At 34.5% G+C, this 57,671-nt stretch carries 57 protein-coding genes (2 of these 57 running past the window's edge); 15 read left to right on the top strand and 42 right to left on the bottom strand.

From position 1 onward, the window contains the following. The 4 genes from DYR29_RS10920 to DYR29_RS10935 all read right to left on the bottom strand — a co-directional run. Positions 1-1,752, bottom strand: the 5' portion of a protein-coding gene (locus DYR29_RS10920) for a KUP/HAK/KT family potassium transporter (RefSeq protein WP_213280489.1). 243 nt of this gene lie to the left of the window's left edge; only the first 1,752 of its 1,995 coding nucleotides appear in the window; it begins with the start codon at positions 1,750-1,752; its stop codon lies beyond the left edge, outside the window. 114 nt (positions 1,753-1,866) lie between these two features. Then, the gene (locus DYR29_RS10925; RefSeq protein WP_047378880.1) at positions 1,867-2,847 is read right to left on the bottom strand and encodes a pyruvate dehydrogenase complex E1 component subunit beta; all 981 of its coding nucleotides are present in this window, start codon (positions 2,845-2,847) and stop codon (positions 1,867-1,869) included. 230 nt (positions 2,848-3,077) lie between these two features. Beyond that, entirely contained in the window at positions 3,078-3,497 is a 420-nt protein-coding gene (locus DYR29_RS10930) for a DUF2147 domain-containing protein (protein WP_213280490.1), read from the bottom strand. 146 nt (positions 3,498-3,643) lie between these two features. After that, positions 3,644-5,572 (bottom strand): LTA synthase family protein, encoded by a 1,929-nt coding sequence (locus DYR29_RS10935; RefSeq protein WP_213280491.1) that lies wholly within the window; start codon positions 5,570-5,572, stop codon positions 3,644-3,646. 89 nt (positions 5,573-5,661) lie between these two features. Between DYR29_RS10935 and DYR29_RS10940 the strand changes: the two genes are divergently transcribed. The 5 genes from DYR29_RS10940 to DYR29_RS10960 all read left to right on the top strand — a co-directional run bounded on the left by DYR29_RS10940 (position 5,662) and on the right by DYR29_RS10960 (position 8,799). Next, complete coding sequence (locus DYR29_RS10940) at positions 5,662-6,375, top strand: CDP-alcohol phosphatidyltransferase family protein (RefSeq protein WP_213280492.1); 714 nt, start codon at positions 5,662-5,664, stop codon at positions 6,373-6,375. Positions 6,376-6,449: 74 nt separating this feature from the next. Next, positions 6,450-7,214 (top strand): 3'-5' exonuclease, encoded by a 765-nt coding sequence (locus DYR29_RS10945; RefSeq protein WP_213280493.1) that lies wholly within the window; start codon positions 6,450-6,452, stop codon positions 7,212-7,214. Between the two features lie 2 nt (positions 7,215-7,216). Further along, positions 7,217-7,639 (top strand): putative signal transducing protein, encoded by a 423-nt coding sequence (locus DYR29_RS10950; RefSeq protein WP_249413669.1) that lies wholly within the window; start codon positions 7,217-7,219, stop codon positions 7,637-7,639. A 57-nt stretch (positions 7,640-7,696) separates the two neighbouring features. Continuing rightward, entirely contained in the window at positions 7,697-8,302 is a 606-nt protein-coding gene (locus DYR29_RS10955) for a fumarylacetoacetate hydrolase family protein (protein WP_213280494.1), read from the top strand. Positions 8,303-8,361: 59 nt separating this feature from the next. Beyond that, a complete protein-coding gene (locus DYR29_RS10960; RefSeq protein WP_142717734.1) occupies positions 8,362-8,799 on the top strand; it encodes a universal stress protein in 438 nt (145 codons plus the stop codon). Positions 8,800-8,883: 84 nt separating this feature from the next. On the opposite strand, the gene DYR29_RS10965 is transcribed toward DYR29_RS10960, so the two are convergent. Then, positions 8,884-9,117, bottom strand: coding sequence for a DUF6341 family protein (locus DYR29_RS10965; RefSeq protein ID WP_047378891.1), 234 nt, complete (start codon positions 9,115-9,117; stop codon positions 8,884-8,886). A gap of 42 nt (positions 9,118-9,159) precedes the next feature. Here DYR29_RS10965 and DYR29_RS10970 point away from each other — a divergent pair, with 42 nt between their 5' ends. Together DYR29_RS10970 and DYR29_RS10975 are read left to right on the top strand one after the other, a co-directional pair. After that, positions 9,160-10,065, top strand: a complete 906-nt coding sequence (locus tag DYR29_RS10970; protein WP_213280495.1) for a DUF6427 family protein — start codon at positions 9,160-9,162, stop codon at positions 10,063-10,065. A 6-nt stretch (positions 10,066-10,071) separates the two neighbouring features. After that, positions 10,072-10,656 (top strand): DUF3109 family protein, encoded by a 585-nt coding sequence (locus tag DYR29_RS10975; protein WP_047378893.1) that lies wholly within the window; start codon positions 10,072-10,074, stop codon positions 10,654-10,656. A gap of 75 nt (positions 10,657-10,731) precedes the next feature. Here the strand turns inward: DYR29_RS10975 and DYR29_RS10980 are convergent, their stop codons facing one another. From DYR29_RS10980 to DYR29_RS11030, 11 genes are all read right to left on the bottom strand, one after another. Next, positions 10,732-13,596, bottom strand: a complete 2,865-nt coding sequence (locus tag DYR29_RS10980; RefSeq protein ID WP_213280496.1) for a M16 family metallopeptidase — start codon at positions 13,594-13,596, stop codon at positions 10,732-10,734. A 152-nt stretch (positions 13,597-13,748) separates the two neighbouring features. After that, a complete protein-coding gene (locus DYR29_RS10985; protein WP_213280497.1) occupies positions 13,749-14,435 on the bottom strand; it encodes a hypothetical protein in 687 nt (228 codons plus the stop codon). Positions 14,436-14,595: 160 nt separating this feature from the next. Beyond that, a complete protein-coding gene (locus DYR29_RS10990; protein ID WP_213280498.1) occupies positions 14,596-15,930 on the bottom strand; it encodes a trigger factor in 1,335 nt (444 codons plus the stop codon). A 138-nt stretch (positions 15,931-16,068) separates the two neighbouring features. Further along, complete coding sequence (locus DYR29_RS10995; RefSeq protein ID WP_213280499.1) at positions 16,069-16,656, bottom strand: hypothetical protein; 588 nt, start codon at positions 16,654-16,656, stop codon at positions 16,069-16,071. A gap of 18 nt (positions 16,657-16,674) precedes the next feature. After that, positions 16,675-19,068: a TonB-dependent receptor gene (locus DYR29_RS11000; protein ID WP_213280500.1), complete on the bottom strand. Its 2,394-nt coding sequence runs from the start codon at positions 19,066-19,068 to the stop codon at positions 16,675-16,677. A gap of 258 nt (positions 19,069-19,326) precedes the next feature. Then, complete coding sequence (locus tag DYR29_RS11005; protein ID WP_167498839.1) at positions 19,327-19,683, bottom strand: hypothetical protein; 357 nt, start codon at positions 19,681-19,683, stop codon at positions 19,327-19,329. 146 nt (positions 19,684-19,829) lie between these two features. After that, a complete protein-coding gene (locus DYR29_RS11010) occupies positions 19,830-21,755 on the bottom strand; it encodes an ABC-F family ATP-binding cassette domain-containing protein (protein ID WP_213280501.1) in 1,926 nt (641 codons plus the stop codon). A 135-nt stretch (positions 21,756-21,890) separates the two neighbouring features. Further along, on the bottom strand, positions 21,891-22,139 hold the full coding sequence (locus DYR29_RS11015) for a hypothetical protein (RefSeq protein WP_213280502.1): 249 nt from the start codon (positions 22,137-22,139) through the stop codon (positions 21,891-21,893). A 225-nt stretch (positions 22,140-22,364) separates the two neighbouring features. Further along, positions 22,365-23,717 (bottom strand): T6SS phospholipase effector Tle1-like catalytic domain-containing protein, encoded by a 1,353-nt coding sequence (locus DYR29_RS11020; RefSeq protein ID WP_213280503.1) that lies wholly within the window; start codon positions 23,715-23,717, stop codon positions 22,365-22,367. 151 nt (positions 23,718-23,868) lie between these two features. Continuing rightward, positions 23,869-24,546 carry a response regulator transcription factor gene (locus tag DYR29_RS11025; RefSeq protein WP_047420705.1) on the bottom strand — a complete coding sequence of 226 codons (678 nt, stop codon included), beginning with the start codon at positions 24,544-24,546 and terminating at the stop codon, positions 23,869-23,871. After that, positions 24,515-25,096: a sensor histidine kinase gene (locus DYR29_RS11030; RefSeq protein ID WP_249413670.1), complete on the bottom strand. Its 582-nt coding sequence runs from the start codon at positions 25,094-25,096 to the stop codon at positions 24,515-24,517. Before DYR29_RS11030 ends, DYR29_RS11025 begins: the two co-directional genes overlap by 32 nt. Before the next feature lie 63 nt (positions 25,097-25,159). On the opposite strand from DYR29_RS11030, the gene DYR29_RS22930 reads away from it, so the two are divergent. Beyond that, positions 25,160-25,294, top strand: coding sequence for a hypothetical protein (locus DYR29_RS22930; protein ID WP_274608431.1), 135 nt, complete (start codon positions 25,160-25,162; stop codon positions 25,292-25,294). Between the two features lie 2 nt (positions 25,295-25,296). Here DYR29_RS22930 and DYR29_RS11035 read toward each other — a convergent pair whose 3' ends face one another. The 3 genes from DYR29_RS11035 to DYR29_RS11045 form a co-directional block, all read right to left on the bottom strand. Continuing rightward, positions 25,297-25,926 carry a hypothetical protein gene (locus tag DYR29_RS11035; RefSeq protein WP_213280504.1) on the bottom strand — a complete coding sequence of 210 codons (630 nt, stop codon included), beginning with the start codon at positions 25,924-25,926 and terminating at the stop codon, positions 25,297-25,299. Between the two features lie 17 nt (positions 25,927-25,943). Beyond that, positions 25,944-26,723, bottom strand: coding sequence for a hypothetical protein (locus tag DYR29_RS11040; protein WP_249413671.1), 780 nt, complete (start codon positions 26,721-26,723; stop codon positions 25,944-25,946). A 63-nt stretch (positions 26,724-26,786) separates the two neighbouring features. Continuing rightward, positions 26,787-27,407 carry a DUF5715 family protein gene (locus DYR29_RS11045; RefSeq protein WP_213280506.1) on the bottom strand — a complete coding sequence of 207 codons (621 nt, stop codon included), beginning with the start codon at positions 27,405-27,407 and terminating at the stop codon, positions 26,787-26,789. 218 nt (positions 27,408-27,625) lie between these two features. Here DYR29_RS11045 and aqpZ point away from each other — a divergent pair, with 218 nt between their 5' ends. Further along, positions 27,626-28,342: an aquaporin Z gene (aqpZ, locus tag DYR29_RS11050; RefSeq protein ID WP_034696881.1), complete on the top strand. Its 717-nt coding sequence runs from the start codon at positions 27,626-27,628 to the stop codon at positions 28,340-28,342. A 263-nt stretch (positions 28,343-28,605) separates the two neighbouring features. Here the strand turns inward: aqpZ and DYR29_RS11055 are convergent, their stop codons facing one another. The 20 genes from DYR29_RS11055 to DYR29_RS11150 form a co-directional block, all read right to left on the bottom strand. Continuing rightward, positions 28,606-29,151, bottom strand: a complete 546-nt coding sequence (locus DYR29_RS11055; protein WP_213280507.1) for a hypothetical protein — start codon at positions 29,149-29,151, stop codon at positions 28,606-28,608. Positions 29,152-29,377: 226 nt separating this feature from the next. Continuing rightward, positions 29,378-30,370 carry an acyl transferase gene (locus tag DYR29_RS11060; RefSeq protein ID WP_213280508.1) on the bottom strand — a complete coding sequence of 331 codons (993 nt, stop codon included), beginning with the start codon at positions 30,368-30,370 and terminating at the stop codon, positions 29,378-29,380. Between the two features lie 194 nt (positions 30,371-30,564). Beyond that, positions 30,565-31,335 carry a UDP-2,3-diacylglucosamine diphosphatase gene (locus DYR29_RS11065; RefSeq protein ID WP_213280509.1) on the bottom strand — a complete coding sequence of 257 codons (771 nt, stop codon included), beginning with the start codon at positions 31,333-31,335 and terminating at the stop codon, positions 30,565-30,567. A 20-nt stretch (positions 31,336-31,355) separates the two neighbouring features. Then, positions 31,356-31,802 carry a 6-pyruvoyl trahydropterin synthase family protein gene (locus DYR29_RS11070; RefSeq protein WP_142717749.1) on the bottom strand — a complete coding sequence of 149 codons (447 nt, stop codon included), beginning with the start codon at positions 31,800-31,802 and terminating at the stop codon, positions 31,356-31,358. 73 nt (positions 31,803-31,875) lie between these two features. Then, positions 31,876-33,288 carry a serine hydrolase gene (locus DYR29_RS11075; protein ID WP_213280510.1) on the bottom strand — a complete coding sequence of 471 codons (1,413 nt, stop codon included), beginning with the start codon at positions 33,286-33,288 and terminating at the stop codon, positions 31,876-31,878. 100 nt (positions 33,289-33,388) lie between these two features. Further along, a complete protein-coding gene (locus tag DYR29_RS11080) occupies positions 33,389-33,775 on the bottom strand; it encodes a hypothetical protein (RefSeq protein WP_213280511.1) in 387 nt (128 codons plus the stop codon). 35 nt (positions 33,776-33,810) lie between these two features. Then, positions 33,811-34,977 carry a hypothetical protein gene (locus DYR29_RS11085; protein ID WP_213280512.1) on the bottom strand — a complete coding sequence of 389 codons (1,167 nt, stop codon included), beginning with the start codon at positions 34,975-34,977 and terminating at the stop codon, positions 33,811-33,813. Between the two features lie 57 nt (positions 34,978-35,034). Then, the gene (locus DYR29_RS11090) at positions 35,035-35,421 is read right to left on the bottom strand and encodes an acyl-CoA thioesterase (protein WP_213280513.1); all 387 of its coding nucleotides are present in this window, start codon (positions 35,419-35,421) and stop codon (positions 35,035-35,037) included. Positions 35,422-35,504: 83 nt separating this feature from the next. Further along, on the bottom strand, positions 35,505-37,307 hold the full coding sequence (locus tag DYR29_RS11095; protein WP_213280514.1) for a hypothetical protein: 1,803 nt from the start codon (positions 37,305-37,307) through the stop codon (positions 35,505-35,507). Further along, positions 37,282-39,678, bottom strand: a complete 2,397-nt coding sequence (locus DYR29_RS11100; RefSeq protein WP_213280515.1) for an outer membrane beta-barrel family protein — start codon at positions 39,676-39,678, stop codon at positions 37,282-37,284. Before DYR29_RS11100 ends, DYR29_RS11095 begins: the two co-directional genes overlap by 26 nt. 3 nt (positions 39,679-39,681) lie before the next feature. Next, a complete protein-coding gene (locus DYR29_RS11105) occupies positions 39,682-39,945 on the bottom strand; it encodes a hypothetical protein (protein WP_121488851.1) in 264 nt (87 codons plus the stop codon). A 48-nt stretch (positions 39,946-39,993) separates the two neighbouring features. Continuing rightward, a complete protein-coding gene (locus tag DYR29_RS11110; protein ID WP_213280516.1) occupies positions 39,994-40,638 on the bottom strand; it encodes a hypothetical protein in 645 nt (214 codons plus the stop codon). Between the two features lie 23 nt (positions 40,639-40,661). Continuing rightward, a complete protein-coding gene (locus DYR29_RS11115) occupies positions 40,662-42,572 on the bottom strand; it encodes a S8 family serine peptidase (protein WP_213280517.1) in 1,911 nt (636 codons plus the stop codon). A gap of 12 nt (positions 42,573-42,584) precedes the next feature. Further along, positions 42,585-44,030: a radical SAM/SPASM domain-containing protein gene (locus DYR29_RS11120; protein ID WP_121488854.1), complete on the bottom strand. Its 1,446-nt coding sequence runs from the start codon at positions 44,028-44,030 to the stop codon at positions 42,585-42,587. Positions 44,031-44,088: 58 nt separating this feature from the next. Continuing rightward, on the bottom strand, positions 44,089-44,244 hold the full coding sequence (locus tag DYR29_RS11125) for a hypothetical protein (protein ID WP_183084588.1): 156 nt from the start codon (positions 44,242-44,244) through the stop codon (positions 44,089-44,091). Between the two features lie 17 nt (positions 44,245-44,261). Further along, positions 44,262-44,405: a hypothetical protein gene (locus DYR29_RS11130; protein WP_183084589.1), complete on the bottom strand. Its 144-nt coding sequence runs from the start codon at positions 44,403-44,405 to the stop codon at positions 44,262-44,264. A gap of 38 nt (positions 44,406-44,443) precedes the next feature. Beyond that, positions 44,444-44,587, bottom strand: coding sequence for a hypothetical protein (locus tag DYR29_RS11135; protein WP_213280518.1), 144 nt, complete (start codon positions 44,585-44,587; stop codon positions 44,444-44,446). A 35-nt stretch (positions 44,588-44,622) separates the two neighbouring features. Further along, positions 44,623-44,766 carry a hypothetical protein gene (locus DYR29_RS11140; protein ID WP_183084591.1) on the bottom strand — a complete coding sequence of 48 codons (144 nt, stop codon included), beginning with the start codon at positions 44,764-44,766 and terminating at the stop codon, positions 44,623-44,625. 39 nt (positions 44,767-44,805) lie between these two features. After that, positions 44,806-44,952 (bottom strand): hypothetical protein, encoded by a 147-nt coding sequence (locus DYR29_RS11145; protein WP_183084592.1) that lies wholly within the window; start codon positions 44,950-44,952, stop codon positions 44,806-44,808. Positions 44,953-45,062: 110 nt separating this feature from the next. Beyond that, positions 45,063-46,886 (bottom strand): S41 family peptidase, encoded by a 1,824-nt coding sequence (locus DYR29_RS11150; RefSeq protein WP_213280519.1) that lies wholly within the window; start codon positions 46,884-46,886, stop codon positions 45,063-45,065. Positions 46,887-47,028: 142 nt separating this feature from the next. On the opposite strand from DYR29_RS11150, the gene DYR29_RS11155 reads away from it, so the two are divergent. The 5 genes from DYR29_RS11155 to DYR29_RS11175 are packed head-to-tail and all read left to right on the top strand — an operon-like array spanning position 47,029 to position 53,021. After that, a complete protein-coding gene (locus DYR29_RS11155; protein ID WP_213280520.1) occupies positions 47,029-48,687 on the top strand; it encodes an ABC transporter ATP-binding protein in 1,659 nt (552 codons plus the stop codon). Between the two features lie 12 nt (positions 48,688-48,699). Then, positions 48,700-50,307 carry a hypothetical protein gene (locus tag DYR29_RS11160; protein ID WP_213280521.1) on the top strand — a complete coding sequence of 536 codons (1,608 nt, stop codon included), beginning with the start codon at positions 48,700-48,702 and terminating at the stop codon, positions 50,305-50,307. 23 nt (positions 50,308-50,330) lie between these two features. Next, positions 50,331-51,236, top strand: a complete 906-nt coding sequence (locus tag DYR29_RS11165; protein ID WP_213280522.1) for a DUF6734 family protein — start codon at positions 50,331-50,333, stop codon at positions 51,234-51,236. A 2-nt stretch (positions 51,237-51,238) separates the two neighbouring features. After that, positions 51,239-51,775, top strand: a complete 537-nt coding sequence (locus tag DYR29_RS11170; RefSeq protein ID WP_121488859.1) for a hypothetical protein — start codon at positions 51,239-51,241, stop codon at positions 51,773-51,775. Continuing rightward, positions 51,768-53,021, top strand: coding sequence for a hypothetical protein (locus tag DYR29_RS11175; protein ID WP_213280523.1), 1,254 nt, complete (start codon positions 51,768-51,770; stop codon positions 53,019-53,021). The genes DYR29_RS11170 and DYR29_RS11175 overlap by 8 nt, the downstream gene beginning before the upstream one ends. A 96-nt stretch (positions 53,022-53,117) precedes the next feature. On the opposite strand, the gene DYR29_RS11180 is transcribed toward DYR29_RS11175, so the two are convergent. The 3 genes from DYR29_RS11180 to aceB all read right to left on the bottom strand — a co-directional run bounded on the left by DYR29_RS11180 (position 53,118) and on the right by aceB (position 56,826). Next, positions 53,118-53,690: an OmpH family outer membrane protein gene (locus DYR29_RS11180; protein WP_213280524.1), complete on the bottom strand. Its 573-nt coding sequence runs from the start codon at positions 53,688-53,690 to the stop codon at positions 53,118-53,120. A 167-nt stretch (positions 53,691-53,857) separates the two neighbouring features. Next, a complete protein-coding gene (gene aceA / locus DYR29_RS11185) occupies positions 53,858-55,138 on the bottom strand; it encodes an isocitrate lyase (protein ID WP_213280525.1) in 1,281 nt (426 codons plus the stop codon). A gap of 113 nt (positions 55,139-55,251) precedes the next feature. After that, positions 55,252-56,826, bottom strand: a complete 1,575-nt coding sequence (aceB, locus tag DYR29_RS11190; RefSeq protein WP_213280526.1) for a malate synthase A — start codon at positions 56,824-56,826, stop codon at positions 55,252-55,254. A gap of 126 nt (positions 56,827-56,952) precedes the next feature. Here aceB and DYR29_RS11195 point away from each other — a divergent pair, with 126 nt between their 5' ends. Continuing rightward, positions 56,953-57,671 carry the 5' end (the start) of a helix-turn-helix domain-containing protein gene (locus tag DYR29_RS11195; RefSeq protein ID WP_213280527.1) on the top strand. Its footprint extends 760 nt past the window's final position, so only the first 719 of its 1,479 coding nucleotides appear in the window; the start codon lies at positions 56,953-56,955; its stop codon lies beyond the right edge, outside the window.

Here is a 57,671-nt window from a genome sequence, read left to right on the forward strand (position 1 = left end):
ATGAGATCTTAAAGAAGGGTGGCTGCTTCTTGAAGGAATGGTTCCGTCAGCCATTAAATCTTTAAGAACCATATTGAAATAGTCATTGATTCTTCGGTCTACTTTAAATCCTAAAAGGAAGTTGATTTTATAAACTGTTCCCGGAAGAATTTCATCAACCGTATATTTGAAAGTATATGGATCTTCCTGGTTTACAATACTCAGGATAAAATAATGATCTGCTCTTTTCGGCTGTTTTTTGATGATGGAATAGATAATTTTTGATTCTACTTCATCATTTCTTTTTGCTCTGCTCAGGTAAGCCAAGTTGGTAGCATATTTCGGAATGGTTTCATCCAGTTTCATGTCTTTAAGGATAGACACATATTTTTCTATTTTCACAAACTGGATAAATCTTGTTTTAATCAATCGTCCGTTATACCATGCATACATAGAAAGCCCGATAGAACCAGCTAAAACCACTGTAATCCATCCTCCTTCCATGAATTTGATGATGTTGGCACTGAAGAAACCTAGTTCAATAGCCATATAAACAAACGCAAAGAATAAAATCAATATTTTGCTCACTCTTTGTTTCAATAGCCAGAACACGAGCAGAATTGTTGTCATCAGCATCGTCACTGTAATGGAAAGTCCATAAGCGGCTTCCATTTTTCCGGATTCCCTGAAATGCAGAACGACAATGATACACAGAATAAGAAGTCCCCAGTTGATTCTTGGGATATACATCTGTCCTTTAACTCCGGAAGGGTAATCAATTTTTTGATTGGGCCACAGGTTAAGAGACATTGCTTCTGAGAAGATGGTGAAAGAACCTGTAATCAATGCCTGGCTGGCAATAATTGCAGCAGCTGTTGCCAAAATTACTCCCGGAATGATCATCCATTCTTCCATAATTCCAAAGAACGGGTTTACTACGGAGAATCCAGGTTTGTTGTAATTAGTCAAAAGCCATGCTCCCTGTCCAAGATAGTTTAGAATAAGCATGATTTTTACAAATCCCCAGCTTACTCTGATATTTTTTGCACCGCAGTGTCCTAAGTCTGAATAAAGTGCTTCTGCTCCCGTTGTACAAAGGAAAACAGCTCCTAAAATAACGATAGCACTTGGTGAGTTGACAATAAGCTTGTAAGCATAGTAAGGATTGAAAGATCTTAGGATCTCAAAATTCTCACTTAAATGCATAACTCCCAAACCTCCTAATACCAGGAACCATACAACCATTACAGGGCCAAAAAACTTCCCGATAAAGCTGGTCCCGAATTGCTGTACCACAAAAATTACAATCAGAATTCCAATCGTGATAGGAACAACAGGGGTGTGAGGGTTATAAATTTCAAGACCTTCAATCGCCGACATTACGGTAAGTGATGGCGTAATGACCCCGTCTGCAATAAGAGCGGCGGCTCCTACAATGGCAATGAGATACAGCCATCCTTTCTTAAGGTTTCTTACTAATGAAAACAAAGCCAGAATACCTCCTTCACCTTTATTATCTGCTCTTAGAGCAATGATCACGTATTTTATCGTGGTCTGCAGGGTAAGCGTCCAAATAATACAGGAAAGAGCTCCCTCTATGTATTCATTGAAAGGCATATTGCTACTCCCTGACCTTGCATTCACAATTGCTTTCATTACGTAAAGCGGAGAGGTCCCAATATCTCCAAAAACAATTCCTAGAGACACTAAAACTCCTATAAAGGAAAGTTTCTTTATATCGAAGTGGTAACCATCTTCTGTAACTTCTGCCATATCAGCTTAATTTATTTTAAAGGCGCAAATTTATACTAATTTTATGACGTCAAGAATTTTTCTTCATGAATATAATAAATGAAAAAACTTCCTTTCGGAAGTTTTTCTCTATAACTATTTTACGTACATCGCTTTTTTAATTTCCTCTTTTACTTTTTCAAGTTTAGGGAACCATTCTGCAAATAATGCTGCAGAGTAAGGTGCAGGTGCATCAGGAGTTGTAATTCTCTTGATAGGAGCATCTAAATAGTCGAATGCTTTTTGCTGTACCATATAAGTAATTTCAGAAGATATAGACGCAAATGGCCAAGCCTCTTCCAAAATAACCAATCTGTTTGTTTTCTTCACTGATGCCAGAATAGTATCAAAATCAAGAGGACGAACTGTTCTAAGGTCAATAACTTCTACAGAGATTCCTTCTTTAGCCATATCTTCAGCAGCCTGTAAAGCCAGCTTCATGATTTTACCAAAAGAAACCAAAGTAACGTCTGTACCTTCTCTCTTGATATCTGCTTTTCCTAATGGTAAGTAGTATTCTTCTTCAGGAATTTCCATTTTATCTCCATACATCTGCTCAGATTCCATGAAAATAACCGGATCATTATCCTGAATTGCTGTTTTCAACAACCCTTTCGCATCGTAAGGATTTGAAGGAACCACTACTTTAAGGCCAGGAATGTTGGCAAACCAGTTCTCAAAAGCCTGAGAATGGGTAGCTCCCAATTGTCCTGCAGAAGCTGTAGGTCCACGGAAAACAATCGGACAGTTCCATTGACCACCACTCATCTGGCGGATTTTTGCAGCATTATTGATAATCTGATCAATTCCTACCAATGAGAAATTGAAGGTCATATACTCTACAATTGGTCTGTTACCATTCATCGCAGCACCAACAGCAATTCCCGTAAAACCAAGTTCTGCAATTGGGGTATCGATTACTCTTTTAGGACCAAACTCATCCAGCATTCCTTTTGAAGCTTTATAAGCACCATTGTATTCTGCAACTTCCTCCCCCATTAAAAAGATGGATTCGTCTTTACGCATTTCCTCGCTCATTGCCTGTGCAATTACCTCACGAAAAGTATATTCTGCCATATTTATTCGAAAAATTTAGACTACAAAAATAGTGATTTTTTATTATACACATCATAAAAAGACTCTTCATTTAAGCGAGAAGTCTTTTTATTAATTTTATTTAAAACTGATTTTTCTCCTGTAGACTCAGTTCTTTGTAATTTTTTAGAAGGTACTGAAGAAATTCCTATCTATACAAAAAATGACACCTCATTTCTGAAATGTCATTTAAAATTCTATTTAAACTTAAATTAATTCATTTTTTCCCAAACCTGGGTTCTTCCTAATAGAGATAATCCTAAGTAACCTCTTACGTTCAGCTTATCTCCGCTTCTTGTAATGGTACACTTGTAAGTTTTCCCCGTTTTAGGGTCTGTAATTGTTCCTCCGGTAAACTCATCACCGTCTTTTTTCAATCCTCTGATGATCTCCAATCCTACAATTGGCTTCCCCTTTCTGTCATCTTTACAAAGTGTACAGTTGGGATCAGCTGGTTTTATTAATAACTGAGAAACTTTCCCATAATATTTCCCGTCTGACTTTTTGAATACTTCAACAATAGATTTTGCCTGTTTTGTCTCATCATCTATTGTTTTCCACTTGCCTTCTATCTGTGCAAATGTAAGTACACCACATAGAGAAAGCGCGAACGTTAACAATATTTTTTTCATATTTCTTATAGTTTTAATTTTAATACAATATTCTTATCTACGTATTGTTAAAAATATAAATTAATTTTCAACGAACAAAAACTTTTATTATACAAAGCATAAAGAGATAAAGAAAAGCAGAAAAACCCGTCCCCAGCTAACCGTTTTTAATAAAGCTTCCTGTTAATCACTCTATCCATATAGTCCTGATACCATGCTTTTGCGGTTTTCTTCCCCTGCTCTACTTCAGCATTTTTAGCCTCATTGAGTATATTTTTTTCAAGACTCAGGTCAGATTTATCATACACACCGATAATTTCTTTTCCGTCAAAGCGATAAATGTAATTCCCGATCATAAACTGATCCGTACTTCCATCTGAATTTACAACGATAAAAGGATACTTTTTTTCACTTACCAGACTTCTTCCCCAGCTTCTGATAGGTTTGTTATACCCGATAAGATCAGCCAATGTAGGATATATGTCTGCCTGTTGTGCGATCTCCTGGCTTACACCTTTCAACTGATAAGCAGGATTCGGAGAATAGAAAACCAATGGAACGGCATAACGGTTCATCGCTCTTTCGTACTCCGGATAATACACCTGATTGGTATGATCTCCGGTGAAAACAAAGATGGTATTGTTATACCAAGGCTGCTTTTTAGCCGTTTCAAAATATTGTTTAATGGCATAATCCGTATACTGTATCGGCTCATGGATTTCAATCTTTCCTTTTTTAAATTTACCGTTATATTTTTCAGGAATTTTAAAAGGGTGATGTGATGATGCCGTAAATACGGTAGTCATAAAAGGTTGCTTCTTTCCTACATTCTTAGCAAAATACTGAAGGAAAGGTTCATCCCATATGGCCCACATTCCATCGAAATCTTCATCATGGTTGTATTCTGTTTTTCCGAAATAGTGTTTAAAGCCTAAAATATTTCCAAATCCAAGGAAGCCCATGGAACCATTCGGGGCCCCGTGATAAAAAGAAGTATCATATCCAAGATCATTACAAACAGACACAATAGACTGAATTTTCTGGTTGGAATAAGGTGATCCAGTAAATGCATCCGTAAGACTCGGAATTCCGGCCAATACGCTGCTCATCCCATGAATTGACTGTCTTCCATTCGCAAAAGTATTGGGGAATATCAAACTCTGGCCAGCCAGGCTGTCCATAAACGGAGTGTAAGAAACGTAATCTTTAATATTTTTATCTTTATTGAACGCTCCGGAATATTCTCTTCCAAAAGATTCTACAATGAAAATAACAATATTGGGACGGTTATCCACTTTTCTGTCATATACTTTATAAGGCTGTACATTTTCTTCAATATATTTTTCATCTACGAAATGAACTTCCTTAAAATTATTGGTATTTAAAGTCCTGAAAAAGGAAAATGTACTGTTGAGCACCATATTTCCCTGCAGTGGATTGGTAACAAAACGGGTAGCATCTACCATATTAATAGGCCTTGTACTGTGTTTGAAATCTCCTCTTATTCCTCCTACAACCAATACCGCAGTGATACACAACGTAACAATGGAAGTAATAAAATAAGGAACTAATTTCAAAGGCTTCGCCTCCTCCACTTTTACTCTTTTGTAAAGGAAAACCCACAATCCCATTAAAACAATAAACCAAATCAGCACAAAAGGATGCTCTCCCACAGAGATCATCAGCGTTTGAGAGACGTTGGACTCATGTTCAGCCACCTGAAATACGGCAGAGGTAAGCCTTGCCTGTGCAAATTTATAGTAAATAAAATCCCCGAAATTCATCGCATAAGCGATCCCGTTCGTGATAAAATACAGCCAGAAAAGTATTTTCTGAAAGATTTTTTTTGTATTAATCACCAAAGGCAATAAACTAAGAAGTATAAATAATGCATTGACGTATAAAATAGCAGTGGTATCGAAAGCTGTACCATGGAAGGCCAGCTTTATGTATTCTGAAACAGAGTCAACTTTAATCAGATCTTTATTAAAATACCAGAATAAAAGCCTGGCAATCTGATAAAAAACATAGGCTAAAAAAATCCTGTAAACTAATGCCAGAACTTCCTGTTTTCTAAATCCTTTTAAAAATTTCATGGGGCAAATTTACATCAAAATCACTTTAATGCATTTTTTAGTGCAGATTATTTTGAGTTAGAATTTTTAAAAACTGTAATTTTGTGGTTATGAATTTTATAAAGAATAATCTGGCCAACGCCTTAACCCTGGCTAACTTATTTGCAGGCTGTGTAGGAGCAATACATCTAATTTTAGGAGATTATCAGACTACGGCAATCTGTCTTATTCTCTCTGCTATTTTCGATTTTTTCGACGGCTTTGTAGCCAGAGCTTTAAAATCAAATTCCAATCTGGGACTTCAGCTGGATTCTCTTGCGGATATGGTAAGCTTTGGTGTCATTCCGGGACTTACTATGTATAAAGCTCTTGAACCGTTTGGTGCTGAGCTTCTTGGGATTCACTTTCCGTTTGAAATTAAATATCTCGGATTGATCGTTACGGTGTTTTCCTGCCTGAGACTTGCTATCTTTAACCTTGATGAAGAGCAGCGTTATTATTTCAAAGGATTGAATACGCCAACCAACACTGTTTTATTGTTTGGTCTTTATTATGCTTTTAAAGAAACCGGAACTTTTAGCTTTTTGTTCGATAATGAACTCTTGCTGATCTTGCTGACGCTTCTTACGTCATGGTTTCTGATCAGCCCGATAAAGATGATGGCTATGAAATTCAAATCCAAACAATTAAAAGACAATTATCCTAAAGTTGTATTACTGGTAGGAGGTATTGCTATTCTTGCCCTATTTCAGGTGGTAGGAATTCCGATGCTTGTTATTTATTATATATTGGTGTCTCTTGTTTTTCAGAGACAGTTAAAATAGAAATTAAAGAATTTACATAAGGTTTTATCATCTTATTTTAAGTAAAACACATTTTCAAATTATTAATGATCAACATGAATTTAAAACTCTATAAACCACTTTGTATTTTTGACCTTGAAACAACAGGAACCAACATCGGAAAAGACAGAATTGTTGAAATCTGCATCTTAAAAGTAAATCCTGATGCTTCCAGAGAAAGCAAAACATGGCGTGTCAACCCGGAAATGCTTATTCCTAAAGAAAGCAGTGAGATCCACGGAATTTATGATGAGGATGTAAAAGATGCACCTACCTTCAGAGATATTGCTTCTAAAATTATGGAAATGATTACCGGAAGTGATCTTGGAGGATTTAATTCCAACAGATTTGATGTTCCGCTTTTGGCTGAAGAGCTTTTAAGAGTAGGAATGGATTTTGATCTGAGTAAATTCAGATTGGTAGATGCACAGACTATTTTCCATAAGAAAGAACCTAGAAATTTAGGAGCGGCTTACCAGTTTTACTGCGGTAAAACACTGGAAAACGCCCATTCTGCAGAGGCTGATGTAATGGCAACCTTTGAGGTTCTGGATGCACAAGTAGGAAAATATGATGATATCCCGAATGAAATTGCGCCATTAAGTGAATTTACATTCCATAATAAGAATGCAGATCTTGCCGGATTTATCGGATATAATGAAAAAATGGAAGAAGTTTTCAACTTTGGAAAATATAAAGGCCAGGGTGTGAAAGCAGTGTTTCAAAAAGATTTAGGATATTTCGGATGGCTTCAGAATGCTGACTTTCCGTTGTATACGAAGAAAATTTTCACAAAAATTCAACTCTCAAGCAGATTTTAAATATGTCTGATCTGGTTCGTTTTAAATTTTATGAAACTGCCCTTGAAGCTAACAGGGACAAACAGATATTGGCTGAAAACGATATCAACAGCTTCATTGCAAATGAACAGCTTATCCAGTCGGATTGGCTTCTGTCGCAGGCTGTAGGCGGGATACAGCTTCAGGTTTTTGAAGAAGATCTTGAGAAAGCCAAAGAGGTATTGCAGGATTATAAAGACAATGAACAATATTCGCTGGAAGTAGAACACACCATTGAAAATCCTGAGTTTGATTTTGTCTGCCCGAAATGTGGTTCCAATCATATCTACCAGGATGAAAGGCTTGGTGGAATATTCGGGATCAGTGTACTGTTTTTGGGATTACCCGTAAAAATTCCGGCCAACCTATATCACTGTTATTACTGTGGTAATGAATTTAAGCGTTAAAATGACTCCCTGATCCTACTATAAGTATCAAATCAGGTTTAAAATATTCAAAGAATTATGAAAATCATCTGCATAGGAAGAAACTATAGCGAACACGCAAAAGAATTAGGAAATGAAATTCCTGAGAATCCTGTTATTTTTATGAAACCGGATACAGCAGTTCTAAAGGGAAATGACTTCTACATCCCTGAATTCTCAAATGATATTCACTACGAGCTTGAAGTGGTATTAAAAATTTCCAAGGGAGGAAAATATATTCAGAAAGAAACGGCTAATAAGCATTATGAAGAAATAGGCCTGGGAATAGATTTCACAGCGAGAGATCTTCAGAGTGAGCTAAAATCAAAAGGGCTTCCATGGGAGCTTGCTAAAGGTTTTGACGGTTCTGCCGTAGTAAGCAGTTTCTTCAAAAAGGAGAACTTCAGCCTTGAGAGCCTTCAGTTTTCATTGTTGAAGAACAAGGAGAAGGTACAGGATGGCAATACAAAAGATATGATGTTCAATTTTGATGAAATTATTGCCTTCGCTTCTCAGTATTTTACATTAAGAGTAGGTGACCTTATTTTCACAGGAACTCCAAAAGGAGTTGGAAAGGTAGAAGAAAATGATATTCTGGAGGCTTATCTCGAAGAGGAAAAAATCCTTGATATCCGAATATTATAAGTATTTAACATCAGAGTTTGGCAAATTTTCACTATCTTTAGGTAACAAAATTAGAGGTTATGATAAATATTGTAGTACCCGTAGATTTTGGGGACAAGACAGACCAATTGGTAGACGGTGCCATAAAATTTGCAAAACAGCTTAACGGCAGAATTTACCTTATCCATGTAGCGCCATCAGATATTGGCTTTGCCATTGGTGATATGGGATTTCAATATTTTCCGGAAGTGGAAGCCAATGAAATCAGAGAAGAGCTGGTACAGCTTAATAAAATTGAGCAGAGAATTATCGCTCATGATATCGATTGTGAGCACCTTTTAAAACAAGGACTTGCCAAAGATATCATTCTGGAACATGCAAAAGCAAAAAATGCAGATTATATTGTGATGGGATCACATGGCAGAAGCGGAATCTATGATGTATTCGTGGGAAGCTTAACCAAAGGAATTACTAAAAGTTCAAGTATTCCTGTTCTGGTACTTCCAATTCACGACTAAGAAAAAGAAAATTTTAATCGTTAGTAATAAAAAAACCGATCAGAACATATTGTCTGATCGGTTTTTTACTATATAACCAATTAATTAACCTTCTTTTTTGTAGATATTCGGATCGTAGTAAGGATGCTTACCTTCCGTTGGAGAATAATAGTCTTTGTCTTTGTCTCCACCTAATGTTACTACAAGAACATAGCACCAATAAGTAAATAATACACAGCAAACTGCAAATAGAATCCAATTTAGAACATTACCGAAATTATCAAAGAACCCGAAACTCCATTTGAAAACTTTACTTAAGAATAGAAAGAAAGACGTCATTATTTTCCTTTTTTAAATTAACTTTGTACAAATTTATAAAAAATGTTTAAATTACTTTCAAAAGAAAGCAATATTTTTTCAATTCCTGTTTATATTGGTTTTCTTCTTTTAGTAGTCGTAATATTTAACATACTGAATTTCAATACTTACGAAGCCATTGTTGCCGGAATAACTTTTCTGGGAATTGCTTTGGGATATTTTTGTTTTCACAGTATTGCCCTTAATTATCAGACGCATCTTCCATTATTTTTATATACTTTTTTCATTTTCGGGCTGTATCCCGGAAATCTGGATATAGGAATTGCAGTTTCACTGCTTACAAACTCCTTTCTTATCCTTCTTCTGACCAGTGCAGATGAAGATATCAGAAAGAAATCATATGTATTGGTAGGGTCTATTGTGGCATTGAATTTTATTTTCCTTCCTACCACATGGCCGATGGCTGTTTTTGTGATCATCCACGTGATTGCAACCTCTGCCAAAATCACCTTGAACCTTTTCAGATTCCTGCTGGGAATTGTTCTGATTACCTTCAGTTATTTCTCTGTGATGTATTTTGTTCAGTTCACTTCCTGGAATATAGATTATTTCCCATTTGGAAAGATGAAGCCAGTAACGGATTATACGGAGCTTCTGCCACTGATTCCTGTGGTTCTGATGCTTATTTATGCGGTATATGACCATTTTAAAAATTATAACAAGAAAAGCCCGATAAGCAGGTATAAATATACTTTCCTGCTGGTCTTTTCGATGGCGCAGCTTGTTTCCATCGTCCTGTATATGAATAAGAGCTATGAATATCTGCTGCTTCTGGCATTTCCTTCAAGTATTATTCTGAGCAGAATGATGAGATTTTTACCTAAATACTGGATGCGTGAAGCCAGTGTATGGCTTATTATTATTAGTTTACTGACCTTTAAAGCAGGTACAGTTTTTGATTTATTTTAGAAAATTATGATTCAGATAGACGATAAATTGATTTCTGAGGAAATTTTTTCCGAAGAATTTGTTTGCAACCTTACGAAATGTAAAGGTGCATGTTGTGTGGAAGGAGATGTAGGGGCTCCGTTGGATAAAAACGAGCTTGAGATATTGGACAGTATTTTTGATAAAATAAAACCTTACCTTACTCAGGAAGGCATCAAAGCCCTTGAAGAGCAGGGAACATGGACTACTGATCCGCACGACGGAATGTATGTTACTCCTATGGTGGAGAACCGCGAATGTGCATATGTAACGTTTGACGAAAAGGGAATTACCAAATGTGGTATTGAAAAAGCCTATGAGGATGGTGCTGTAGACTGGCAGAAACCTATTTCCTGCCACCTGTACCCTATTCGTGTTACGGAATATTCTGCATTCACAGCTTTGAATTATCATGAATGGAATGTATGCAGCGATGCATGCACGCTTGGAAAAGAACTTCAGGTTCCTGTCTATAAGTTTTTAAAGACTCCATTGATCAGAAAATATGGTGAAGAATTCTACAATGTTCTGAGTGGAGCTGCTGACGAGTGGAAAAAAGAATATGGTTCTTAACCTATAAGGATTTGAATTAAATAACAAAAACCGCAGATTTCTCTGCGGTTTTCTTATTGTAAGTAAAAAGTAGGACTAGTTAGCAGCTCCTGCTTTTACAGTAGTTACTTCTGTTTTTTTAGTTTCCTCTTTTTTAGCCTTTTCCCAACCGTCTTCCGGCATCAAAGTGGCTACAATTCTACCTTTTGTAAGGTATTTTTTAGCAACATCCTGAAGATCCTTTACGGTAAGCGCTTTTACTTTTTCCTGATAGTTCAGGATGTCATATTTATCACTTCCGTCTAGTTGGTTTTTAGCAATAGCATTCATCCAGAACATATTGTCTTTCAGTTCTGTTTTATTGTCATTGTATTCTCCTTCTTTGTATTTATCCAGATCTTTCTGCTCCGGGCCATTATCAATCAGTTTCTGAAGCTCAGCAATAGCACTTTTCGTAAGTTTCTCAGTATTCTCAGGGCCACAAGGGAAGCTGATGCTGAAATTGTAGGAATTGTAAGGAACTTTATTCAATCCTCCTCTAGCTCCTCCACCGTAGATGCCGCTTTCATCTTCTCTCAGTTTTTCGATCACTTTGATGGTTGCCACTTCTCCAAGGGCTGATAAAGCCAATGCTTCTTTTTCGTTATAAGGAGCTTCTCCTGCATAAGAAATGGTTACCATACTCTTCGGATCTTTTCCTTTTTTATAGACCTTGGTATAATCTCCGGTCATCTGTCTGTATCCTGTATCTTTGAACATGCCGGCCTTTCCTGATGAAGGAAGACTTGCAATATACTGCAGCACCTGATCTTTAAATTTCGCTTCATCTATATTTCCTACAAAATAGAAATGGAAGTTTCCGGCATTGGAAAATTTCTCTTTATAGATGTCATATGCTTTTTTATAATCCGTATTCTCCCAATCTTTCTCCATTGGGAACAGACCGATAAATCTAGGGTTCTTCTGATTCATGAATTTAGCATGTTCGCTTGCAAAATAAGTCTGTGGATTAGACAACAGGTTATTCAGCATGGCAGACTGCTTTTCTTTGTAAGCATTGAAGGAAGCCGGATTGTAATTTAAATTTGTAAAATAGGCATACATAAGCTCCATGGCTGTTCCTAAATCTTTTTGGGTTGTTCTTCCTGAAACCCCTTCGAAAAGAGAAGTTATCATAGGATTTACATTCACCTGCTTACCGGCAAGATAATTGGTAAGATCTGCTTTAGAGAATCCTCCTACACCCGCTTCTGATAGTGCAGAAAATGCAAACTGTGTTTTATTGTAATCTGCATCCGGAATAAGAGAACTTCCTCCTAAGCTTCTCGCCGTGAATACAATTTCATCATCTTTAAAATCAGTTTTCTTGAAAGTCACTTTAGCACCGTTGCTTAATGTCCAGGTTGTTGTTCCCAGCTTGGCGTCAGTTTCTGTTTTAGCAATTTTTCCTTCAGATTTGAAAGGTTTTACCAAATTTTTGATGGTGGCCTTTTCTTCATAAGGTTTCAGATCAGCCATTTTTACAGCATCAAATGTATTCACAACCATTGCTTCTGTAGGCATGGTGATATTATCTTTTTTAGGACCTGTAATTACAATCACCCTGCTGTCATCTTTCACCATTTTCTTGATGATTTCGTTGGTCTGTGCAAGGGTAACCGATGGTAAGAAAGACTTGGTATCTTCATATTCCCACGCAATTCCAGGTATTGGCTCCTGTTCCAGAAAATTTCTTACATACTCACCAACCAGCATATCACTTTCTGTCTTATCTCTGTTGTTATAAGATCTTTCAAGGTTGGATAATACCTGAGATTTTGCTCTGTCAAGTTCAGATTGGGTAAATCCGAATCTTTTTGCTCTTTCAACCTCTTCCAGTAAAACTTTCAGTGCATTCAGCTGGTTTCCTTCTTTCACCATGGCAAATCCCTGGAAAGCTTCTTTGCTTCTTGCATAAGTTCCCCCGTGGTATACTGATCCGAAAGTAAAAGGCGGATTTGTAGAGTTGATCAATTCTCTCAACCTGTTGTTAAGCATCGTTGTTGAAAGGTTTTCAACAAGACTCTGATTGTACTGCTCTACCGTTACATCCGGTTTATAAGCATCAGCATCTTTCATGATAAACTGTACCATAGAATTGGTAGCATCAGGATCTGTTTCAATAGCTACCAGAGTTTCTTTATGGTTCGGAAGGTCGAAAGATTTTCTTTCTCTGGGTTTTGAAGGTTTTTTATATTTGCTGAAGTTATCTTTGATCTTCTTTTCAATTTCATCTACATTGATGTCTCCTACAACAATGATCGCCATAAGATCAGGTCTGTACCAGTCCTGGTGGAATTTTCTGATTACATCAGGTTTGAAGTTTTCCAATACTTCTTTTTTACCAATCGGAAGTCGGTCTGCATATTGAGATTTATATAAAAGTTTCGGGAGATATTTATCCATCATTCTTTTATCAGCTCCAAGACCCAGTCTTAGCTCCTCCAACACCACTCCTCTTTCTTTATTGATCTGCTCATCGGAAAGGGTTGCATTGAATGCCCAGTCTTCCATTACTTTCAGTCCGGCATCCAGATTCCCCGGTTTATCCAATGGAACGGGAAGCATATAAACCGTTTCATCAAAGCTGGTGTAAGCATTAAGATGTTGTCCGAATTTCACTCCGATAGACTGTAAAAAGTCTACTAATTTATTGTCTGGAAAGTTTTTGGTTCCGTTGAAGTTCATGTGCTCCATAAAGTGAGCCAATCCTCTTTGATTTTCATCTTCAAGAATTGATCCGGCATTGATGGCCAGACGGAAATCTACTTTTTTCTCCGGTAAAGTATTTTTTTTGATATAGTACTTCATTCCGTTGGAAAGGGTACCAATTCGTACAGAAGGATCCACTGGAATATTCTGTCCAAAGGCATTTGCTGACATCAAAAAGATGACCGCAAATGAAGATAAGACTTTTTTCATGGTATTTGATTTTATTTACGGCTTAAAACTAACAATTATTCACAATGTGAAGAAATTACAGAATTCATTTTATAGTTAAATTTGAGTTAAACTTATCCATATACCAAAAAAACCGGGAAATACCCGGTTTAAATATCTTAAAAAGCGATTTTTTATTTAAAATCAGCATCCGTAACTCCGGAGTTGATTACAACTTTGTTCGTTTTAATTGTCATTTTCTGACCTCCACCTTCAGCATCCAGTTCAGCAGGGAACTGTATTCCATCTACGGCCATATAACTTTTAATGGTTGCATTTCCTTCTCCTGCATCCGTCTTATATAAAAGTCCGGTTCCTGCATCGAAATAAAACTTTCCTTTATCTGAAGATAATACATTATAGTCTTTTCCGTTTAATTTCTCTGTAGATACAGTCTGGAAGTTTGAAGCATCAAAAGCCAGAGCATCAATAGGTTTCCCTTTTTTCAAGTCAGCAATCTTATCAGCAGGAATATCAGTTTTAGTTCCCATCTGATCAAAGTATCCTTTCTCACCGTCAAACAGCTGAATCATTTCCTTCCCCATAAAAGATTGTACGGATTTGAATTTATTTCCTAATTTCTTAGTTGTCATCTGAATTTCCATTCCCTGTACAGCTACTGTGTTGTCAGTAATGGTAGATTTTATAGCTTCCAGTTTATCTTTTCCTCCTAATGCTTTGAAATAATTGTCAATAACTTCTTTAGGGGTTAGTTTAGATTTTACAGCTTCTGTTTTAGTTACTACGGCTGCTTTTTTCTGAGCTGCTGCCGGTACTGAGAAAAGTACAGCACAGAAAAACGATATGATGATCTTTTTCATATTATATAATAAGTTTAAAGGGTAAATATAGGAATATTGGCGGACATACGGATAAATAATGAATGATGAATGATAAGTGATGAATGATAAGTGATTAATATTTACATCATAAAAAAAACCGCCAAAAATGACGGTTTTCAAATATTTATATCAGATATAATTATTTCTTAAGTTCTTCTAAAAATTCGTCGTGAGAAATTTTAGTTTCTTTTTTGCTCGCTTTTTCAAGAATTACATCTTTCAATTTAGCCATAGCTACTTCAGAAGAAATTTGTCTTACCTGCTCCTGATCTTTCAACATTTCAACAGCATATTTTTGGATTTCTTCATCTCCTAAGTGGTGGATTCCGTAGATTGCCAATTGATTTTTAACTAACTGCTCAGCCTGAGCCAATACGTCAGCATAGTCAAGGTTGATTTCGTTTTCAGTCATCAATTTACCTTCGATGATCTGATATTTCAATTGGTTTTTCTCAGCTTCAAGAATTTCTTTAGCCTGATCTTCAGACTGGATATTCTGATTAGAGAATAATAACCACTTCACAAGGAATGATTCAGGAAGTTTTACTTCTTCTTTATCAGTTACCTGCTCTAATACTTTATTCACAAAGTGAACATCAGCATTTTGCTGGAAGTACTCATCCAATTCAGTTTTCACTTTATCTTTAAGCTCTTCTTCAGTCTTGATGTTTCCTTCTCCGTATACTTTGTCGAATAGATCCTGGTTAAGTTCAGCTAAGTTTAATGTATAGAAGTCTTTTACTTTTACTTCTACTTCATTGTGGTGTAGGTGCTCTACTTCTTCTTTGCTGAATCCTAATTCTTTAGCTAATTCTTCATCACCTGCAAGAGTTTCTTTCGTTACTTTTACAGATCCATCCATTTTCAAACCTTTTACCAATTTGAAAGCTTCTTTGTTTTCAGCTGTAATGGTAAGATTTTTTGGGTGGTGGTGGTGCTCTCCTTCAGCATCTTCTTCCACAACCTGAGAAACTTCTAAAGCAATGTAAGAATCCTTAGTGATTTTATCTTGAGGAACCTGCTCAGCGAAACGCTTCTGCATGTTTTCAATACTCTTGCTGATTTCTTTGTCAGAAGCTTCTACTTTGTAGTGAGGCGCTTCATATTTAGCTAAATCTATAGTGAATTCAGGCTCATATCCTACTTCGAAAGCAACTTCTAATTGATCAGCATTGTAATCTAATTCGTTTACTGGCTGAGGAACAGGCTGACCAACTAATCTTAATTTGTTTTCATTAACATAGTTGTTTAAAGCATCAGAAACTTGTCTGTTGATTTCTTCAAATGCAATACCTGCTTCATATTGTTTTTTAACCATACTCAAAGGCACTTTCCCTTTTCTGAATCCAGGAACTTGCGCATTTTTAGCATAATTAATCAACTGCTTCTCTACTTTTTCTTTGTAGTCAGATTTTTCCAATGTTACTGTAAGCAATGCACTTACGTCATCATGGTTTTGTGCGGTAACCTTCATTATTGATTAAAATTTTAGGTTGCAAAAATATGAATTTTTTATGAAAATCACCCATTTAAAATCAACTTATAACGCCAAATATTGTTAAATAAAAAACCACCGGAGGATTCCGGTGGTCCAAACAAGATTAAAGGTATATTAATTAATAATATTATAGTTGGCCTGTGCGTCTGTTTCTCCTCCTGTATGAGTTCCGTAAATCACCCCATTTCCACTCACAGCAGAAGCTTCAGAAACGGTTACCGGCTCATGGAATAAGGTAAGAACCAGCTGACTAGGGGCAGATGCATTTTTTACAGCAGTATTTACCACCCATTTTGTTTTCAACCCAACACGGCTTCCATCTTTTCTCGTAGAATTGGCATCATCTGTACGTGTTAAAGTAATATCAGAGTTTGGAAAGTTATACACTAAGAAATGTTCATCTTTTGCATCTTTAATTTCCTGAGTAGCATCTTCGTCTCCATTTTTGAAAATAACTTCTACGTTATAGGTATGTCCGTTTACTAGTTTAACATTCGGGTTTGTTGTACTGTTCACCTGATAATCATAAACTACAGCAGTTCCTGTAGCCTGATCCGTTACTCTTAAAAGAACATCTGAAAGTTCTTCCTGAGGAAGGTCATCCGCTTCATCATCACTTCTGTTACATGAAGTTAAGCTTAAAGAAACAGCTAAGAATAAAAGTCCTAATATAAGTGTTGTATTTTTAAAAATATTTTTCATTTTTTTGATTTTAAGTAATTAAAATTGATATTTAAGAGTTAAAATAAAGTTTCTTCCCATCTCGTTGGAAAAGAAACGAAGTCTGTTCAGATAATCTCTGTAAGACGTATCGAATACATTTCGAACTGAAAAATCAATTCCGAAATTTTTAGACAGATTTACCCCTGTCTGAATGTTCCAAAGGGAATATCCGCTTGGAGGTGTAGAAATATCCACTTCTTCATTGTAAGCATTTCCGTCAGAATCAAATAATCGGATTGGAACATTATAAACCGGAAATCTCGTTTGTTTTAAATAAGTATTATTACTTACTGTAAAATAAAAGCCTTTCCACTCTTTTTTATTGAATTCCAATGAATTATTAAAATTCGGAGGCATCATGAGAATAAGTGGCACATCGTGAGTTGTATCCTGACCATAAACGTAGGAACCACTTCCCTTGTAGGTCAGATTATCTGTGATTTTAAGCTGAGCATCAATATCTAATCCATACATTTTAGCATTGATCTGCTGATAATTATAGACTACGAAAGCTCCTCCCCACTGTGTATTCTGATATCCCGTAGGAATTTGATTGATGAAATTTTGAGTATAAAAGAAGTAAGGGTTTACAGAAATATTCAATCCTTTTAAAACATTTGCTTTAATGTCCGCTACTAAATTAAACTGATTTCCTGTTTCACTTTTCATTCTCATATCTCCTCTTTCAATAATGGCTGCAGAATGGTGAAGTCCATCTGCAAAAAGTTCAGCAACATTCGGAGACCTCGAAACTCTGGCATAATTGAATTTCAAGTCAAAATATTCTGACGGATGATAGACAATTCCTCCGTTTACTGAAATATTATTATAACTTAAAGATGGTTTTGTAAGAATTCTGTTTTGGTTTATTCTCACTACAAAATCAGAATAATCAGCAGCATATTGTTTATTCCAGTCACTCAGATCATACCATTTTGTTACGTCATAATGATCATAATCATACCTGCCTCCCAATTCAAGATCCAATTGAGGTGCAATTTTATATTTTAATACTGAATAAATTCCAGCATAATATCTGTCATAGTTTGGGACAAGACGTCTTGCCTCCGTCTGGGTATTGGAATAGTTGTTCTGATATCCTGCATTAATCCCTGTTTCAAGATTCCAGTTTCCTCTTTCTATCAGGTGGTTTACATTCAATTCATTAGTTATCAATTCCAAATCCAAAGCTGGTTTTTTACTCAGTTCTTCCGTACGTCTGATATCATATTCTTTTCTATGATTGTACTGGAAACTGTAAGTAGCCGTTATTTTTCCGAAATTTTCAAATCTTTTATATGCAGATACTTTAGCAATATGATGCTCAATTTCCTGTTTAGGATTGTCAATATCATAGCTAAAATCTCTCTTATAGATGGGTTCCGGTGATGTAAGAGCATTACGCAAATCTTCAGAATTTCCTACATGAGAGCTTCTAAGGATTCCCACTGTGCTTTTTGTCAGATAATAATCAAATGAAAAACCTTTTTCAAATGTCATTTTCTGTACCCCAAAGTTAAATCCCGAACTCTCAAGACCGGTATTCATCAAACCATAATCAGGAGCTTCAAGGTCTCCAAGTTTTTTATAGCTTCCATTGGTTTTTATGGCCCAGCCGTTTTCCCAGGTTTTCGCAAGTTTTACATTAAGATCAGCTCCTCTCCCGTTAGAAATTCCGGAAAGAGAAACATTTCCCATGATAGTATCTTTTTTAGGTAAGACTTGAGGCTGTAAAACAACAACCCCGCCTACAGCTCCACCTCCATATTTCAAGGCAGATGCCCCTTTTATGACATCAATATGTTCAAAATTATTGACATCTACATTGGGTGCATGCTCCACTCCCCATTCCTGTTCGGCCAATTTTACTCCATCATTCAGAATAGAAACTCGACTTCCATAAAGTCCATGGATAATAGGTTTTGCAATATTATTTCCTGTCTTAAGAACATTAACACCGGAAATATTTGTTAAAAGATTTCCAAGGTTTTCGGTAATATTTCTTGAAATCATTGACTTATCAATAGTTTTCACAACCATACTTCCGTTGTTCTTATGGCTTCCATGAATCGTTACCGTTTCAATATCCTTGACATGGTGTTCCAGCGTAATAACCAGCTGAACATCCTGATCAACTCCTATATTTTCAGTATAATCATCACAATCAGGATGCTGAGCAATGAGTGTATACTTCCCTGCAGGGATCTTGTCAAAAGAAAATTTACCTTTCTTATTGGTTTTAGCTGTGAAGTTTCCGATTTTAATTACAGCATTTTCCAATAAGCTTTTATCGTGAAAATCCTGAACGGTTCCTTCTACAGTATAGGTTTTTTGTGCACTTATAAATACTGATCCGCAAAAGATCAGCAGCAGGCAATATATCAATTTCATTGTAATAGATTGATTGCGTACCCTTTTTTGATAGGTACAATTGTCGTTAAAATTTGTGGGAAGGGTTGGGTTTGATTGTAAAATGTACGTTGTACGATGTAAAAAGTATAATGTCTAATGAAAAATTAGAAATCAGAAGCTGTAACTAAATATCAATTACAAGCTATCTGTTGTTATCTAACAACTTTAAATCTTAAACATTAAACTTTAAACTTTAAACTTTAAGTATCAAACTTTAAACCCTATAGAATCTATGAATTAGGAAAGTGCGGGCGGCCCCCGAAGCTGAAAAGTGAATTTGGTCTGAGACCAGATTTTCTCCTGGATGGCGATGATTTGTTTTACCTCATGGCTGTAATGCTCAAAAGTAAAACTGAATTCTTCAGGAGCTAATGTATGTCCGGTCACCAAAAAGTGGCAGGCCAGACAGTCGCCAGCTTTCTCTTTAGTAACTGCTTTCGTCACCGTGTTCTCAACTTTTTTAAGATTAAAAGCCTTAAAATAGTCTACTGAATCATGATGGTGAAAGCTTTGAGAAAGCAGCGCGAGGAAGTACACTCCAAACAATAGCTTGGAGATAAAACTCTTTAGGTTTCTGCTTTCTTTAAAAATCATGGTTCAAAATTATGAAAATAATTTAATTGTTTCCTTAAACTTTTATTAAATTACTTGTAACTATGGATAATATGTAGAAATGAGCGCGATTTTGTTACAAAAAAAATGCTTCATAATTTTTAGTTTATGAAGCATTTCTATTTTATTTAATCAAGCTGTGTACCAAGACATTCCCACTCCTGTAGAGCTGTATCCAGGTCTTCCTTGGTTTTATTGTACTTTTCCAGGGTTTCATCTGAAGGGTTTTCTTTGGCAAAAGAAGCTTCCATTTCCTCTATTTTTGTTTCAAGTTCGGAAATTCTCTCTTCTACTTTCTTGATTTTATTCTGAATATTTTTCTGTTCTTTACTAACGATATTTGAAGATTGACTGCTTGCAGCTGGTTTTTCTTCCACTTTCTTAGGTTCTACCTTTACTTCCTGATGAAGTTTGGCTTTTTCTGCAGAAATTTCTCTGATTGTTTCCTTTTGTCTGTATTCAAGGTATTCATTGATATCTCCAAGGAATTCTTTCATTTTCCCGTCACGGAACTCATAAATCTTATCACAAAGTCCCTGAAGGAATTCCCTGTCGTGCGAGATGACAATTAAGGTACCTTCAAAATTCTGCAGTGCCAGCTTGATAATTTCCTTAGATTGAATATCAAGGTGGTTGGTAGGTTCGTCCATGATCAACGTGTTGAAAGGACGAAGTAACAGTTTACAAAGTGCCAGACGGTTTCTCTCTCCTCCGGAAAGCACTTTGGTTTTCTTGGTAACCGCATCTCCCTGAAAAAGGAAAGATCCTAATAAATCTCTTACTCTAGGTCTTGTCTCTTCCGTTGCAGCATCTTCTGCTTCTTCAAGAACCGTTTTATTAGGGGTTAAAACCTCTTCCTGATTCTGTGCAAAGTATCCGATATTAACGTTATGCCCAAGATTCCATGTTCCTGAATAATCTTTAATATCTCCCGCCAAAATTTTAGCCAAAGTTGTTTTCCCTTGTCCGTTTTGCCCTAAAAGAGCAATTCTGTCTCCTCTCTGAACGATAAAGTCTACATCATCAAAGATCTGTTTTTGTCCGTAAGCTTTTCCCAGGTGTTCTGCTTCAAAGATGATCTTTCCGGGAACCATAGACTGTACGAAACGGATATTGAATTTTGAAACGTCTTCGTTATCAACTTCAATACGTTCTATTTTATCAAGTTTCTTAATAAGTGACTGCGCAAAAGATGCTTTTGTAGCACTTGCACGGAACTTATTAATGTTATCTTCCATCTGCTTGATCTCCGCATCCTGATTCTTTTTAGCCTGAATCAGTTTTTCACGGCGATCTTCTCTCATGACAAGATATTTGGAATAATTGGCTTTATAATCGTCAACTTTTTTGTTGTTGATATCAAAAGTACGGTTACAAACCGCTGTCATAAACTGTTTATCGTGACTTACCAGAACAATGGCTCCAGGATAGTCTTTCAAAAAGTTTTCAAGCCAGATGATAGATTCCATATCCAGGTGGTTGGTAGGCTCATCGAGAAGCATGATATCATTCTTCTGAAGAAGTAATTTTGCCAATTCGATTCTCATTCTCCACCCTCCGGAAAATTCATCGGTGATTTTTTGAAAATCATCTGCTTTAAATCCTAAACCAAATAACACTTTTTCCATGTCACCTTCAAGATTGTAGGCATCGTGGTTCATTAAAAGGTCATTCAGTTCGGTCATTTTATTAATCAGATCCGTGTAGGAATCACTTTCATAATCTGTTCTTACCGTCATCTGGTGATTCACTTCTTCAAGCTCATCTTTCCATGCGTTGATCTGCTCAAAAGCCTGCATGGTTTCAGCCCAAACCGTTCTTCCTTTTACAAAATCAAGATCCTGCTTCAGGAAACCTATAGTAACACTTCCTTCAGTCACAACTTCTCCTTCGTAGAAATTAATTTCTCCGGACAGCATTTTCAATAAAGTGGATTTTCCTGCTCCGTTTTTACCAACGAGACCAACTTTATCATCCTTTTTAATGGTGAAATTGACATTTTGAAATAAATAATTTCCTGAATGGTGTAATCCTAAACTTTGAACCGAAAGCATCTTAATTAATAATTAGTAATGAATAATGAATTTTCGGGTGCAAAAATACGGAAAAAGAAATGAATAGCCCAGAAATAAAAAAAGCAGCCCAAAACGGACCACTTTTCCCTTAAATGTACTTGATTTACATACTATTTATCCAGGTGTAAGCGGCGGCGTTTTCTGCCCTGCTTCTACCATTGCAATCATTTCTTTAAGACTTTGTGCAGCCTCTTTATAAGTTACCTGTCTGATCCCATGGTGAGATCCTATCTCATGCTGCAGCTCGTTTAAAGTTGTAGCCTGAGCCATTGTTATTTTTTTACTGCCGTTTTTGATACTGATTTCAGCCTCACACGTATCTAAAAGTTTATTTGCTTTTTTAAGCCATTCTGAAACTTTCATAATTATTTTGTTTTTAGTGATTTGAGTTTATTTTCGATTTTTTTATTGAACATTCACAAATGAACAATTCAAAATAACGAGAATTAAAATCCAAAAACTACAGTATAACCTACCAAATTTCAAATTCAGTACTTATACTCATTTGAGCCCGATATCTTATAATTAAAAGGGAACACCTAACATGATGTCCCCTAACCTAAATTTAAAACTGGGAAGTTGTTGGTATTAATTCTTAATTTCATTCAATGTAATAGCTGCCGGTGTTCTTAAAATGGAACGATCCCATATATCATTATTGGGAACACTGGTTCCGTACAGAAAATCTGCCACAAAACTGTCTTCCGGCAGATGGAGCTCAGCGGAAAGCCTTGTTTGACCGGTTTGGTCAACAGAAGTGCTGCTGGAAACATTTAATCCGTTATTGATCAATTCAATATTAATTTCCCGCTGGGATCTTTTCAGAAAACTGTTGCTATAAAGTCCGAAATTTGCTGAAATATGGGTATAGTCTGCAAATTTCCCGAAATCATAGATTGGCTTTTTACCTGCAGAAAGATCCTTTACATATTCTTTTATTTTGATGTAAAACCGACTGAGAAAAGGATGCTTATTATAATCTGTTCCAAAATACGCATCGTTTTCTGTACTGAAAATGGATACTTGAGCATTGGTTTCTTCCAGCATCAGCTTCCCATATACTTTTGAAAGGTCATTGTATACTTTATCCCGGCACACATATGCCTGTGAAAGACCATTGGTGATCTCAATTTCATATCCGGAAAGCAGTGCATTCCAGATTTTATTTCCTTCAGCATTGGTTTTTTCATTTCTGATATCCGAAACATAACGATGCAGATCATCAATGTGAATGAAGTTTGTAGAAATATAAACAGACTGCGGCCCTTCAAGATATCCTCCCCCAACATCAGCATGATCACCCGGCACAAAGATTTCTTTCCAAACGGAAGACGTATTTTCCAGTTTCCGATCCTCCATTATTTTTGAGTTCTCAAAAAATCCGGTAAGCGGAAAAAAGAAACGACTTTCATTGACTGCGCAAATATGTAAAGCATTCTCTACCTGGCTAGGAATATTCAGATTATAAGTATTAAAAGGTTTGGATTCTACCGTATCAAAAGCTCCTAAAAATTTTATTCTGCAATTTTCCAAAGAATAATGAGTTAAAAGCTGATTGCAAAAAGTTCTTGCGAGCATTCCTCCTCTTCCGAATCCATAGATATAAAAGTGGTATTCTTTTGTCTGATCATGAATAATCTGCTGTACAAAATCTCCCGCTTTCTGAAGTTTATCATCGGAAGAATATCCGTTACCATAGGGTGGATTTGCACATGTTGCCATAGCAAAATTATTATCCTCACTGCCCGTTACAGTGCCAATTCCTTCGATATATATTTTTTCATCTCCAATAAATAAACTGTATAATTTATAGATATTGGTGAACGTACCATAATAACTCTCATTGTTGTTCAGCGGTTTATCCGGTGAAAGAATATTTACTCCATTATTTCCTGTACCGTCAAAGAAAATCCCGACGGAAATCACTCTACTGCCATTCATGTTTTTACTTTAATTTTTTTATTACAGATCCTGTTTGTGTTTTTTTCAAATAAAATCCCTAAAAGAGACATTCCAAAATAACAGAAGAAAAACAAGGTTAGGTAGAGTGAAAAGTACCAAATAAAAAATTCCGTATTTCTACGGAATCCGATTACATTTTTTCAAGGGAATAAATATTGTTAATGATAGCATAAATCACTATTCCCACAGTATTTTTAGCTCCTATCTTCTCCAGAATACGCTGCCTGTGGCTTTCTACGGTTCTGGGGCTGATAAAGAGTTTTTCTCCTATTTCGTTATTTGTAAATTCCTGGCAGATGAGTTTTACCACATCTTTTTCTCTTTCAGAAAGCTCATCTTCTGTTTCAAAAAGAGAATTTTTCTTTGCAGAACCATTCATGTAAGTAAACAGCATCTGATGGTCTTCTGCCGTGAAGAAAACTCCATTTTTATCAACCATCGTGATGGCATCAATAAATGTTTTTTTATCGGAGTTTTTAGGAAGAAATGCTGATACTCCCAATTTGACCATATATCCGAGAATAGAGGTTTTATAATGGGATGAAAGGATAATGATTTTGAGGTCGGGATATTTTTCTTTCAGGATTTCTACCAGTTCAAAACCGTTCATCGGCTTCATCTGAACATCTACAAGGGCAATATCAGGAAATTCATTTTTTGAAAGTTTTCCGAGGTCATCTATAAAATCGGGGCCGTTATCTGCAGTAAGGCATACCGATATATTTTTTTCATTGGACAGCAACATTTTTACCCCTTCGAGGATCAGCTGTTCATCATCAATCAGCGCTAGTTTGATTTGGGAACTCATGATATTTTGGAATTTTTATGATTAAACGACTTCCTTTATTCGAAAAAGTTTTTTTCCATTTGTGTGTTGCGTTCATAGATTTGATACGGGATTCTATGTTTTTTATTCCCATTCCTTTTTTTACTTCTTCATATTCAAAACCCTGTCCGTTATCAGAAATAATAACAGCCGTATTTTCAGGATAATCTTTAATATAGATCCAGAGATCAGTTGCCTCAGAATGCTTGATTACATTGGTAGTAAACTCCTGAATAATCCGGTACAGCTGCACTTCTGCGAAAAGATCTTTCTTTTCATATCCGGGCATCACCTGCAGGGATATATTAATTTTATGGGAAAGGTTGGCTATTAATTCTTCAACGTATAAAACCAATCCTACCGATTCCAGATTTACAGGGTACAATGAATGGGAAATACTTCTGGCAGCATCAATCAGGGAAGACATCTGGCCGTAGATATTTTTTTTAATCAGCTCATCACCCTGGGTATCAAGATTATTCAACCATAAAGAGAGAATATTGAGGCGGTTTCCGATATCATCATGAATCATCACTGCAATTCTCTTCCTTTCTTCTTCCTGCGCTTTAATGTTTTCCAGTACTAATTTTTTCTGATGAAGAACTTCAGCTTCATGCTGTACGTTTTTCTCTTTGATAATTCTGGTTATAAAAGCTCTGTAGGCAAGCAGAATAAAGGATACTATAACTGTTATGGTAACAATTATAAGGATCAGCAGATTGATATTTAAAGTTACTTCTTTAATCTGATAAAAGTATATAAAAATGAACAGTACAAAATACTCGAAAGAATATTATTGGCACTGAGAATAATATAATAATCGTTTTCCGACAGCTCTGCAATCTGGTGCTGAATGATAAAAATAAATACCGAAACGGAATAGTAGAAAAAAATACTGGCATCTACCAGAATAAAACGATTCTGATTCTGTACAGAGGTATTTTTAATCTCACGGATCAGGGTAAACCCGGAAAGGCAGATGATTACAATATTGGAAACCACCTTTGCAATATCTGCATTGGACGGATAATCAAACCCATATTTTGAAATCATAAAACCTCCTGCCAGCAAACTTGTAAGCCCCAGAACATACTTCGGCCAATCCAGTTTTCTGATAAATAAACCTGTCAGCAAAAAAAACTCTCCTGCGATATAAAAGGGATAAAGAAATGATGTATCATTGAGTCTGAAGATATAAGGCAGTGCCAGATTCAGCAGTTCAATAAAAAAAAGAAAAGCAATACAATAAAAATACTGCTTTTCTTTTTGGTTTAATATGCGGTATTTTGCTGCTCCCAGCAGTATAACAGATAGAAGCAGTGCATAGTTCAGGAATAAAATTGCTTTATAAAGTCCAGCCATTCCTCAGTTTATCGTTTTTAAAATCCACTTCCTACATCTACATCAGGAATACGGCAGATAGGAGGACATGGTTTCGCCCAGTCATATGTATTGGAAATGGTCTCTGCTCCCAGCTCCGAATTTCTAAGATTCGCTCTGGAAGAAATAAAAATAAGAGTTACCAGCATTTTTCCATAGATATCATTGTATCTAAGTCCAAAAGAACAGGTAATACCTAGCAAACCGTCATCCTCAAGGCAAAGGTCTGCGGTAGGAACATAGAATTTTCTGAAAATTCCAATGCCTTCATTTTCTCTGCTTTCTTTATAAAACCATTCCATACCTTCGGTTCTCCAACGTTCAATAGCTGATACAGCTATATCCTGCTCAAGAATAGGTGTATTGGAAACCGGGAATCCCATATTGGCATTTTTCTCTGTGCTCTCAAGATTTTTAGAAAGAACAGCGTTTTTAATAACAGTATATTCCTGAATTTCCTGTAGTCTCAGGTCTCTGTCAAGTTCTGTAAGGAAACTGTATGGATATTCTTTGACATCTATTTTTTCCCCTTCATTATTCATAGGATAAAAAATAAGAATCATACGATCTCTATAAACTCCTACTGCTGCACAAAAGTCTTTATAATCCTTAAAGCCCTTCATCCACTCAAGGTGCTCACTGGAAATATTAAAAACATAGTTAGTAGGAATCAGCTTTTGAATTTTGGAAAAGTCCGAGAAATGTGCTTTCCATTCGTTTGATGCTGCTCTACATTCTTCTACAGGCAGCATGTAGTCTACAATGTTTAATGTTGACATAAGCATAGTTTTTAGTTCTATAAAAATATGTAAACTAAACATGCTATGCAAGTAAGATTTTAATTAATAATTTTTCACTGTAATATGATAACAGCTCTGTTGCCTTTCTTTAATGTAATATATTCTACCGGCATTCTGATAATGCTTTAAAACTTTCTCCAGTGCTATTTCCATTTTCGGATTGTACTTCAGAACGTTGTTGAATCTTACATAAGAAATGTCAAAAGAATTGCCATAATTGTGAGAACTAATCCCTAGTGAGGCGTTAGAATTCACTCTTCTCAGCCTGCATTGGTCTTCAAGAGTACGGGTAATGGATGAAACGGTAAAAGTACCGCCTTTTGTATCTTTACTGAACTTGGAAGCTATTTTCTCAAGAGTAGTTTTGGCCTTGGATACCATATAAGCCCTGCTGTAATCCAGTCTCTGGACCTGATATCCTTTTCCTGATTTTTTTATTTTGTGGAATTTACCTTTGTTAATATACTTCTGTACTGTTTTGGAATCTTTCAGAAGCTGTATTCCAAAACTCTTTGAAGCATCAAGATGGGGTTTATAAAGCGGTGTAGGTTCAACCTTCAATACAGTAGTAAGATCATAGCAGGGAAAAGCTTTTTTCGCTGCCTGCGAATAATGTAAACTATAAATAAAGGGTACAAAGACCACACAGAAAAACTTTCTCATTCACCATCCTTTTAAATTACAAATGAAAGATAAAACATTTATGTTATATCTTTCAAAACCTACTATAATACTCTATAAATAAATCCCAAACAAACTTTACACCAAATTACCGATTTTGTAATTTTTGTTCACTCTTTTTTGAATTTTTTTTTCAGTTTTAACTTTTTATTTTAAGATTTAAATTTTACATTTGAGATACATAAATAATAAACAACATGATAAAAAAACTTTTCGCTGAATTTTTCGGCACATTTTGGCTTGTTTTCGGAGGGTGTGGAAGCGCTGTTTTCGCAGCCGGCGTTCCCGACATTGGCATCGGACTTTTAGGAGTTGCTTTAGCCTTTGGTCTTACTGTTCTTACGATGGCTTATGCCGTAGGACACATTTCAGGAGGACACTTTAATCCGGCAGTTTCTTTTGGACTTTTAGCAGGCGGAAGATTTCCTGCCAAAGATCTTATCCCTTACATCGTAGCCCAGTGTCTGGGAGCCATTGTAGCAGCAGGATGTCTGTATACAATTCTAAACGGTGCGGGAGCGGTAGAATTCTCAAAACCCGGAGATTTTGCCACGAACTTTTATGGAGAGGCCGTTTATAACGGAAAAGCTTTCAGCATGGGAGCCGCGTTCTTAGCTGAATTTTTATTAACAGCCTTTTTCCTTATCGTGATCATGGGAGCTACAGATAAATGGGCCAACGGTAAATTTGCCGGTCTTGCTATCGGTCTTGCGCTTACTTTGATCCACCTGATTTCTATTCCTATTACGAATACTTCTGTAAACCCTGCAAGATCCCTTTCACAGGCTGTCTTCATGGGAGGAATTGCCATGTCACAGCTTTGGCTGTTCTGGGTAGCACCTATTTTAGGGGGAGTTGTAGGTGGACTGATCTACAAGTTCTTACTTCAGAGAGACACTGCAGAAATTGCAGATTAATTTTTTAAATAAAATTCAATGATAAAATCCTGTCAGGCGGCAGGATTTTTTTTATTTTTTGGTTCTTGATTTTTCGTAAACGCAAAGATTTTATAAGTGAAACTTTTTATTTAAGGGAGCAAAGTGGTTACGACTACGTCGTTGATGAAGTGATAGGTTTTACAACCGCTTAATAAAAATCAATGAAATTGATTCCTTCTTTGCATCCTTAAGACAGATCAATAAGAAATTAAACTTTGCGTTAATAAAGAATTTTTTTAATCTTATTTCAGTTTTTTAATGTCAAAAGGATTTTTAAAAATTAGTTCTTCATGTTTTCCTTTGATTTCCATTTTACGCTGTAGAAGATTTAGAGCCATTTTTCTGATAAAAAAGTCTTTATCATTCAGTTTCCAGTAGGAGTCTTCGTGAAGTTTTTTAGGTGGGCGGATGAGATAAAATTCAGTTTCCCAGGTGTCTGCATTATGGTAAAATTCAATGATGCCACAATGTTCAGGGATAAGAGCAGCATCTACCATTCCCATCGGGAGCAAAAAGCTAAAAGAATTACAGATATAATCGCCACAGGAAATTTTATCGTGTTTCAAAAATTTTTCTCCGGTATCTTTATTGAGATATGATTTTTTGAAATCATTTTTAAAATCACTTTTCGAAAACTTGATCTCAATTTCATGGCTTCCCCCTTCTGAATCAATAATCAGAATATCTGCTTCCCAATCGGCCTGAAAATAATTGGTCAGTACAATTTCTTTTTCAAAATCGCAATGGGAATGGATATAGGCATGTATGAGTTCTTCTATTTTGATCATTGATTATAATTGTACAATGTAAAAAGTATTCATGATAATGCGCTCTACTAATAGTCAATATTATAAATGCAATGTTCACAAGGTATTTATTTACTGCTATTAAATGTTCGCAAAGGCATTTCACTCAGCAAAAGTTGCAGGCTATCTTTTCTTTATTTATTACGATTAGAAAAATTGACAAGCGAAGCAAATTGACCATTCTCTATTGGATTTTACGCTCATTTTTCTAGCTTACCAACAGACTGCATCCTCTGATATCCGAATGGTCTATTCTTCCCAATACCTGAAATTTATCCCCTACAATTTTCCCTAAATCCTGTGTCGCTATAAACGAGCAGGAATGGGTATTGGCAAGATCGATGATATTAATAGCCCCGGTTCTTCCTTCTTTTTCATAGGCCAGGGGATCTTCTGCATTCCGAACCATGATTCTCATCCAGTTTGGACATACATACTCGTTATTTCCAAGGGAATATGCCTGCGAAAGCAGTTCTGTCATAGAATATTCTGAATAAATCTTATCTGTTTTGAGACCTTCCTGTAAGATTTTCAATAATTCATCTTTCGTCATTTCTTCTTTTCTGCCTTTCATTCCTCCGGTTTCAATTACAATCAGGTTTTCAAGGAAATTCAGAGATTCTCCGCTCCTTTCGGAATGACAGTAATCTAAAAAGTCAAGAAGAGCAAATGAAACTCCGAAAAGAATTACTTTTTTATCCTGAAGCTTATTCAACAATTCAAAAAGTTCGGAATGGTTATAAAGGAAATATCCGTTTTCTGGTTTGGCAGATTTTTTCATCAGGTAATCTACCATATAGATCAGGGATGAATTTTGTTTTTCCAGATAACTAGGAAGCAGTCCCAGAAAAATAAAATCTTCCGGCTTCCCGATAAACTGTTCAAAACTTTTATAAATACTTTCTTCATAAAGTTCCGGATCTGCAATGAAATGTTTTGAGAGATTCATCTGCGTTGTTCCTGAACTCTGAAAAAACAGATCAGTTGTCACATTTTTATCCAGAATCTGGTGGTTTTTGAACATTTCGATCGGCAAAAACGGAATCTTCACCAAGCTATCCACCTCATCAGGATTAACATTCAGAAAGTCGACGAATTTCCTGTATATTTCAACATTTTCGTATTGATAACGAAACGTTTTCAATGAAACATTCAGAAAATCCTGTTCAGTATTTATATTGAATATATTTTTTAATTCCATAACCTTTGAGCACCTTATCACCTAAGTATAAAGCAATTATAAAGATAAAATATTGATATTTAATAATTTTTTAATCTACAAAACCTATTTTGGTAAGCTTCTTGCACATACCTGAACGGAATATGGATTAAAAACAAGAGTGGGCTTCGGCCCGTTCGAAAGTTACCTCTTTTTAGGGGTAATTTTTTTTTGCTTTATTTTTCAAAAGTCTCCAGTTCAAAATCTTTTTCAAAAACCCCGTAAGTAAAATAGGAAATCCAGTCTCCGAGGTTAATATATTTTGAGTCCTGTCCCAGATCAAGCACCATTGGCAGGTGTCTGTGTCCATAGATGAAATAGTCTATCTTCTCAGACTTCAGCTTTTCTTTGGAATAAATGATCAGAAATTCTTTATCTTCTCCCAGAAATGCTTTGTCTTCTTCTCCGGAAATCATTTTATTTTTTTGGGAAAGGTACAATGCAACTTTCATCGCAATATCGGGATGCAGCCATTTGAAGAACCATTGCGCTACCGGATTTGTGAATAATTTTTTCATTCTTTTATATCCTTTGTCGCCAGGTCCCAGTCCGTCTCCATGGGCCAGCAAAAACTGCTTTCCTCCCATTTCAAAATATTGTTTCTGATAAAAAACGGTACAGCCAATCTCTTCTTCCAGATAATCTTTCATCCACAGATCATGGTTTCCGACAAAGAAATAGATATGAATTCCTCTGTCTTTAAGTTCTGCAATTTTTCCGAGTACTCTGATATATCCTTTGGGAACTACATGTTTCCACTCATGCCAGAAATCAAAAAGATCCCCCATTAAAAACAAAACCTGAGCATCTTCTTTGATCTCATTCATCCAGCGTATAAATTTTTCTTCACGCACTTTACTCTCACTTGGAGTGGGAGCTCCAAAATGCTGATCTGAAGCGAAATATACTTTTTTTCCAGGTTCTAAATTAATTGTTGTTTTTAACACCTTCTGAGTTTTGGGGTAAATTATTGATTATCTTCTGCAAACCATTCTCCATAAGAGTTTTCTGTCTCATGAAGTTTAAGATAGGCTAAAGAAATTCCATCAGGAAGTTTTGATTTGATTTTAGCAGCAATAGCATACAACATGTTTTCACAGGTTGGCTGGAAACTGCAATAGATTACTTTATGCCCTTTCTGTTCCAGATCATCCCCCAATTCTTTGTGTGGAGACAGAGCATTTACAAGAACCGCATGGTCCCATACATCTACAATTTCGGAATTTACGATACTTTTAATATCTCCGAAATCTACCACCATTCCATTTTTAGGATTTTCAATATCATTGATCGGTTTTCCTTTCACTGTTACAAACAGCTTATAGGAATGTCCATGCATATTTTTACACTTCCCATCGTAGTTGTAAAGCACGTGAGCTGTTTCAAATGTAAAAATTTTTGTAATACGTATCATACTGCAAAGATATGATAAAACCGCTTAACACAGAAAAGACTGTTTCTATTACAGTGATATTAATATATCTTTTTTAGTCGATGTTAAAGGTTAAATTATTATCCGGAGTTCCATCTACATTGATTGCATTGTAAGGTACAGAAAGCCAGCCGTTTTTATTCATTACAAATTTGAACTGATAGGTTTTTTCTTTTTCAAACTGAGATTTTGGCAAAACCAGCTCAAAAGTATTGTTCTTTTTCAGATTCATATAATAGGGCTTATCATCAGGGTTCCAGTTATTAAATGAGCCGGTAACTGAAACATTCCTGATAAATTCTACGCTTTGCTTTTCAGGAAATTGGTAAGAGAAGATAATATTGTCTTTTTCTGTGCGATATCCATAGATTCCTTTTTTAAGATCAGGATGAACAAGAGCTTCAGACTTTGTATGTTCTTCTGCCAACGTGTAAGGATTCAGTAAACGCTTATCCATAATCCCTGCAATCTGATTGATCATCTGATACATCACCGCCGACTCTTTATATCCGTTGTACATCAACACTACAGCCATATTTTTGTCCGGGAAAATCCTATAGGCGCTCACATTTCCCCCGGAAAAGTGATAGGAATTTATATTATTAAAGGTTCCCATATCCCAACCATGAGTAAAGAGAATATTTTTATCTTTATATTCAAAAGGTTTCCACATCAGCTCTTGTGTGGTAGGTTTTAGAAAATCATTTTTGCTCAAATGGATACTCCATTGTAAAAACGCCGGTAAGGTAATCGCCAAACCATTGGCTGAATGTGCTCTTCTCCCCTCTACAAATGTAGATTTATCATATTGATGGGTGCCCTTGTTGTAAATATACTTTACGATCCTGTTAGGAATTTTTTCAATAGAATTAGATGAAAACACAACCTGGTTTCTGGAATCTGAAAACTGATTTTTCACGATATAGTCTTCAAATTTTTCTCCGGTTACTCTTTCAATGATCATCATGACCAGCATGTAGTTGGTCTGATTGTATCTGTAATCACTTCCTGTTTCAAAGTCCATTTTTTCTTTTGACAACCGGTCAATCACTTCAGCATTGGAAGCATCCGTCGGAATATCACTGAAACGGATCCAGTCTGGTAATCCTGAGGAGTGGGATACAAGGTTTTTTACCTGAATATTTTGCCACTCTGCCGGTACATTGTCAATATATTTTGAGATTTTATCGTCTAAAGATACTTTCCCCTGCTCTATGAGCTGAAAGAGCCCGACATTTGACATTAATTTTGTAGTAGAATAGATCCTGAACATAGAATTGGCATCTACTTTTTTAGGAGTCTCCAAGGTTGCCATTCCATAATATTTCTGGAAGGTTACTTTATTATTGGTTACGATTCCTACGGCCATTCCTGGTATTTCATTGATTTGAATGACCTTTTTTATATAGCGGTCTATTTCTTTTGACTGATCTGCTGTCTGACTATGACCGGAAAAGAAAAAACTCAAAAAAAGTATTGTTAAAATAGATGATTTCATGGTAATGTTTGTTTCTTATTTCTCTATTAAAACAATTGTAAGCTTTATAGTATTACATTGATGAAAAAAATTATTTCATGGGAATTAATTTGTCTGTTTCAAAACCTAATTCATTTAAATACTGAAGCCCGTTTTGTATTTCTATTAAATTGGAACCTGACCATCCTTTTTTAAATCCCAATAAAATAAGCATTTTTATATATTTGGGTTCAGTAAGATTGACTTCATCTTCCGAACCTTTAAGTTTATTTACCAGCTTAACCCCTGATTTTAAAGGTTGTCCCATCATATAATCATCAACAGTCAGGAATTTGATGATTAAAGGAGTTTTTTTCTGACCACTTAAAAAGATTTTTACAGTCAGCGTATTGGTTTCCGTTTCAGAATGGAATTGATCTGTGACAGAATATAGATATTCAATATTATTAATGATGATTTTCCTCAACTTATTTTTCATTGCTTCATTTTATTCAACCAATTTTCAGATACACTTTATTTTATTCTTTGTTCAAATCTATGAATGACTTTGTACTCTTTATCTTTAATGACAATATCATAATTTCCATTATCCAGGATTAAAAAATGATTGTCTTTAGAGGTATTGAGTTCAATGATATCAGCTGGAATTCCTTGTTGTTCAAATTCACCTTTTCGGTATGCAAAAACCATCACAGGATATGTTGAAACTTTGGAAAGCGGGATTTTATAAAACTTTCGGTTTTCCTTCAGCATCCAATCTGGTCTGCCTTTGATGTATTTTGTAACAGGATGAATGATTTTAATATCTGTATACAATTCTTTATCCTCACCGTTATAGATCATTTGGTTTTCATCTTTTAAAATAACAGGGACCGTATTTTTCACAAATCTCAAAAGTGGTTCATTATATTTCAGGGAGCTTTTTTCTGAAAACTGAGTTTGGTCAATTGTAAATGGATTGATACCTGTTAAGTCTGATAGTCGGCCAGCCATGGTCTTTTCCCAGGATTTATGAATGCCTTCATAAGCATGCTGATACCCGCAATAAATCAAATATTTCCCTTCTTTATTTTGCTTCATAAAATCGAAAATATTTTTTGCCTCTCCAATTTCTCTTTCCTTATTATTACCTTCAGCCTCGTAAGGAAAAAGCTTGAACCCAATTTTCAGAGCATTATAAATAAAGTTTCCGAATTCAGGCTCTTTGGAATAGTACCCACTGTTGAGGGTCGCAAATTTTATAGTATTTAAAGAGTCTCCTGCCAGTGTTTCGATTCCTAAGTATCTGTAGCCTCTGTCATATAAACCCTGAAGTAATGAAGAGGTAAAAGTTCTGTGGCTGGCATTGTGATGAGCCTCATTGATGATGATGATTTTCTCATCGGCTGCTTTTTTCAGAATATATTCTTTTGCATTGACCGGAATTAATTTTGTGAATTTCAAACTATCAGCAGCATTTAGCTCCTTCACTCTTCCGAAAGTCTGGTCCCAACTTTCCAATGCAGGTTTATATTGTCCGCTTATAGAGTAATAGGTTGCTCCCATCTGACTTCTCCAGGATTGACTTTGAGCAGGATCTTCCACCTTCTGTTTAATATCATCTGAAAACAGATAAGGATTTTCCTGGCTGTGGGCTGCTATGCTCAATAATAGTAAGGCCAGTGAATAAAAGAATTTCATGTTATGTAGTTTTTATTGAATATTGTAGGTTCTACTCCTACTTAATTATTTTATTATCTAGAAAAATTTCTCCAGCCAGTCACTTTCCAGACGTTTAATCTTCTTGGTTTCCGGATCGAACAGAATCCATAGTGTACTTGAATCTACCACAAGTTCATCATTACAGTAAAATTCAACTTTTCTTGGCTGTTTGGCACCTTCAGGAGCCATTGGATAGGTCCTTACTGTGATCGTATCATTCAGATAAACCTGTTTTTTATATTGGATATGATGATCCAGAAGCATCCAGGCATCGTTTACATATTCTGTTTGATGTTTTAGAAGATCCCAGTGTTCTGCTGCCACTTCTTCCACCCAGTGCACATATTGTACATTATTTACATGATTGTTCTGATCAATATGCTCTTCCGTTACCTGGATCTGTTTTTCGTACATTAAATTCATTCTCCTGAAAGTTTACTCAAATTTATCATTTTAAAACAGAACTTTCTCGGGATTAAATAATATTTGGGCTTTTCTTCTATAGCTTATAAAATATTTTTATGGATTTTTTTGTTGTTACTTTTGATCATAAATCTTAAAAAAAGTTTAAGCTTAGAAAGTTCAATTATTTCATTTTCAGAACTATAAAATTCAGAAAGTCTGATTTCGAAGTCTGTAATGCTGGTATCCGGGCTATAAGAAATGATAATCAGGCTTACCCATTCTGAAATTTGTCTGTCTATCTCTGTCGAAAGATCTTTTACTTTAATTTCACGCAATAATTGTAAGCCGGGTTCAAAACCTTTTTTTATGATCCGTGTCAATATCTGATTGATAATTTCCAGCAGCATAAAATACCTTAAATGAGCCGGAGCTTTTTTTAATAAGCTTATATCATATCCATCAGCATGGATCGGAAGCTCAAAATTCAATAAATAATTAATATTTGCCATAGTAGTTTCTCTCCATTTTTCCATATCATTTACAGCTAAATATACAGTAGACATATTCATCAGCATTTGGGATATATGCAATGAAAGAATTTCTATTGACCGATAGGTATCCAGCTCTATACTATATCTGATTCCATCCTTCGTTATATTTAGTGCTTCTTCGTTATTATTTAATTTGAAAGACAAATATGATTTGTTGGACGTTATAAATGTCTGTATGAAATTGTATGAAAAACCGCTTTGTGGGAGAAGCTGTGCCGAAATTTTATCTGCATAGGCAAAGATATCTCCTGCCTCAATCAATTTACCTGCCTTCGCATGGCTAAAACCTCTGTAATATTGATTATTAAGATAGAAAATAGCCATATATTCTGAGCAATCGGGAACATTAAGAACAATCATATCATCCACATGTTTCAGGAAGTCTGATTTCAGAATCAGATTGTTACTTACCCCAGCCAGATGGTTTGAGGACTCCTCTTCCTTTTCTTTGTCGAAGTTTCTCAATTGAATATTTTTAAAGGAGGGGCATTCTACTGCAGCTTCTTCAAAATATCCTCCACAAGTGGGCAAAACAGAACAGTTTATACAGTTTTTATTAATTTTTTCATTTCTAATAAAATCCGATAATCTATGATAATCAACAATAAATCCTGATATGGGTAATTCTTTTATATCATGATGGGCAGTCAATAAGACAGACAGGCCGTTCATTGTTTTTGGTCCTGTAAGCTGATGACCGTAAATACTCATAATAGCGGGATTGATTTCTTTAAATGAAATTTTTTCTCCAGAGGATAAAGCCTCATTAATTTCAGATTCATTAACATTATAAATCATTCTATGAGAATATATCCGTTTTTCTTCATCAAATCCTCTGACAGACTTATAAATATTAATTTTATTGCTAAAAGAATTAATTTTTTCTTTCTCAAGCCTCAAAATGGCTATATTTTCAAATTCTTTGGAATATTTACGCAGACCTTCTTTTATAAAGGCCAGGTTTTTCTTGTTTTGAAGTGCAAAGAGTAAACAAATATCATGATATGAAACTTTCTTAAGCGATTGAAAGATATTCTGAAAAATGTCCGTTGAAAAATGGGCATCATCAAAAACCAACGTCAATTTATTTAATCCTTGTAAATGATTAGCTATGAACTCTTTTTCATCTATAATATCAGGCACTAAAATAGCTTTATCAATAAGTTCCTTTACTATTTTTGCATCTATAAGACTGAATGAACCTGTAAGCAACAGTTTATAATTTTCTCTGCTTATTAGTATCCTTTTATGAGATATAGAAGAATGGAGGTAAACATGGTCTACCCCGTCTTCATAAACTTCCAAAAATCTGGATAATCTGAACAAATTATTGATTGATTCGGTTGACTTCATTGCTATTTGTAGATTGTATCTGCTCTCTGTTTGTATTTTTCTTTCCTTTTGAAAAGTTATAAGACATCCTCAAAGAGACACTTCTTATTGCTAATCTATTTTCAATTTGTCTGTTGAAATCTGTTTCATTTACATTAACTCTGATACGCTTAATATTAAACGGATCATTAAAACTTAAATTGACATTCAGCTTATTTTTAAAAAAGGATTTCCTGAATGACATATTGACCACAGCCTGCGGGGCAAGATCGTAAACACTATAGAAAGATCTTGCAAAATAGCTTCCATTAATTTCTATAAAAAAATCATCCTTAATTTTGAATGTATTATTGATTCTGATATAAGGTGTTGCTTTTTCATAAGATTGGGGATGAGCATTGTTCACTTTGATTCTTCTATAGACAATATTCGCATAGGCATTAAAATTCCACCATTTATAAATATCAAAAAAAGTACTGAAGGATGCCAAATACATTTCTTCATCATTAATGTTATCATAAGAAGAAATAGTTTGCGAATTGACATTCGTTACAAAAATATTATTAATTACATCCGTACTCCTTTGATAAAGCAATGTGAAATTATGCTTTTTATTAAGCAGATAATTCAGTTCAAAACTATTAGAGAAATAGGGTTTTAGGAAAGGATTCCCTTTTGATATAAAAAACGGATCTTCAATATTTTCAAAGGGATTCAGCAGTTTGTAAGGAGGTCTGGTAATTCTTCTTCCATAGGAGAAATTCAGAGTATTATCATCTGAGGGTTTATATTCCACAAAAACGGAAGGAAAGAGATCCCATCTATTTTGAGAGAACGATTCTGAAGTGGTTATTGAATTGGCATTATAGTTTGTATTTTCTACTCTTAAGCCCAAATTCATTCCCCACTTGCCCCACTTTTTATTTATACTTGAATAGAAAGCCAAAAGCTTTTCATCATAAACAAAATCATTTGAAAGTATGGGGTTAAACACTTGATTCAGGCCATCAAAAAACTGTATACTGTTATTGGTTTTAGAAATTACATATTTTGATCCCAGCTGTGCTGTCAATTCATTTTTAAAAACTTTATTATAATCAAGATTAAAGGTGTGAATGTTTATTTTTAAAGGGTTTTTTATAGATAAATAGGTACCTGGTCTCATAATCTGATTATTTTTATTAAAAAAATTATTGTCCAGATAGGATTCCTGATGATTATTGTAACTGATGAAATTGTATCCCGCGTCTATTTTACTTCCCAACGAGTCTATTTTATATCTGTAGAATGTGTTAAATGTTTGATTTCTCAGCGTTAAAGGTTTCTCATTCTTTGTCACATAAATAGAATCTACATTAAAATCTGATGTATTCTTGATTGAGTTTGTAGACACTCCTGTTGTTGTTCCACTCCAATAGCTTAAAATGTAATTGGCTCCAATAACATTTTTTTCATTAATATTATAATCCAGTCCTGCACTAAGGTTATGGGCTCCTATTTTTTCTTTATAATCTTCGTGCTGATTGAGCTGAATTGGTCTATTAAAAAAAGTCTGTCTATCATGATTATCCACAAATCCCCTCCCGGTTCCATAGGTATAGTTAGCTTGTGTAATGATTTTTTTCTTTCGATAAACCAGCATCATTCCAGCGTTCCACTGAAAATGTCTGTGCTGTTGCAGCTCATTATATACTGTACCGCTCAACCCGTATTTATAATTGCTTTTTGTATTGATATTAATAATGGCTCCTTTAGTGGACGCATCGAATTCAGCCGAAGGAACTGAGCTGATTTCAATATTTTTAATGGATTCTGAAGGTATGGATTTTAGATAATCCATCAATTCTCTTCCACCTAATTGTATTTTTCTTCCATCCATATAAACCGTCACAGATTCATTTCCCCTGAATGTTATATTTCCGATATTATCTGTTTGAATTTCAGGGGAAATATTTAATAGCCGATAGGTATCCTGCCCAACTTTATAAACACTATTTTCTACATTAATAATGGTCTTATTAATTTTCTTTTCCAGAAGCGGTTTTACAATCACAATTTTGTCTATCAGTATTGTATTCTGATAGGTTGTAATGGCTCCAAGATCTATAGATTCATTATTAATTTCCAAAGTCTCATTATGTGCAGCGGTACTTTTATGCTGAATCCTTAAAGCATACTTTCCATTTGGAAGATTTCCAAGAGTAAATTTCCCGTTATCATCGGTAACCGTTGCTTTTACAAGTACGGAATCTGATTTTGTACTAAGAATAACTTCTGCAGATGATACTGGAGAACCGTTTTCTCTTATTACTTTGCCGAAAGCTGAATATTCCTGAGAATATACAGTCTGAATGATACTAAGAAATAAAAATAGAGACAGAATATTTCTCATACTTTAAACCAGAGCAAGATGTTTTTTTATAATATTTTCAACGAGTTCAGTACTGGAGAAAAAATTGACATCCAATTCATCATCCTCAAATTCTATTGAGAATTCGTCTTCAAGTGATGATATAAAAACCAAAGCCAGCATAGATTCTGATGTCAATAGTTGTAATCTTTCCTGATCGTTTTCACATCCTTCAAAAATGTCCTGATATTCGCTTTGAGTCAAATCTTGTAAGATATCACTGATTTTTTGTTTTATATTGATTTCCATATTTTTTTTGTTTTTTACACTACTTTTATTTTGAAAGCTGAAATGAGACTATTGACTTAGTTTTTCAAAATTGCTTTTAATTATTGTTTCTAGATGTTTAGCTTCTTCTTTACTGCCTTTTCTAAGAGCTATTCTCACATTGTCATAATTAATCTCGTTGATAAAATTCTGCTGGTATGCCGCAGTGTCTTCTACATTAATGTGCATATGATAATTGTTCCCTGGGATGTAAATTAAGTCTCCCGGTTCCTGAATAGCATAAAATGGTTTGATTAAATTTTCAGAAATATTCTCATTAATATTTCCTATATCTTCCACGTGATATTTAGATCTATTATTACTTATTTCAGCATTAAATGTTGCTGGATATATAAGCCACAACTTTCTTCCAGACAACAAATAATTCCACTTATCTTTGCTAAACTCTTCACGATCTAAAGCTGAAAATGTATCTTTCTCTTCAGATAGGATATTAAATTTTTCTTCTGATAGCCAACATCTGAAAATATTCAAAATTGCTTCGGTATGATCACCTGATGGGCTTTCATTTTCTGATTTAAATGCATTTTTAAAAACTACCGGTATGCCTCTATACCCATAATTATCATTAAAATAATTTTTATTTACAAACTCTCTATCATCATTGGTTAATGACTGACAGCCGTTTACTATTTTGTTGATGTCTATTTTCATATTACAATAAGGTTTCAATGTTCCTACATTACTTCTTCTTTTTCTTTTGCAAAGAAATTTACAATCTCATCTACAATGATGTTGTGATGGTTTTCATCTTTAATATTAATGACTTTCTTACCCAATTTTTCGGTAAAATAAATGAGCTTTTCATTATATTCCTCTTCATCTATCTTATCAAAAGACACGATGGTTTTATATCCATGATGGAATTTATACTGCCAAGGTGTCAGCACAAAAAACAATACTTCTGTTTCAACAAATGATTTTATGGTGTTTACCGTTCTCTGTATCACATCAATGGAGTCACTGGGACTAATTGTACATACAATAGCATCAGGATAAAATGATTTTACATAAATTAATTTTTCAGGAGGCAACGAGTCATTAACAGGATGTAATGGAAGTATCCCTCCCTGACTTCCTGTAATAATGATGTCAGGTTCTTCGTTTAATTCTATGCTTTGGCTTAAAAGCCTTAATGATTTATTCCATTCTCTAAGATCTACCGATACTGTTCCATTATGCCCTATTGGAAAAACACAGGAAGAATTGAGAAGAATCCCCTGAGGTTCGGTAGAGATGTGTGATACTTTGTATCCTTCTTTTTCCAATACTTTTCTCATGATCATCTGTGTTGTAAATTTTCCCTGTCTACTGTTTGTTCCTACAACACAGATAGAAGGTCTCTTCAACGCAACATAATCAACATTTCTATAGAGGAAATCTTTTTTATCATTATCAAAAGAGGTTAAAAACAATTTCCCAGTATAGGCATGCTCATCATCATTGATAACCTGATTAATAATATCATATACAGCTTTATCCCACACAATAAAATTCTTATTTCTTTTGATACATTCTTTGATCAGAGTAAAACCAAAGAAGGAGTTGGAATCAGATAATTTATCAAGAAAATACCCAATTACAATGGTGTCAAAAAGATCAAAGTGTTCAGGGTTTAAGGCCTTTGTAATAAAATTAATACCCTTTTCCTGTAAGAGCTCCATGGTGTTATCTAATTTGATACTTCTTGGAGAACCGATTGCTAAAGTTAAGTTTGAATTTAAATATTCTCTAAACTCAATTAACGTCTTCATTTCTTTCTCTTCGAAAGGAAAAATTGCAAAATTTTCAACTGATTTGTCAAGGGTAAAAACTTCTTGAAAAGTGCGTTCTTCTTTTGCGGATATATTTTCATGATCTACTCTTAGCTGATCATGTTTTGTAAGACTTATCGTATTATTATCAGAATTTCCGGATATCCAATTATTCAGTTCGTCTCTGGTTTTCCATTCTCCTTTTTCGTAAGCATCAGCCAATATCGCTGTAAAATGTGCTGTGGCTAAACTTGTCCCGGTACTAAACTGATATTTATTCTGTGGTACGGCAACTCTTTGAAAACCTCCTTTTGCAAGAATATTAACAAAAGAATCCTGTCCCAAAAATCTAAAGCTTTCTTTACTTTTTACAATTCCGGAGCCTACTGCAAATACTGATTTAAAATTTGCCGGAAAACACAGGCTATCATGTTTATAATATGCTGAAGCAACTACAATTACCCCTTTATCAAAAGCAAACTGACAGGCTTCTTTTAATTGTACGGAAGGATTATTTGTATTGACTCCCATGCTAATATTCAAAATTTTAGCATCAGTATGATTTGTTAAATATTCAATAGCTTCAACCAATAAATCTTCTGACAATGAATGATCAAATGATTCAATTTTTACAACAATGATTTTGGACAGGGGAGAATTTTTGTGAATAATAGATGTAATCCCTGTCCCATGTCCTTTATTGTCTGAAAATCTGTCTTTTACCGTAATAATTTCATTATTGGCATTTTTATAAATGGTGAGTCCCTCTATTTCTAAATCAACAAAGCGCTTATGATTTCTATCGCACCCTGTATCAATAATTCCTATTGTCATTATACTGCTGTATTATTTATTAGAATGTCCGGAATTAAAGGAATCTGTTCTCTGTGGCGCCGTTATCGTTTCCGGTTGTTCAGACATTCTCAGGTATTGTGTTTTTAGATAGTTCTCCAACTTATATTTCCATGGTGTACATTCTGGTACTGCTTTTTTTATGGCTTCATATGAACATGAAATCTTATCACAAATTGGAAGATAGCTGCAGTTTCTGCATACATCGCTGTGGGTATATCTATTAAAAGCAGAATATTTCTGAAATCTGTCAGGGTTATAAGGTTCAAAGACATTTGTAGGTGCCTTGGAATCATCATGAATAGTTTCCCAGCATTTGTGTACATAGCCGTTAGGATCTATAACTAGGCTGATAGGTGATGCCCATGTAGCACAAGTAGACTGATACATTGGTAAATCCCATTTTAGCTTTGCAGTCTTTCTGTTTAATTCTGAAGCCCAGTCATTATATCTACTGATTAATTCAAGTCTGAAATTTTGTTTAAATTCAAAATATTCATCCACACTCATTCGCTTGTTTCCTTCTTCTTCGGACAGATCTATTTCTTCATAAGATCTTAACCATGCCGGATCAAAATGAATCTGGGTATTTTTCTGGGGCCATATTCCATATTCATAAAAGTCATCAAGAAGAGTAGGAATACTCTCTGCCACCTCCTTATCAATATTGAGCCTAATGGTAAAGCTTAGCTCTTTGCTGTCTATTTCTGCAATATTTCGCAGTATTTTAAAATAATTTTCTCCTTTTGTCTGTTTTAAAGGTCTTTTTCTATCATGAACGTCTCTAGCTCCGTCTATCGTTATCTGAGCTGTTTTCACACCACTTCTGATAAGCATATCCGCATTTTTTTTATTCAGATATATGCCATTGGTAATAACATTTGCGTCATACTTTAGGTTAAAAGTCTGTGCCAGATTTCTTAAATCTACAGATAGATCTTCTATGGCTTTCACATTAATCAAAGGCTCACCTCCGTACCAGGTTACAGAAAGGGTATGAACTTTTTTTCCAGAATTGGTAACTATCTGACTAATGTAGTCTACGATTCCTTTTTTAACCTTGTCATCCTTAAGGGTATGATTGGGTTTTATAAATTCAAAACAGTAAGAACATCCCATATTACAGGTAATAGTAGTACCAATGGTAAGATTGATGACTCCTGCATTTTTAAACTGGGTATCATTTACATTTTTTTCCAATAAATTTAAAACATCAAAATCACTGTCTATCAAATATTCTTTTTCAGACAGGTCATTAATAAAATCCTGAGAATAATTTTCAGAATCCGCATGTTTCATCATTGCTATGCCACTCAGTTGAATGCCATCATTATAAGTAAGTACATCCAGGCCGCCCGTAAGAGTATTATATAGCAAAAACTCTTCTCTTTCCTCAACAGGAACCAGGATATTAAAAGGGTTATTTTTAATTAGTGACATAATAATTAGATTAGTGATTTTAGTAATTTTAAGTAAATACAGCCCTATTTACAAATTTTTAGAAAAGAATTTCAGTGTCTCCACTGGTATCTCCACCAGTGTCACCCTGAGGGTTTCCCGTAAATGACATACAGGAGAATGCTTCACAAAGTGATTCTACTTCTTTAGCAGCTCTCTCTTTGATTGAATTTGGTTTTACTAACTCTTTTTTCATAAAATTGTGTTTAATGATTAGAACAAAATTTCTGTATCATCTCCCGTATCACCATTAGGACTTCCGAAGAATGATCCGCAAGTAAATCCGTCGCAAAGTGATTCTACTTCTTTAGCCGCTCTCTCTTTGATTGAATTTGGCTTTATTAACTCTTTTTTCATAATAAAAGGTTTGATTGGTTTGACTTATAATCTAAGGATTAGAATAAAATTTCTGTATCGTCTCCTGTGTCTCCACTAGGACTTCCCATAAATGTTCCGCAAGAAAACCCATCACAAAGTGATTCTATTTCCTTAGCTGCTCTTTCCTTAATTGAATTTGGTTTTACTAATTCTTTTTTCATAATAAAAATTTAATTGTTATACAATGATTAAATGGTTAGAATAAGATTTCTGTATCATCTCCCGTATCCGCATTAGGACTTCCGAAAAATGATCCGCAAGTAAATCCGTCACAAAGCGACTCTACTTCTTTAGCCGCTCTATCTTTGATAGAATTTGGCTTTATTAACTCTTTTTTCATAATAAAAAAATTTGGTTTTGTTAAACAATAATGTTTTGGTTAGAATAAAATGTCTGTATCATCTGCTGTATCTCCGTAAGGTGGAAAACCGGCAAACGTTCCACAAGAATATCCATCGCAAAGTGATTCTACCTCTTTGGCAACTCTTTCTTTAATAGGGCTTGGTTTTACTAATTCTTTTTTCATAATAAATTAATTTGTTTTACAATAATTTAAGAGCTAGAGCAGAATCCGGTATCATCTTACCGATTCCTGGCAATTCTGATTTTAACTGAACATGTCTTTACTCATTCTTTTCATAATAAAAAATTTGAAATGGCTTTTTCAAGCACTTTGTCTTTATAGGGCTGTAAATCTTCAACAGATTGTATTTCAATAAATAAATCTGGTTTTATTCCTTTATCTTCAATGATTTTCTCATCTAAGAATATTTTTCTTTTGTCTCCCAAAGCATTAGTAATGACAGTTACACCTTCAGGCAAATATATTTCATAAGCAAAGGATAAAGCTCCTGCCGTGTGCTTGTCTTTGCTCACTATGTGTGTGGTATCTTTCCTATATTTTACGAGAGCATGTGCAATCATTTCTGCAACACAAGCTGTATCTGCATCTACCAGCACAACTATCTTTCCTTTTTCATGATAGTTATAAGATGTATTTTTTGATTCATTCACGATTACTGACTCTTTTTTACCTGCTTTATCATAACCGTAATTAAAAAAGACAAACTCATTACCGATAAAATAAGAAAGAAACTGTGATGCGGCTAGAAAATCACCTCCGGTACACCCTCTTAAATCCAGTACCAATCCTTTTGAAGAATTAATAAGATCAAGATTATTAAGATAAGCTGTATTCAATTCATAGGTAATTTTATTAATCTTAAAATAAACCAGAGAATCATTTATTTTCTTTAGGTATAAATTTCTGGGCTTGAAATTCTCAGGTATTTCATATTTATCTTTAATAAAGTACGTCACATTATCAGATTCTCCCGATGGTCTTATAAAGTCCAGGCTCATATAACTTTTTACAGGTTGCTTTAATAATTCATCATTAATTTCCTTATAATCCATATTCTTTGTAAGAGCACGACCATTTATTTTCAACAAAGCACTTCCAACAGGTATTTTTTTCTGCAATTCTTCATCAAATATTGCTGATACAACATATTTATCTCCTATCCGATAGGTGTATACAGGCGTAGTTCTCTTAGGCTTCTCACAGGCAGATCTTATTTTAAAATGGGGATCACTAATAGTACGGTTCAAATAACTGTTGATGGAATCAACAAATTCACATTTAGATAAATAGATATTGCGATCAAGAAACTGTTTACTTGATTTTAAAAAACTGTTTTTATCAATTTCTTTTTCTTTATAAAAAGGATAATCTTCCAATAAAAGCAATATAGTTTCTGCCAATAATTCTTTATTGTCAATCTTCCCTACATTATCTACATCAATACGTCCTTTAAAGTTTTCGTTAGTAACATTTTCAGGAAAAGATGCCAATTCACCATGAGATTGAAAAGGATTAGATTTTTGCTGGCTGGTATATTGGCTATTATCAAATGGTTTTTTTTGAAAAACAGAGGAAGGTGAAATTTCATCTTTTATTTTATAATTCACCAGGTCCAATGATGAAAATACCAATTCATAAGGAAGTTCTTTTTCTTTAACCTCAAACTGAATTTCAATTTTTTTCAGATAAGCATCCTTATCAAGGTTTAAACTTGCAATTGTGGGAAGTCCGTAACCATCAGCGGGATTAGGATTAATATTAACTTCTTTACGCTGATCGTTATTGGTTATTGTATATAAATGAATTTGTCCTATGTTTTTAGTATAGTATCTGAAGAACAATGAAACAGGCTCTTTGAAACGGTCTTTAATGTTTTCAGGAATGAATACTTCGGTATTCTTGGTTACCTTAAATGAAGTATTTTTACTTGGAAAATTATTATATACCGGAAAGAAAAAACTAGAGTTTTTCTCTTTACTGATAACAGAATATATTGGGGTGATTACCTCACTTTTATAGTATGCTCTAACCTGTCCGTTTACAGCATGAAAAAAGAGAAATAAACAGCAAATCACAGTTAATTTGGTGAATTTCATTAAAGGTTATTGTTTTTGTTAAATGTATTAAAAAAATCTAAAACATTAGACAAGAATAATAAAATTAAAATTAAAAAAAAAATTTTAAGTTTGTTTTATAAAACTTTTAACCATTTCAATGTTCAAATATTTTTTATCCTTTATGAAGACGCATATGAAGTTACAGGTAGTTCTACTCCTGTTAATGATCATTAGCAGCGTTTGTTCTTTAGCATCTCCTTATGTCCTCAAAATAATTATTGATGATATTTTTCCTCACAAAACATATAGCTATCTGATTAGCACCTTGGGTATTTTAGTTTTAATCTATATCGTAAGAATTGGTATAGGAATATTATCAGATATAGCCTACACCAAGATAAGTAAAGATATCATTGCTGATATAAGAGTAGATGTATTCAGTAAAATCTTAAAAAAGAAGTTAAATTTCTTCCGTGAAAATAAATCCGGGGAAATTGTTTTCTTACTCACCAATGATATCGGGAATATTCAGAATATGATGTCTTCTCTGGTGCTGGCTTTTCTGAACAATTTATTTACTGTTATCAGTGTACTTTTTATGCTTTTTGCATTAAATGTAAAATTGACATGGGTAAGCTTAACGATTATTCCGTTTATCATTATCTGTTTGAAATTGTTTGTTCCCTATGTAAGGAAAACCTTTTCTGAAATTCAGGTGGAAGAAAGTAAGATCTATGATTATCTTATGAATTGCATCAACAACATAAGAGTCATACTCTCCTACGGAACAGCAGATTATGAAAAAGGAAGAGCAACAAGAATGCATGAGAAATTAATTAAAGTAAGCATCAAAGCTTCTTTATATAATGCTTTCAGTAAGAATACCACAACGTTTTTCATAGCAATTGGCCCTGTAATTGTCTTGCTTGTAGGGGGTAAAATGGTATTTCAATCTGAGCTGACGGTAGGTTCTCTCATTGCATTTATCCAGTATTTGAACAGAATATATAATCCTGTAATCAGCTTATCAAACAGTTATAATGATTTTGAAAAAGCAAGGGTATCTATGGAAAGAATTTATAAACATATCAGTAATGAAAATCCGGATGAAGCCAAAGTCAAGCAACTAAAAATGCATTATGAAGAAAACACTTCTATAAGCAAAATAGAATTCAGAGATGTTTCTTTTTCTTATGGTAAAAAAACTATTTTAGAAAATTTAAACCTCACCTTTGAAAAAGGAAAATTATACGGAATTATAGGAGAAAGCGGTAGTGGAAAAAGCTCAATAATTAATTTACTGTGTAACCTGGAAAAAGCAGGTACTGGCAACATTATTTGCAATGGTATAGATATAGAATCCTTCGGAAACTGGTCACAACACATTGCTTTGATAGAAAGAGAAAATCAATTGTTCAATGATACTATAGAAAACAATATTTCTTACGGCTCATCTATTCCGAAATCTGATATTTTAGAAGAAATCATTTCAGATTCAGAGTTAATCAATGTTATTGCTGAAAAGAAAGATGGGATGCAAACCCATATCAGTAATTATACTACTGTTATTTCTGACGGACAAAAACAAAGAGTCTCTATTGCCAGAGCTTTATTAAAAAAACCTTCCCTTATAATCTTTGATGAGGCTACCTCTGCTTTGGATATCCAGCTGGAAAAGAAAATTGTGGAAACCTTAAAAAGAAAATATTCAGACTCCATTATTATTATTGTGACTCACAGACATAATTTACTGAAGGATCTGGACGCTGTCTATAAAGTTCATAACAAAACGATAATCAAGATTCATGAAAATCTGTTAACCAATACCGAATTACATTAACTCAAATTTAATATGTCTAATTTAAAAAATCTCTTTTCTTGCATTGAAAATGGTGAAAAAATACTTTTGTCATTTGATTCTTCTTATTTTGTGCTCAATGGAGAACTTGATTTAAGGATCATCAGAACGCTTATCTCTACTATTTCACAATATCCGGATAATGAATTTATTATCAATGATCAGCTAGGACTATTGCATAAAATTATTGAAAAATCAGGTATTTCTATTTTAACCAATAAAAATATTTCCATTATATCCCAAAAAATTAATGATATTGACTACAGCAGATATAACACTATTTTTTTTGTGGAAACACTAAAGAGAGAATCAGAAAAAATTTTGAAAGCAAAAGCTTATTCTCAGCCCCAGAAGGTCGTATACTTTTCCATTTCTATGATTAAAGATTTATTATACCTTTATGAGAAAGAAGAAACATTGAGCCAGGCTTGTGAACAGGAGTTATTCTTCCCAAATGTTATGAATGAGATCATTAAGATAAATTCCCTTAATGAAATGAAACCGGTCAAAAATATCATTATCTTGGATGATCATCTCAGGGAATTTTATATTGGTGATACTCATATGTGGCTCTCATCAATAAGGCAGCTACAATCAAAAACAGACAGTACGGTTACTATTGCATGCGGAAATGATCTTTTTTATAATAAAGTCATCCAGATTTTTACATCAGAACCCTTTCCGGGAATTCATATTATTCCTTTGAACTGGGATGCTTTAAATATTGAGTCATTTGATACTGTTATTTGTCATCAAAATTCAATTCTAGTGTTATTACATTTTTACCAGCAGCATCCAGATACATTTTCAGAAAAGAAAATATACCGTTTTGCTCCCAATACAGATTTTAACAATCTTAAAATAAAATACCCATGGGATATAAATCATCTTCTTAAAAATACATTAGGAATTGAGAAAAAAATTCAGATGATCAAACAACTAAAAAGACAGACCCACAAAGAAATTTACTTATCTGAAGAAGAAATAAATGCTGCCGATGAATGGCTAATAGAGAATGGACACTATAAAGGAAACAAACTTTTTATCATATTTGATGAATCTTCTTTTTCAGAGAAAACGTTAGATTTTTCTAAAACATTGTCATTAATTCAATTAATTTTGGCCAACCCTAAAAACCAAATTGTTCTGTTTGATTATCAAAATATAGGAAAAAGAAGCAGTCTGCATCCTTATTTGACCTCATCGGAATACAATAGAGTTATATCGGTCAATGGAATGAATATCAGAAAAGAAATGGCTATTATGGCTAGTCCTGCAATTTCCTCAATTATCGGACCTTGTACGGGTATGATGCATCTTGCTAATGGAATTTATTTTGAACTGTTAAATAATAAAAGAAGAGCTAAGCAGCAGATTCCTTCATTAATTGTATATTGTGGTTCAGGAATAGATGCCAGAAATTATCATCCGCGCTATTGGTGGCAAGGAGCCATGGTGAAATGCATTGCTGCAATACAACAACAGGAATTAATTACCGTAAAGGAATTATATGAAATGCCGTTGGATATTGAAGAATTTCACAATCAGTATTTACCTGTTTCAGCTATCCAGCCTGAGCACATAATGTCTCTTCTTAATTAATAAAAATAAACTAATAGTACCCCATGAAAATAGTCCAAAGCTTTTGGTCAAAACCCTACCATTCCAGAGATCTTTTTTTCTTAAACTCCGGTGGATGGAGCCATCGAACATTTAATTATATGAGCTGGGCATTAAGCTGCCTGCGGTTTAAAAAATTTTATAAAGTTGATCTCGTTACTGATACCTTAGGCAAAGAAATATTGATTGATACTTTAGAACTACCCTACGACAATGTATCTTTGAAACTAGATGAATTGAATGATAAATATCCCAACCCCAAAAACATCTGGGCGCTGGGAAAAATTTATGCATTTGAAATACAACAGGAACCCTTCATCCATGCGGATGCTGATGTATTTATCTGGGAGAGATTTCCGGAAAAAATTGAAAACGGAGCACTTATATCCCAACAGCTTGAGCAGGATGCAGGCTACCATGAAGGAAATTTAAAAGAACTATATTCCCGCCTTGAATATATTCCTGATGTTATCAAATCATATTATAATAAAACCGGAGATGCCTCTCAGTACAATGCCGGTATTATAGGTGGAAATAATTTTACATTCTTTCAGGAATATGCAAAACTGGCCAGAGAAATAGTAGACAAAAATTTTAATGTAATCGGGAACACAGATTTTTTAATCAATAAAAATGCATTTCCTTGTTTTTTTGAGCAATATTTATTTCTATGCATGGCCCGAGAAAAGGAGCTTAATGTAGAAGTTCTTATTGACAGTTCCAAGTCCAAAGAACATATTTTTCAAGAGCTTATCAACTTCCACAATGCACACCAAACCCATTATATTCATTTACTTGGGGCATACAAACTAGCATACAATAATGCCAAAATTGTATCATATTATCTATGGAAGGAATTTCCTTATTATTATGAAAAAATTATTAACCTAATCCATGAAAAAAAGATATAGCCATGAGTGATTTGAAATTAGATTTATTTACTGATGAAATCAATCTGAAACTTCTACATGCCAACACAAGCATGATGATTGTAAGAAGTTTATTGAAAGAACTCAAGAAAGCCATTGAAAAAGATAATATCATTAAATCTTCGGCTGATCTTGAACAATTTAAAAATTTTGAAAAAACGAATATACTGAAAAGCATAGAAGCTGTTCAGCTTGATAATGATGCATTTGGCAAGTTAAAGCTTCATGTTAATCCTTATCTTATTTTTGCAGAATCAAAAATAACTGAAAACGGACTTGTTGAAGACATTGAAAATGATATTATTCTACAACCTAATTTTCTTCCTATAGGATCATTACACTATGTTCCCACTTATTTGCATAAAAATGACAAACAGCTTAAAACACTAAAACTAAAATATAAAAGCTTCTCACCTGAACAGATTGAAGGTATTAATGATGACAACAGTGATACAATAGTTGATCTGCTAAAATCTTTCCTACTAAAACAATATTTAACAACTGCTCCTGAAAATGAATAATTTTGCTTTAAAAGATGGTGAAAAACTACCTTTTCTAAGACAAATTCAGGATTATCATAAGTATTCTGCATTAGGAAGTACCTGGATGATCTCCAGATTAGATTTCAGGAATCTTAATCTCGACAAATTTGAGAAGGTATATTTTGAGCTGATAAATGAACAATCTATTTTAAGAACTATTTTTGTGAGAAATAGTGAAGGATTAATTCTCAGAAATACTATTTCGGCATCCTATTTTGACATTAAAATTTTCAATGTAAATAATATTACAGAAATAGATCATTTTTTTGACTCATTTCATACCGATTACAGATATTCAGAATTATCTGCTCCCTTACTTAAGGTATTTATATTCAATCTTTCCAATATAAGCTATGTTTTTCTTTGTATAAACCATATTATTTGTGACAGACATTGCCTAGATAAAATCAGTGACAGTCTGATAAGGAAATATATTAATCCGGAATATGTATTGGGATTTTATGATTTTGATGAATATTGCAGGACAAGAAATTCCAGCCTATTAAAAAAGTTTAATAACGATTATTCTTTTTTTGAACAAAAATTCAACCATGGAGTTGAAAATAATATAGATAGCACTAATGAATATTTATGGATAAAAAATATCTGCAACCTTGAATATAATTACTATTTAAAAAAGAAAAAACCATTAACAACAGATTCTTTAATCAGATTAGATATACAAAAGCTAAATCACATCAATATCAAAAGTTTGGTAATCTGCTCATTACTAAAAACACAAAGGAATTTTTTGGGTGAGAATAATCATGTAGGCTTTTTATTCAGAGATTCTGTGCATCCCAATTTTAATAATTGTATCGGGGAACTAACTGCAGAAAGCTCCGTCTCCTGCAATCCTGAAAATATAAACTATTTAACCATCAATAAAGAGCTTTTTAATGCATACAGAAGGCCGATATTCAATTATCCAATGTACAATTTAAATGAACTTTATTTGGAAGAAAATACAATACCTGTTTTTTTGAATTTTAGCAAAACAAAAGTCGAATATACAGAAACTACCTATTTGTTTAATCCATCATTTTATGAAGCAGCTGTTTTAAAAGGAGATATTGAGCCCAATATTATTTTATATGGCAATGGATATTTACTTTGCAGATGGCTTTTTGACGAAAATAAAATAGGCAAAGAAGATATGATTAAATTCAAAAATATGTTCGAGGATAATATTAGGAATGAAAGCATATTGCTATATAATAATTAAAATCTCATATCTTATTATAAAGACTTAAGACTATTATAGAAAAACGGAACCAGATGTTCTCTGATTCCGTTTTTTATATGGTGTATATTGAAATTTTTATTTAGATTTTCCAGCTGGTTTAGCAGGAGCTGCCGTACCACCTAACTTGCTTTTTACTATATTAGTGATATCTTCACTTCCGTCAGTATAAAGAAGGTTATTAGATTCCTGTGCTGCTGTATCAAATACATAGCTCAGATTTTTTTCTTTAGCTACAGCAAAAATAGCTTCTCTTACTTTCTTTTGCAGTGGAGTAAGCATTTCATTTTGCTTGGCAGAAATATCCTTAGCAGCCTGTGCTCTTGTTTCCTCTATTTTTTTACCTAAACCTTGTAATTCCGTTTGTGCTGCAATCAGTTCTTTAGTTACCGCTTCTTTGTTAGCCTCACTTAAAGTTTTTTCTTTATCCTGTGCTGCTTTCAGCTTCGTCTGATAATCATTGATCAACTTTTCAATTTCAGTCTGTTTTGTTTTAGTCAGATTATCAATCGTAGTTCCTATAGTTTTTACTTCAGATAAGCTTGCAAAAATTTCTTCTGTGTTTACACTTCCTATTTTCTGTTGAGCATTTGCAACACCTGCAGTAAGCGTTAATCCTAATGTAATAAAAAGTACTTTAATTAAATTCATTTTTTTAATAATATTTTTCGTCCCCAAATATAATTCAAATTTCAATTACTTATCATATGACCTTTATTATTTGAAAATCTGAAAGAAATAAAAACAGACTCAAAGCTTTAAATAAAGAAAAACCTCCCCAAAAGGAAGGTTTAATATCAAAAAATATGGAAAAATGACTAATGGAATTGTGCTGTTTCCGTAGAATCTTTCATCGCTACGGTAGCTGAAGAACCGTTGGTAACAACATTCTGTACTTCATCAAAATACCCTGTCCCTACAAAAGACTGATGCTTCACCGCTCTGAATCCTTTCTGCTGCAAAGCAAATTCACGTTCCTGCAGTTCTGAGTATCCAGCCATTCCTCTTTCTTTATAGGCTAATGCCAATTCAAACATTGCCGTATTCAAAGCATGAAATCCTGCCAATGTAATAAACTGGAACTTGTAGCCCATTTTTGCCAGCTCTTCACGGAAAGTAGACATTTCCTCTACACTCAGCCTTGCCGCCCAGTTGAAAGAAGGTGAACAGTTATAAGCAAGCATCTTCCCAGGGAATTTCGCATGAATTCCTTCTGCAAATCTTCTTGCCTGCTCCAGATCCGGATTTGAGGTTTCCATCCAGATCAGGTCAGCATATGGAGTATAAGACAAACCTCTGTCGATTCCCTGCTCTACTCCGTTTCTTACCACATAAAAACCTTCAGAAGTTCTTTCTCCTGTTACGAATTTTTTATCTCTGTCATCAATATCAGAAGTTAGCAGATCTGCTGCATCTGCGTCTGTTCTTGCAATAATAAGACTCGGAACTCCCAGTACATCGGCTGCCAGACGTGCAGCAATCAGTTTGTTGACTGCCTCCTGCGTTGGTACCAATACTTTTCCGCCCAGGTGACCACATTTTTTTGCAGAAGAAAGCTGATCTTCAAAGTGTACGGCAGCAGCTCCCGCTTCTATCATCTGCTTCATAAGTTCAAAGGCATTCAAATTACCTCCAAAACCCGCTTCTGCATCTGCAATGATGGGTACCAGATATTCTTTATCTCCCGTCCCGCTCACAGATTGTACCTGATCTGCCCTCAGTAACGCATTATTAATTTTCTTTACTACAGAAGGAACTGAATTGGCAGGATACAGCGATTGATCGGGATACATTTCTCCTGATAAATTAGCATCTGCCGCCACCTGCCATCCTGAAAGATAAATAGCTTCCAGTCCGGCATCTACTTCCTGCACGGCCTGATTGCCAGTAAGTGCTCCAAGTCCTGCTACATAATCCTGGTTATTTAATTTATTCCAGAATTTTTTGGACATTTCTGTAGCAATGGTATATTCTATGGTATAAGAACCGCGAAGTTTCAACACTTCTTCTGCTGTATACGGCCTTTTTACACCATTCCAACGTGGGTTTGTCAGCCAGTCTTTTTCAATAGCCTGGATTTGTTCTTGTCTTGTTTTCATAATATTTGGATTTTGTTTGTTTAGGGTTGGGGTTTCGAGATGCGGAATTCGGGGTACGAGGTTCGAGATATGATTCCCAAACTTTCAAACACTCCTACTCACTTTCTTTCAACCTAAATAAAAGGATATGCTTTAAGCGTTAGAAATTCTTCAAAATTTTCAGAGAAGATCAGCTCATTGAAAAGTTCTTTCGCAAGATTGAATTTTCCGTTTTTGAAACGGGTTTCTCCTACATAGTTTTCAATATTGTCCATTTCTTCACTTTCCCACTGTAAAATCATATGGCGGGTAAGCGTTCTGTCATCACTTAATACGGCTTCGTTTTTCAGCCATTGCCAGATCTGTGTTCTTGAAATCTCTGCAGTAGCGGCATCTTCCATCAGATTATAAATAGCGGCAGCGCCAGTTCCCATCAACCAGCTTTCAAGGTAAAGAATTCCTACGTTGATATTTTTTCTGACTCCTTTTTCGGTAATATCACCTTTGGGGATTTCCAGCAGATTACTTTCTGTTATATGATATTCAAATTTTTTATCGATTTGATTTTTGGAAGGCATATACTGGTCAAAAATTTCTTTTGCCACTGAAACCAATGCAGGATGTGCTACCCAGGTTCCGTCGTGACCGTTTTTCACTTCTCTTTCCTTATCATTTCTTACTTTTTCAAAAGCAAGATTATTAGCTTCATCATTATCCTTTACCGGAATTTGAGCTGCCATTCCGCCGATAGCATGTACATTTCTTCTATGGCATATTTCGATGACTCTTTTTGAATAAGCACTCATAAAAGGAGAAGTCATTGTTACCTGATCTCTGTCCGGTACAATAAACTCCGGAAGGTTTCTGAATTTTTTGATATAGGAAAAAATATAATCCCATCTGCCACAGTTCAGCCCTGCACTGTGTTCTTTTAATTCAAATAAAATTTCGTCAATCTGAAATGAAGCGGTAATGGTTTCTATCAAAACTGTAGCTTTAATTGTCCCCTGCTGAATTCCCAGATAGTTCTGGGCAAAGACAAAAACTTCATTCCACCAGCGGGCTTCTTTATAATGTTCCAGTTTCGGAAGATAGAAGTAAGGGCCGCTTCCCTTTTCTAAAAGCGACTTTGCATTTCTGAAAAAATATATTCCAAAATCAATCAGCGATCCGGAAGCTTTTTCACCATTGATTTCAATATGCTTCTCAGGAAGATGGAGCCCACGAGGACGAACCAGTAAAACTGCAGTTTTTTCGTTAAGCGTATAGGCTTTTCCTGCTTCGTTTACAAAATCAATAGTACGATTGATGGCATCAGAAAGGTTAATCTGCCCCTGAATACAGTTTTCCCATACCGGCGAACTGCTGTCTTCAAAATCTGCCATAAAGGTAGAAGCCCCGGAATTCAACGCATTGATAATCATCTTGCGGTCTACAGGTCCTGTAATCTCTACTCTTCTGTCCAGCAAATCTTCAGGCAAAGAGGCACATACCCAATCTCCATTTCGGATTCCTTCTGTTTCTTTTAAAAATTCAGGGAGATTTCCCTGATCAAAATTCTGCTGTGTATTTTTTCTTTCTTTTAAAAGTTCAAGTGTTTTATGATTGAAATTCTGATGAAGTGCAATCAGAAAATCTGCCAAATCCGGAGTAAAAACTGCTTCAAACTGCTTCTGTGCTTTTATTTCTAATTGAGTCTTGGTTTCCATAACATATTGATTTTGTGATTTGATATTACAAACATAAATAAAAATTTTAACAAATAGCGAACGTTCGCTAAATTTATTTAAAATTTATTATGCGAATAATCGCATCTAATTATTTATATTTGAGTAATGAATTCAGAAAGCGACTTTATCAAAACAGTTTTCGGGCTAAAACTGAAACAGCAGAGACAAAAGAAAAACTGGTCTCTACAGGATCTTGCTGTAAAGACAGGATTATCAAAATCTTACCTTAATGAAATTGAAAACGGAAAAAAATATCCAAAACACGATAAAATCATCCAGCTTTCTGAAGCACTGAATTGTACTTTTGATGATCTGGTTTCTACCAAACTCGATAAGAGCCTGGCTCCTTTCAATGAAATTCTGCAATCAGATTTTTTCAAAGAAGTACCATTGGAGCTGTTCGGGATCAACAAAAACAATCTTATCAGCATTATCAGTGATGCTCCCAAAAAGGTGACAGCTTTCATCAACGCACTGATCGAAATTTCTCAGAATTATAATCTTGGTAAGGAAAGATTTTATTTTGCAGTACTAAGATCATTTCAGGAACTTTATGACAATTATTTTCCGGAAATTGAAGAAAAAGTAATTCTGTTTACTCAGGAAAATCAGATAAAACCCGGAAAAAATTTAAAATCTGAAGTTCTTGAAAAAATTCTTACAGAAAAGTTTAGCTATACGATTCAATCTGAAGATTTTGAAAAATATGGAACTCTGGATAACCTTCGTTCGCTTTTTATTCCGGAGAAAAAACTATTGCTACTGAACCAAAAACTGGAAAAGGATCAGAAAACATTTATCCTTGCCAAAGAAATCGGATTCAA

The organism is Chryseobacterium indologenes, assembly GCF_018362995.1.
Classification (GTDB): Bacteria; Bacteroidota; Bacteroidia; order Flavobacteriales; family Weeksellaceae; genus Chryseobacterium; species Chryseobacterium indologenes_G.

Bases quoted from the DNA above. Each gene is read 5' to 3' on its own strand.
- DYR29_RS11155 (WP_213280520.1), top strand. From the start codon at position 47,029: ATGAAGACGCATATGAAGTTACAGGTAGTTCTACTCCTGTTAATGATC.
- DYR29_RS10980 (WP_213280496.1), bottom strand. From the start codon at position 13,596: ATGAAAAAAGTCTTATCTTCATTTGCGGTCATCTTTTTGATGTCAGCA.
- DYR29_RS11080 (WP_213280511.1), bottom strand. From the start codon at position 33,775: ATGAAAAATAAGTTGAGGAAAATCATCATTAATAATATTGAATATCTA.
- DYR29_RS10955 (WP_213280494.1), top strand. From the start codon at position 7,697: ATGAAAATCATCTGCATAGGAAGAAACTATAGCGAACACGCAAAAGAA.
- DYR29_RS10970 (WP_213280495.1), top strand. From the start codon at position 9,160: ATGTTTAAATTACTTTCAAAAGAAAGCAATATTTTTTCAATTCCTGTT.
- DYR29_RS10990 (WP_213280498.1), bottom strand. From the start codon at position 15,930: ATGAAGGTTACCGCACAAAACCATGATGACGTAAGTGCATTGCTTACA.
- DYR29_RS11095 (WP_213280514.1), bottom strand. From the start codon at position 37,307: ATGAAGTCAACCGAATCAATCAATAATTTGTTCAGATTATCCAGATTT.
- DYR29_RS10995 (WP_213280499.1), bottom strand. From the start codon at position 16,656: ATGAAAAATATTTTTAAAAATACAACACTTATATTAGGACTTTTATTC.
- DYR29_RS11140 (WP_183084591.1), bottom strand. From the start codon at position 44,766: ATGAAAAAAGAGTTAATAAAGCCAAATTCTATCAAAGATAGAGCGGCT.
- DYR29_RS11015 (WP_213280502.1), bottom strand. From the start codon at position 22,139: ATGAAAGTTTCAGAATGGCTTAAAAAAGCAAATAAACTTTTAGATACG.
- aceB (WP_213280526.1), bottom strand. From the start codon at position 56,826: ATGGAAACCAAGACTCAATTAGAAATAAAAGCACAGAAGCAGTTTGAA.
- DYR29_RS11150 (WP_213280519.1), bottom strand. From the start codon at position 46,886: ATGAAATTCACCAAATTAACTGTGATTTGCTGTTTATTTCTCTTTTTT.
- DYR29_RS11055 (WP_213280507.1), bottom strand. From the start codon at position 29,151: ATGATCAAAATAGAAGAACTCATACATGCCTATATCCATTCCCATTGC.
- DYR29_RS10985 (WP_213280497.1), bottom strand. From the start codon at position 14,435: ATGAAAAAGATCATCATATCGTTTTTCTGTGCTGTACTTTTCTCAGTA.
- DYR29_RS11135 (WP_213280518.1), bottom strand. From the start codon at position 44,587: ATGAAAAAAGAATTAGTAAAACCAAATTCAATTAAGGAAAGAGCAGCT.
- DYR29_RS10960 (WP_142717734.1), top strand. From the start codon at position 8,362: ATGATAAATATTGTAGTACCCGTAGATTTTGGGGACAAGACAGACCAA.
- DYR29_RS11170 (WP_121488859.1), top strand. From the start codon at position 51,239: ATGAGTGATTTGAAATTAGATTTATTTACTGATGAAATCAATCTGAAA.
- DYR29_RS11040 (WP_249413671.1), bottom strand. From the start codon at position 26,723: ATGTCAACATTAAACATTGTAGACTACATGCTGCCTGTAGAAGAATGT.
- DYR29_RS11125 (WP_183084588.1), bottom strand. From the start codon at position 44,244: ATGAAAAAAGAGTTAGTAAAACCAAATTCAATCAAAGAGAGAGCTGCT.
- DYR29_RS10950 (WP_249413669.1), top strand. From the start codon at position 7,217: ATGTCTGATCTGGTTCGTTTTAAATTTTATGAAACTGCCCTTGAAGCT.
- DYR29_RS11145 (WP_183084592.1), bottom strand. From the start codon at position 44,952: ATGAAAAAAGAATTAGTAAAACCAAGCCCTATTAAAGAAAGAGTTGCC.
- DYR29_RS10935 (WP_213280491.1), bottom strand. From the start codon at position 5,572: ATGAAATTTTTAAAAGGATTTAGAAAACAGGAAGTTCTGGCATTAGTT.
- DYR29_RS22930 (WP_274608431.1), top strand. From the start codon at position 25,160: ATGAAGAACTTCAGCTTCATGCTGTACGTTTTTCTCTTTGATAATTCT.
- DYR29_RS11175 (WP_213280523.1), top strand. From the start codon at position 51,768: ATGAATAATTTTGCTTTAAAAGATGGTGAAAAACTACCTTTTCTAAGA.
- DYR29_RS11115 (WP_213280517.1), bottom strand. From the start codon at position 42,572: ATGACAATAGGAATTATTGATACAGGGTGCGATAGAAATCATAAGCGC.
- DYR29_RS11030 (WP_249413670.1), bottom strand. From the start codon at position 25,096: ATGATTCATGATGATATCGGAAACCGCCTCAATATTCTCTCTTTATGG.
- DYR29_RS10975 (WP_047378893.1), top strand. From the start codon at position 10,072: ATGATTCAGATAGACGATAAATTGATTTCTGAGGAAATTTTTTCCGAA.
- DYR29_RS11085 (WP_213280512.1), bottom strand. From the start codon at position 34,977: ATGAAATTCTTTTATTCACTGGCCTTACTATTATTGAGCATAGCAGCC.
- DYR29_RS11105 (WP_121488851.1), bottom strand. From the start codon at position 39,945: ATGGAAATCAATATAAAACAAAAAATCAGTGATATCTTACAAGATTTG.
- DYR29_RS11180 (WP_213280524.1), bottom strand. From the start codon at position 53,690: ATGAATTTAATTAAAGTACTTTTTATTACATTAGGATTAACGCTTACT.
- DYR29_RS11005 (WP_167498839.1), bottom strand. From the start codon at position 19,683: ATGATTTTTAAAGAAAGCAGAAACCTAAAGAGTTTTATCTCCAAGCTA.
- DYR29_RS11110 (WP_213280516.1), bottom strand. From the start codon at position 40,638: ATGAAAATAGACATCAACAAAATAGTAAACGGCTGTCAGTCATTAACC.
- DYR29_RS10925 (WP_047378880.1), bottom strand. From the start codon at position 2,847: ATGGCAGAATATACTTTTCGTGAGGTAATTGCACAGGCAATGAGCGAG.
- DYR29_RS11010 (WP_213280501.1), bottom strand. From the start codon at position 21,755: ATGCTTTCGGTTCAAAGTTTAGGATTACACCATTCAGGAAATTATTTA.
- DYR29_RS11165 (WP_213280522.1), top strand. From the start codon at position 50,331: ATGAAAATAGTCCAAAGCTTTTGGTCAAAACCCTACCATTCCAGAGAT.
- DYR29_RS11020 (WP_213280503.1), bottom strand. From the start codon at position 23,717: ATGAATGGCAGTAGAGTGATTTCCGTCGGGATTTTCTTTGACGGTACA.
- DYR29_RS11090 (WP_213280513.1), bottom strand. From the start codon at position 35,421: ATGAATTTAATGTACGAAAAACAGATCCAGGTAACGGAAGAGCATATT.
- DYR29_RS11100 (WP_213280515.1), bottom strand. From the start codon at position 39,678: ATGAGAAATATTCTGTCTCTATTTTTATTTCTTAGTATCATTCAGACT.
- DYR29_RS10945 (WP_213280493.1), top strand. From the start codon at position 6,450: ATGAATTTAAAACTCTATAAACCACTTTGTATTTTTGACCTTGAAACA.
- DYR29_RS11025 (WP_047420705.1), bottom strand. From the start codon at position 24,546: ATGAGTTCCCAAATCAAACTAGCGCTGATTGATGATGAACAGCTGATC.
- DYR29_RS11035 (WP_213280504.1), bottom strand. From the start codon at position 25,926: ATGGCTGGACTTTATAAAGCAATTTTATTCCTGAACTATGCACTGCTT.
- DYR29_RS11070 (WP_142717749.1), bottom strand. From the start codon at position 31,802: ATGATACGTATTACAAAAATTTTTACATTTGAAACAGCTCACGTGCTT.
- DYR29_RS10940 (WP_213280492.1), top strand. From the start codon at position 5,662: ATGAATTTTATAAAGAATAATCTGGCCAACGCCTTAACCCTGGCTAAC.
- DYR29_RS10930 (WP_213280490.1), bottom strand. From the start codon at position 3,497: ATGAAAAAAATATTGTTAACGTTCGCGCTTTCTCTATGTGGTGTACTT.
- aceA (WP_213280525.1), bottom strand. From the start codon at position 55,138: ATGAAAACAAGACAAGAACAAATCCAGGCTATTGAAAAAGACTGGCTG.
- DYR29_RS11060 (WP_213280508.1), bottom strand. From the start codon at position 30,370: ATGGAATTAAAAAATATATTCAATATAAATACTGAACAGGATTTTCTG.
- DYR29_RS11120 (WP_121488854.1), bottom strand. From the start codon at position 44,030: ATGTCACTAATTAAAAATAACCCTTTTAATATCCTGGTTCCTGTTGAG.
- DYR29_RS11045 (WP_213280506.1), bottom strand. From the start codon at position 27,407: ATGAGAAAGTTTTTCTGTGTGGTCTTTGTACCCTTTATTTATAGTTTA.
- DYR29_RS11000 (WP_213280500.1), bottom strand. From the start codon at position 19,068: ATGAAATTGATATATTGCCTGCTGCTGATCTTTTGCGGATCAGTATTT.
- DYR29_RS11130 (WP_183084589.1), bottom strand. From the start codon at position 44,405: ATGAAAAAAGAGTTAATAAAGCCAAATTCAATCAAAGAGAGAGCGGCT.
- DYR29_RS10965 (WP_047378891.1), bottom strand. From the start codon at position 9,117: ATGACGTCTTTCTTTCTATTCTTAAGTAAAGTTTTCAAATGGAGTTTC.
- DYR29_RS11160 (WP_213280521.1), top strand. From the start codon at position 48,700: ATGTCTAATTTAAAAAATCTCTTTTCTTGCATTGAAAATGGTGAAAAA.